Annotated in this window: 49 protein-coding genes and 1 pseudogene (2 of these 50 only partly in view); 24 read left to right on the forward strand and 26 right to left on the reverse strand. The window is 66.5% G+C overall.

What is annotated here, in order from left to right; translation table 11 throughout:
- The 6 genes from H4P35_RS21810 to paoA all read right to left on the reverse strand — a co-directional run.
- Positions 1-1,030, reverse strand: the 5' portion of a protein-coding gene (locus H4P35_RS21810) for a DUF1254 domain-containing protein (protein ID WP_180097930.1). 425 nt of this gene lie to the left of the window's left edge; only the first 1,030 of its 1,455 coding nucleotides appear in the window; its start codon is at positions 1,028-1,030; the stop codon falls past the left edge of the window.
- A gap of 431 nt (positions 1,031-1,461) precedes the next feature.
- Positions 1,462-2,511, reverse strand: a complete 1,050-nt coding sequence (locus H4P35_RS21815; protein ID WP_180097929.1) for a hypothetical protein — start codon at positions 2,509-2,511, stop codon at positions 1,462-1,464.
- Positions 2,512-2,747: 236 nt separating this feature from the next.
- Entirely contained in the window at positions 2,748-3,197 is a 450-nt protein-coding gene (locus H4P35_RS21820) for a DUF6389 family protein (RefSeq protein WP_180097928.1), read from the reverse strand.
- 30 nt (positions 3,198-3,227) lie between these two features.
- Positions 3,228-5,426: an aldehyde oxidoreductase molybdenum-binding subunit PaoC gene (gene paoC, locus H4P35_RS21825; protein ID WP_226846986.1), complete on the reverse strand. Its 2,199-nt coding sequence runs from the start codon at positions 5,424-5,426 to the stop codon at positions 3,228-3,230.
- Between the two features lie 4 nt (positions 5,427-5,430).
- The gene (locus H4P35_RS21830) at positions 5,431-6,381 is read right to left on the reverse strand and encodes a xanthine dehydrogenase family protein subunit M (RefSeq protein ID WP_226846987.1); all 951 of its coding nucleotides are present in this window, start codon (positions 6,379-6,381) and stop codon (positions 5,431-5,433) included.
- Entirely contained in the window at positions 6,378-7,013 is a 636-nt protein-coding gene (paoA, locus tag H4P35_RS21835; RefSeq protein ID WP_226846988.1) for an aldehyde dehydrogenase iron-sulfur subunit PaoA, read from the reverse strand. The genes H4P35_RS21830 and paoA overlap by 4 nt, the downstream gene beginning before the upstream one ends.
- Before the next feature lie 206 nt (positions 7,014-7,219).
- On the opposite strand from paoA, the gene H4P35_RS21840 reads away from it, so the two are divergent.
- Positions 7,220-7,864 (forward strand): NTP transferase domain-containing protein, encoded by a 645-nt coding sequence (locus H4P35_RS21840; RefSeq protein ID WP_226846989.1) that lies wholly within the window; start codon positions 7,220-7,222, stop codon positions 7,862-7,864.
- Between the two features lie 8 nt (positions 7,865-7,872).
- Here the strand turns inward: H4P35_RS21840 and H4P35_RS21845 are convergent, their stop codons facing one another.
- The 4 genes from H4P35_RS21845 to H4P35_RS21860 are packed head-to-tail and all read right to left on the reverse strand — an operon-like array spanning position 7,873 to position 13,984.
- Positions 7,873-9,048, reverse strand: a complete 1,176-nt coding sequence (locus tag H4P35_RS21845) for a response regulator (protein ID WP_226846990.1) — start codon at positions 9,046-9,048, stop codon at positions 7,873-7,875.
- 20 nt (positions 9,049-9,068) lie between these two features.
- Entirely contained in the window at positions 9,069-9,689 is a 621-nt protein-coding gene (locus H4P35_RS21850; protein ID WP_226846991.1) for a chemotaxis protein CheB, read from the reverse strand.
- Positions 9,686-10,525 carry a protein-glutamate O-methyltransferase CheR gene (locus tag H4P35_RS21855; RefSeq protein ID WP_152382469.1) on the reverse strand — a complete coding sequence of 280 codons (840 nt, stop codon included), beginning with the start codon at positions 10,523-10,525 and terminating at the stop codon, positions 9,686-9,688. The genes H4P35_RS21850 and H4P35_RS21855 overlap by 4 nt, the downstream gene beginning before the upstream one ends.
- Positions 10,526-10,558: 33 nt before the next feature.
- On the reverse strand, positions 10,559-13,984 hold the full coding sequence (locus H4P35_RS21860; RefSeq protein ID WP_226849516.1) for a response regulator: 3,426 nt from the start codon (positions 13,982-13,984) through the stop codon (positions 10,559-10,561).
- Between the two features lie 317 nt (positions 13,985-14,301).
- Between H4P35_RS21860 and H4P35_RS21865 the strand changes: the two genes are divergently transcribed.
- The gene (locus H4P35_RS21865; RefSeq protein WP_226846992.1) at positions 14,302-14,760 is read left to right on the forward strand and encodes a response regulator; all 459 of its coding nucleotides are present in this window, start codon (positions 14,302-14,304) and stop codon (positions 14,758-14,760) included.
- Between the two features lie 19 nt (positions 14,761-14,779).
- Here the strand turns inward: H4P35_RS21865 and H4P35_RS21870 are convergent, their stop codons facing one another.
- From H4P35_RS21870 to H4P35_RS21895, 6 genes and pseudogenes are all read right to left on the reverse strand, one after another.
- Complete coding sequence (locus tag H4P35_RS21870; RefSeq protein ID WP_226846993.1) at positions 14,780-15,559, reverse strand: 1,6-dihydroxycyclohexa-2,4-diene-1-carboxylate dehydrogenase; 780 nt, start codon at positions 15,557-15,559, stop codon at positions 14,780-14,782.
- A 12-nt stretch (positions 15,560-15,571) separates the two neighbouring features.
- Complete coding sequence (locus tag H4P35_RS21875) at positions 15,572-16,915, reverse strand: MFS transporter (RefSeq protein WP_226846994.1); 1,344 nt, start codon at positions 16,913-16,915, stop codon at positions 15,572-15,574.
- Between the two features lie 89 nt (positions 16,916-17,004).
- Positions 17,005-17,940, reverse strand: a pseudogene (gene catA, locus H4P35_RS21880) (catechol 1,2-dioxygenase).
- A 37-nt stretch (positions 17,941-17,977) separates the two neighbouring features.
- Positions 17,978-19,123, reverse strand: a complete 1,146-nt coding sequence (locus H4P35_RS21885) for a muconate/chloromuconate family cycloisomerase (RefSeq protein ID WP_226846995.1) — start codon at positions 19,121-19,123, stop codon at positions 17,978-17,980.
- Positions 19,124-19,320: 197 nt separating this feature from the next.
- Complete coding sequence (locus H4P35_RS21890) at positions 19,321-20,283, reverse strand: tripartite tricarboxylate transporter substrate binding protein (protein WP_226846996.1); 963 nt, start codon at positions 20,281-20,283, stop codon at positions 19,321-19,323.
- Positions 20,284-20,369: 86 nt separating this feature from the next.
- Entirely contained in the window at positions 20,370-21,512 is a 1,143-nt protein-coding gene (locus H4P35_RS21895; protein ID WP_226846997.1) for a mandelate racemase/muconate lactonizing enzyme family protein, read from the reverse strand.
- A gap of 221 nt (positions 21,513-21,733) precedes the next feature.
- Between H4P35_RS21895 and H4P35_RS21900 the strand changes: the two genes are divergently transcribed.
- The 8 genes from H4P35_RS21900 to H4P35_RS21940 all read left to right on the forward strand — a co-directional run bounded on the left by H4P35_RS21900 (position 21,734) and on the right by H4P35_RS21940 (position 34,512).
- A complete protein-coding gene (locus H4P35_RS21900) occupies positions 21,734-22,747 on the forward strand; it encodes a LacI family DNA-binding transcriptional regulator (protein WP_226846998.1) in 1,014 nt (337 codons plus the stop codon).
- Positions 22,748-22,927: 180 nt separating this feature from the next.
- Positions 22,928-23,842, forward strand: coding sequence for a GAF domain-containing DNA-binding protein (locus H4P35_RS21905; RefSeq protein WP_226846999.1), 915 nt, complete (start codon positions 22,928-22,930; stop codon positions 23,840-23,842).
- Positions 23,843-23,995: 153 nt separating this feature from the next.
- Positions 23,996-25,141, forward strand: coding sequence for a D-alanyl-D-alanine-carboxypeptidase/endopeptidase AmpH (ampH, locus tag H4P35_RS21910; RefSeq protein ID WP_226847000.1), 1,146 nt, complete (start codon positions 23,996-23,998; stop codon positions 25,139-25,141).
- Positions 25,141-26,310: a hypothetical protein gene (locus tag H4P35_RS21915; RefSeq protein ID WP_226847001.1), complete on the forward strand. Its 1,170-nt coding sequence runs from the start codon at positions 25,141-25,143 to the stop codon at positions 26,308-26,310. The genes ampH and H4P35_RS21915 overlap by 1 nt, the downstream gene beginning before the upstream one ends.
- Before the next feature lie 7 nt (positions 26,311-26,317).
- A complete protein-coding gene (locus H4P35_RS21920; protein ID WP_226847002.1) occupies positions 26,318-27,895 on the forward strand; it encodes a serine hydrolase in 1,578 nt (525 codons plus the stop codon).
- Between the two features lie 113 nt (positions 27,896-28,008).
- On the forward strand, positions 28,009-28,956 hold the full coding sequence (locus tag H4P35_RS21925; protein ID WP_180097915.1) for a sensor domain-containing diguanylate cyclase: 948 nt from the start codon (positions 28,009-28,011) through the stop codon (positions 28,954-28,956).
- A 106-nt stretch (positions 28,957-29,062) separates the two neighbouring features.
- A complete protein-coding gene (locus H4P35_RS27235) occupies positions 29,063-30,898 on the forward strand; it encodes a methyl-accepting chemotaxis protein (RefSeq protein ID WP_304518352.1) in 1,836 nt (611 codons plus the stop codon).
- Between the two features lie 266 nt (positions 30,899-31,164).
- The gene (locus H4P35_RS21940) at positions 31,165-34,512 is read left to right on the forward strand and encodes a DEAD/DEAH box helicase (RefSeq protein ID WP_226847003.1); all 3,348 of its coding nucleotides are present in this window, start codon (positions 31,165-31,167) and stop codon (positions 34,510-34,512) included.
- A gap of 76 nt (positions 34,513-34,588) precedes the next feature.
- On the opposite strand, the gene H4P35_RS21945 is transcribed toward H4P35_RS21940, so the two are convergent.
- From H4P35_RS21945 to H4P35_RS21960, 4 genes are read right to left on the reverse strand one after another with little or no spacing between them, the layout of a single operon-like run.
- The gene (locus H4P35_RS21945; protein WP_226847004.1) at positions 34,589-36,226 is read right to left on the reverse strand and encodes a caspase family protein; all 1,638 of its coding nucleotides are present in this window, start codon (positions 36,224-36,226) and stop codon (positions 34,589-34,591) included.
- Between the two features lie 33 nt (positions 36,227-36,259).
- Positions 36,260-36,880 carry a hypothetical protein gene (locus H4P35_RS21950; protein ID WP_226847005.1) on the reverse strand — a complete coding sequence of 207 codons (621 nt, stop codon included), beginning with the start codon at positions 36,878-36,880 and terminating at the stop codon, positions 36,260-36,262.
- Positions 36,880-37,545 carry an RNA polymerase sigma factor gene (locus H4P35_RS21955; RefSeq protein WP_180097911.1) on the reverse strand — a complete coding sequence of 222 codons (666 nt, stop codon included), beginning with the start codon at positions 37,543-37,545 and terminating at the stop codon, positions 36,880-36,882. The genes H4P35_RS21950 and H4P35_RS21955 overlap by 1 nt, the downstream gene beginning before the upstream one ends.
- 49 nt (positions 37,546-37,594) lie before the next feature.
- The gene (locus H4P35_RS21960; protein ID WP_226847006.1) at positions 37,595-38,179 is read right to left on the reverse strand and encodes a hypothetical protein; all 585 of its coding nucleotides are present in this window, start codon (positions 38,177-38,179) and stop codon (positions 37,595-37,597) included.
- Between the two features lie 265 nt (positions 38,180-38,444).
- Between H4P35_RS21960 and H4P35_RS21965 the strand changes: the two genes are divergently transcribed.
- The 3 genes from H4P35_RS21965 to H4P35_RS21975 all read left to right on the forward strand — a co-directional run bounded on the left by H4P35_RS21965 (position 38,445) and on the right by H4P35_RS21975 (position 41,542).
- A complete protein-coding gene (locus H4P35_RS21965) occupies positions 38,445-38,903 on the forward strand; it encodes a hypothetical protein (RefSeq protein ID WP_152382488.1) in 459 nt (152 codons plus the stop codon).
- A 117-nt stretch (positions 38,904-39,020) separates the two neighbouring features.
- Positions 39,021-39,935, forward strand: a complete 915-nt coding sequence (locus H4P35_RS21970) for a hypothetical protein (RefSeq protein ID WP_226847007.1) — start codon at positions 39,021-39,023, stop codon at positions 39,933-39,935.
- Positions 39,936-39,937: 2 nt separating this feature from the next.
- Complete coding sequence (locus tag H4P35_RS21975) at positions 39,938-41,542, forward strand: hypothetical protein (RefSeq protein ID WP_226849517.1); 1,605 nt, start codon at positions 39,938-39,940, stop codon at positions 41,540-41,542.
- A gap of 21 nt (positions 41,543-41,563) precedes the next feature.
- Here the strand turns inward: H4P35_RS21975 and H4P35_RS21980 are convergent, their stop codons facing one another.
- From H4P35_RS21980 to hisD, 5 genes are all read right to left on the reverse strand, one after another.
- Positions 41,564-42,352, reverse strand: a complete 789-nt coding sequence (locus H4P35_RS21980) for an HpcH/HpaI aldolase/citrate lyase family protein (protein WP_226847008.1) — start codon at positions 42,350-42,352, stop codon at positions 41,564-41,566.
- A gap of 25 nt (positions 42,353-42,377) precedes the next feature.
- Positions 42,378-43,364, reverse strand: coding sequence for a tripartite tricarboxylate transporter substrate binding protein (locus tag H4P35_RS21985; protein ID WP_180097907.1), 987 nt, complete (start codon positions 43,362-43,364; stop codon positions 42,378-42,380).
- Between the two features lie 81 nt (positions 43,365-43,445).
- The gene (locus H4P35_RS21990; protein ID WP_226847009.1) at positions 43,446-44,459 is read right to left on the reverse strand and encodes a LacI family DNA-binding transcriptional regulator; all 1,014 of its coding nucleotides are present in this window, start codon (positions 44,457-44,459) and stop codon (positions 43,446-43,448) included.
- Positions 44,456-45,223, reverse strand: a complete 768-nt coding sequence (locus tag H4P35_RS21995) for an SDR family NAD(P)-dependent oxidoreductase (protein ID WP_226847010.1) — start codon at positions 45,221-45,223, stop codon at positions 44,456-44,458. The genes H4P35_RS21990 and H4P35_RS21995 overlap by 4 nt, the downstream gene beginning before the upstream one ends.
- Positions 45,220-46,539 carry a histidinol dehydrogenase gene (gene hisD, locus H4P35_RS22000; RefSeq protein WP_226849518.1) on the reverse strand — a complete coding sequence of 440 codons (1,320 nt, stop codon included), beginning with the start codon at positions 46,537-46,539 and terminating at the stop codon, positions 45,220-45,222. The genes H4P35_RS21995 and hisD overlap by 4 nt, the downstream gene beginning before the upstream one ends.
- 157 nt (positions 46,540-46,696) lie before the next feature.
- Here hisD and H4P35_RS22005 point away from each other — a divergent pair, with 157 nt between their 5' ends.
- From H4P35_RS22005 to H4P35_RS22055, 11 genes are all read left to right on the forward strand, one after another.
- Complete coding sequence (locus H4P35_RS22005) at positions 46,697-47,878, forward strand: MFS transporter (RefSeq protein WP_226847011.1); 1,182 nt, start codon at positions 46,697-46,699, stop codon at positions 47,876-47,878.
- A 204-nt stretch (positions 47,879-48,082) separates the two neighbouring features.
- Positions 48,083-48,817 carry a succinate dehydrogenase/fumarate reductase iron-sulfur subunit gene (locus H4P35_RS22010; RefSeq protein WP_226847012.1) on the forward strand — a complete coding sequence of 245 codons (735 nt, stop codon included), beginning with the start codon at positions 48,083-48,085 and terminating at the stop codon, positions 48,815-48,817.
- 1 nt (position 48,818) lies between these two features.
- Positions 48,819-49,151 (forward strand): succinate dehydrogenase, encoded by a 333-nt coding sequence (locus H4P35_RS22015; protein ID WP_226847013.1) that lies wholly within the window; start codon positions 48,819-48,821, stop codon positions 49,149-49,151.
- Positions 49,151-49,495 carry a succinate dehydrogenase gene (locus H4P35_RS22020; RefSeq protein WP_108696761.1) on the forward strand — a complete coding sequence of 115 codons (345 nt, stop codon included), beginning with the start codon at positions 49,151-49,153 and terminating at the stop codon, positions 49,493-49,495. The genes H4P35_RS22015 and H4P35_RS22020 overlap by 1 nt, the downstream gene beginning before the upstream one ends.
- Position 49,496: 1 nt before the next feature.
- Complete coding sequence (locus tag H4P35_RS22025; protein WP_226847014.1) at positions 49,497-51,236, forward strand: L-aspartate oxidase; 1,740 nt, start codon at positions 49,497-49,499, stop codon at positions 51,234-51,236.
- A 12-nt stretch (positions 51,237-51,248) separates the two neighbouring features.
- Positions 51,249-52,184: a fumarate hydratase gene (locus H4P35_RS22030; RefSeq protein ID WP_056325844.1), complete on the forward strand. Its 936-nt coding sequence runs from the start codon at positions 51,249-51,251 to the stop codon at positions 52,182-52,184.
- Complete coding sequence (locus H4P35_RS22035) at positions 52,178-52,858, forward strand: fumarate hydratase C-terminal domain-containing protein (protein ID WP_056325841.1); 681 nt, start codon at positions 52,178-52,180, stop codon at positions 52,856-52,858. Before H4P35_RS22030 ends, H4P35_RS22035 begins: the two co-directional genes overlap by 7 nt.
- 48 nt (positions 52,859-52,906) lie before the next feature.
- Positions 52,907-53,740, forward strand: coding sequence for an amidohydrolase family protein (locus tag H4P35_RS22040; RefSeq protein WP_226847015.1), 834 nt, complete (start codon positions 52,907-52,909; stop codon positions 53,738-53,740).
- Between the two features lie 50 nt (positions 53,741-53,790).
- A complete protein-coding gene (locus H4P35_RS22045; RefSeq protein WP_056325836.1) occupies positions 53,791-54,669 on the forward strand; it encodes a LysR substrate-binding domain-containing protein in 879 nt (292 codons plus the stop codon).
- 212 nt (positions 54,670-54,881) lie between these two features.
- A complete protein-coding gene (locus H4P35_RS22050; protein ID WP_226847016.1) occupies positions 54,882-55,883 on the forward strand; it encodes a tripartite tricarboxylate transporter substrate binding protein in 1,002 nt (333 codons plus the stop codon).
- Between the two features lie 62 nt (positions 55,884-55,945).
- Entirely contained in the window at positions 55,946-56,695 is a 750-nt protein-coding gene (locus H4P35_RS22055) for a sulfite exporter TauE/SafE family protein (RefSeq protein ID WP_152382494.1), read from the forward strand.
- Positions 56,696-56,769: 74 nt separating this feature from the next.
- On the opposite strand, the gene H4P35_RS22060 is transcribed toward H4P35_RS22055, so the two are convergent.
- Positions 56,770-57,671: the 3' portion of a CoA-acylating methylmalonate-semialdehyde dehydrogenase gene (locus tag H4P35_RS22060; protein ID WP_226847017.1), read on the reverse strand. The gene runs 628 nt beyond the window's last position; the window shows 902 of its 1,530 coding nt (coding positions 629-1,530); its start codon lies off the right edge, out of view; its stop codon occupies positions 56,770-56,772.

Here is a 57,671-nt window from a genome sequence, read left to right on the forward strand (position 1 = left end):
CGGTGACCAAGGCCCGTTGCAGGTAGTTGGTGCCGTAGATCCCCGTCTTGGTCGTGAAACCCCAGCCGTCGATATGCTGGATGTCGCCATCGGTGGACCGGAAATGCGCCATGATCCGCGCGAAGCCGGTATGCGGCACCCGCTTGGCAAAATCGTCAGGCAACTTGGACTTGTCGAAATCCTGCCCAGGCACGATGCCGATGGTGGCCATTTTTTCCACCATGGGCGCGTCCGCCGCGGTCGGCGGATTGCGCTTGAGCAACTGCGCAAACAGCGCGAAGTACTCGCTGGCATCCATGTTATTGACCTGATCGCGCACCGGCGTCTTCATGTCGATGGCCGGATCCACCTTGCCCTGCGGCGCTGTCCACGCCTTGCCCCAGCCGCTCAGCGGCGCGATCTTCACCTGGTCCTGCAGCTTGTGCACTTCTGCATAGTCCTCCGGCGTGCCCGTGCAATAGATGCGGCCCAGCAGCCAGACGATGCTCGTGGGCGACTTGTATTGCTTCATGCCCTGCGGCACGGCGCCTTCCCAGCCCGGCCCCGTCACGACGAAGGTCTGCGCGCCGGTGCCCGTCGTGCGCTTGCCCGGCACGTCGAACACGGTTGTCCATCCATCCAGCAGCGGAAACAGCGCGTAGCGGCCGTTCATGTCAGGCAGGCTGATGACCCAGGGCTCGTCTCCGACATCGAAAAAGGCGGTGGTGTACAGGGTGTCGGCGTTCGGCGCCGTCACGTCGCGGAACTTGGCGTCCGGATACTCGCGCAGCTTGATGAGCTGGCCCATCGGGGCGCGCGTGCCTTTAGGTTCGGCGACGTTGGTGATCACCCGGCGGGTCATCTCCATGGTCACCAGCGGGTAGGCGTAGATGTAGGCTTCGGTGGCCAGGACGAAACGGTCGTCGGCTTCCGGCAGGTTTGCCACCAGCCCTTCGGAGGCGGCTGCCGAGGCCCGGAACGCCGGTCCCAGCGATCCTGCAGCCAGCAGGGCCAATCCCCCTGCGTTCAGTTTGCGGCGAGTTAGCTTCATTGTTATCGCTCCAATGGATGGGTCTGACGAAGTTCACTTCGGGGACTTCCAACAAGCACGACGATGTTCTTCAAGCTACTGCGCATTCGGTGTCGATGTGGCGGGGCACGCTCCACAGATCAGGGTCAGGGAAACCACGGCAAACGGCGGGCAGCGTGCCGCCGAAGGGCGGAGCTGCCTTTGTGCGCATGGCCAAGGGAAAGCACGGGTGCGCGAGCGCGCAGCCGTGGGGAAGGCGGGGTGGACGTCCAAGAATGGGCTCCCTGAAGAAATCAGAGCAAACGCACCACTGAAGGAACTGGGCTACGGACCATCCATTCGACCGGCTCGCGCGAGGACGAAGCGGTTTCGGTCAATCTATGCGCAGTTTTTTAGCGGCTCAAGTAGCCGGAATGACTACGACCATCCGCCATTGGTCGCAATCCGCTGCCCTACTTGCCCTTGCCGATCGACAGGGGCACGCCCCACACCGGATCCTGCATGCCCTGCTTGCCCAGGGGCGTGATCTGCATCGGCTTGAGCTTGGACAGCAATTCGCGCTGCGCGTCGGTCAGGTTCGTGCGCTGCGCGAAGTACTTCTGCGCAAAATCCATCGGCGCCGGCCACGTGTAGACCGTGAAGTCTTCCAGCGGGCACTCGATCATCTTCGGGTCCACCGCGCGGCAGGCGGACTGCTTGAACTGGTAGCTGGGCGTCTTCATGTGCATGCGCTGGCTCAGCACCAGATCCCCGCCCTTGAGCGTGAAGCTGGCCAGCGCCAGCTTGGGCAGCACGCGCGACTGCACCTTGATGGCCGGGATGTCGCGCGACGCGGTGTCTTCGTAGTAACCGGCGCGCGATCCCGGCGTGGTTTCGGTGACCTGCTGCTCGCCCCAGGCGACGCAGGCGCCCGACCCGCGATGCACGGCCGTGCACACCTTCTGCGTGCTGGTCCGCGAGCCCGTGGTGCCTTCGTGCCAGTTCGTTTCCTTGTAGAACTCGCGGTACAGCTCGGGCGACAGGTACGCGGTGCCGTTGGCGCCCCGGCCCGACCCTTCCGCGCCGGGGCGCGCGCCGATCTGATTCAGCGTGGCATTGAGCTTGTAATCGTCTCCACCTGTCAGCAGGTACTTGCCCGGCGGCAGGATGTGGACTTCAAAGGCCTTGAACAGGTAGGTCGTGTCCTTGTCCCGCTGCAGCGAGTTGTTCTGGAACTTGCGGCCGAAGGTGATGCGCGGGTCCGGTTCGAACATCCAGACGGTGTTGCCGGTCCAGGTCGTCATCAGCATGGCGTCCTTCAGCGAGGCGTGCGGCATCAGATCCGCGACCAGCACCACGGCCATGTTCGCCTTCATCGCCTCGCCGATCAGGTCGACCAGCTTGCCGTATCGCGGATCGTCCGCCGTGCCCTCGCCGTTGGACGACGGAATGGTGACGCAGCCCGACAGGGTCAGGGCAAGCGTCAGGGCAGACAGGGCAAGGCGCGGGCGCGGCAGGGACATGGGATCGATCCTTGGGGTCGGTAAGACGGCAATGTGCGCGCATCCTACCGGCTTGGGAACGATTCGCAACATCCGGTTTGGCCGCTGAAACAGTTGGTGGCAGCCCACGTGACGCAGAACCGCGCCGACAACGCGCATTCCGGGTAAACCAGCCGTAATGGGTTGTTTCGAATGTTTCGCGTTGGGACCCGCCGACGCTGCCCAGCCCCCCGCCTTGTCCGCCAGTAACTTCGCCGTTATGCCCGGCTCAAGGCCCGCGGCAGATCCGTGCCGTAATCGTCGTGGGCGTAAACCATCGCCGGCAAGGGCGACACGGCGCGGCCTGCCTGGTCCCATAGCGTTTCGACCCAATCGGCCGCCACGTCGGCAATCGCGTCCTGCACGCAGAACGCCGGCTCAGTGGAAAACAGGGGCAGCGGCGGCTCCAGTCCTGCTTCTCCGTGCACCACGTCAAAGAGATCGCGGTAGCCCTCGATGGCTTTGTTAAGCACATACAGATCCGGCCCTTCCAGACCGATCACCACCGAAAATGTCCCTTCGCCGCCCTGGTCCGGAAAGATGCCGAACTGAATCTCGCGCGCCTTCTCGGGCAATCGCGCGAACATGCCGGCCAGCGTGTGCAGCGCGGCTGCCGTGTGCGCGTCCAGCGCGCGGCGCAGCGCGTCCTGATAGTCGTGTTTCGTCATCGCGCCAGCATAGCGCATGGCGGCACGGCATCACGCGTCGACGGGCATCCCGTCCAGCAACTTGTCCAGCGTCACCGGATAGTTCCGCACGCGCACGCCGGTCGCGTTGTACACCGCGTTGGCGATGGCTGCCGCCACGCCGCACAGGCCCAGCTCGCCAACGCCCTTGGCCTTCATCGGCGACGACACCGGATCGTCCTCGTCCAGGAAGATGACCTCTTGACGCGGAATGTCGGCATGAACGGGAACCTCGTAGCTTGCCAGGTCGTGGTTGACGAAATAACCCAGGCGATGGTCGACGGCCAGTTCCTCCATCAACGCCGCGCCCACGCCCATGGTCATGGCGCCGATGACCTGGCTGCGCGCGGTCTTGGGATTGAGGATGCGGCCCGCGGCACAGACCGCCAGCATGCGCCGCACGCGGGTTTCGCCGGTGGCGGCGTCCACGGCCACTTCCACGAAGTGCGCGCCGAAGGTGGACTGCTGGAATTTCTTGTCTAGGTCGCCGAACTCGATCGCGTCTTCCGCGACGAGCTCGCCGCCCGACGCCGCGCGCACCAGGGGCGCCGAGCGCCCGCCGGCATCGGTGACCATCCCGTCGGCAAACACCGCGCCCGCCGCATCGAATCCCAACTGTTCAACGACCCGCGCGCGCAACTTCTCGCACGCCGCGTAGACGCCGGCCGTGGAACTGTTCGCGCCCCATTGGCCGCCCGAGCCCGCCGACACGGGAAAGGACGAATCGCCCAGGCGCACGACCACGCGCGACAGCGGCACGCCCAGCATTTCGGCCGCCGTCTGCGCAATGATGGTGTAGCTGCCGGTGCCGATGTCGGTCATGTCGGTCTCGACGATCACGCGGCCCGTCGCGTCCAGCCGCACGCGCGCGGCCGACTTGGTCACCAGGTTGTTGCGAAAGGCGCTGGCCACGCCCAGCCCGATCAGCCACTGCCCTTCCCGCCGCGCACCGGGCTTGGGACCCCGCTTGTCCCAGCCGAAGTGGCGGGCGCCGGTCTGCAGGCATTCGACAAAACGCCGGCGCGAGAACGGCCGCGACGGATCGGTGGGATCGACCTGGGTGTCGTTCACCACGCGGAACTGCACGGGATCCATGTCCAGCGCCTCTGCCATCTCGTCGATGGCGATCTCCAGGGCCATCATGCCCGGCGCCTCGCCGGGCGCACGCATCGCGTTGCCTTCGGGCAGGTCCAGCGTCATCAGGTTCAGCGCGGTGTGCTGGTTGGCGCCGGCATACAGCAGCTTGGTCTGCTGCACGGCCTCTTCCGGCTGGCCGTCCGGCAGGTCGCCGGACCAGCTTTCGTGCGAAATCGCCGTCAGCTTGCCGTCCCGCCCCGCGCCCAGCCGGATGCGCTGGATCGTGGCGGGCCGGTGCGTAGTGTTGTTGATCACCAGCGGACGCGGCAACGCCACCTTGACCGGCCTGCCCGCCTCGCGCGCGGCCAGCGCGGCCAGCAAGGCGTCCGAGCGCACGAAAAGCTTGCCGCCGAAACCGCCGCCGATGTAGGGCGACACCAGGCGCACGTTTTCCTTGGGGATACCCAGCGTGCGCGCCACGTCCGACCGCCCCCACGCGATCATCTGGTTGGACGTCCACAGCGTAAGCTTGTCGCCCTTCCAGACGGCGAGCGACGCGTGCGGCTCCATCATGGCGTGCGACTGATCTGGCGTGGTGTAGGTGGTGTCGATCTTGACGGGCGCTTCTGCAAACGCGGCATCGAAGTCGCCCGTGTCCGTCTTGGGAATGTGCTTGCCCGCAGCGCCGTTGTCCCGCAATGCCGCCAGGTCGTACGCGCCCGGCGCCCGCGCATACTGCACGCGAATGAGCTTGGCGGCCGCGCGCGCCTCCTCGAACGTGTTGGCCACCACCACCGCAATGGCCTGGTGATAGTGCTGGATTTCCGGGCCGCCCAGCAGCGTGGCCGTGTTCATCTTGCCCTTGCCCAGCTTGCCGGCGTTCTGCGCGGTCACGATGGCCAGGACACCCGGCGCGCGGCGCGCAAGATCGGTGTCCATGGCGGTGATGGCGCCCTTGGCAATGGCCGCTCCCACCACGTAGCCGACCGCCGCGTTCGGCGCGATGTCGTGATGCTCGTAGGCATACGGGGCCTGGCCGCTCGTCTTGAGCGGCCCGTCGATGCGATCGACGGGCTGGCCCACGATCTTGAGCTGGTCGATGGGATTCTGTGTCGCGGGAGTCTCGAATTTCATGGCCTTACGTCCTCGCTTGCGTCAAGACGGCGCCCAGCGCGCGCCGCGCCAGGGTCAGCTTGAAGGCGTTGTCTGGCGTGGGCGCGGCGCCCGCCAGCAGCGCATCGGTCACGCGCGCCGCGCCATCCGGCATCTGCGCTTCCGCCGCCGCATCGCGCCACGGTTCAGGCGCCACGCCGCCCAGCGCCACGCGCCCGGCGCCATCGTTCTGCACCACGGCGGCCACCGACACCAGCGCAAACGCATACGACGCGCGGTCGCGCACCTTGCGGTAGAAGTGCTTGCCGCCCAGGGGCTTGGGCAGCACCACCGCAGTGATCAGTTCGCCCGCGTCCAGATGGGTTTCGATGTGCGGCGTGTCGCCGGGAAGCCGGTAGAAGTCGGCAATGGGAATGACCCGCCGCGTTGCATCCGGGCGCACCGTCTCGACCTTCGCGTCCAGAACGCGCATCGCCACCGCCATGTCGCTGGGATGCGTGGCGATGCAGGCCTGGCTGCCTCCGATAACGGCCAGTTGCCGCGTCACGCCGCCGATTGCGGAACAGCCGCTGCCGGGCACGCGTTTGTTGCAGGGCTGATTGGTGTCGTAGAAATAGGGGCAGCGGGTGCGTTGCAGCAGATTGCCGGCGGTCGTGGCGCGATTGCGGATCTGTCCCGAGGCGCCTGCCAGCAGGGCGCGCGCCAGCACCTCGTAATCGCGGCGCACGGTCTCGTGGGCCGCCAGGTCCGCATTACGCACCATCGCGCCAATGCGCAGACCGCCGTCGCCGGCCGGTTCGATCCGGTCCAGGTCCAGGCCGTTGACGTCGATCAGATGCGAAGGCGTTTCCACCTCGATCTTCATCAGGTCCAGCAGATTGGTGCCGCCGGCGATGAACCGGGCGCGCGGCTCGCGCGCGGCGCTGGCGGCCGCTTCGGCGTCGGTCCGGGGACGCTCGTACGTGAAGGCTCTCATGCCTTGCCCTCCGCGACGTCTTCGATGGCATCCAGGATGTTGGCGTAGGCGCCGCAGCGGCAGATGTTGCCGCTCATGCGCTCGCGGATTTCCTCGGGTGACAGCAGCGGGCGTTCGTTCAGCGATCCGGTCACGTGGCTGGGCATGCCGCGCGCGGCCTCGTCCAGCATGCCTACGGCCGAGCAGATCTGCCCCGGCGTACAGTAGCCGCACTGGTAACCGTCATGTTTGACGAACGCAGCCTGCAGCGGATGCAGCGCGCCCGGCGTGCCCAGCCCCTCGATGGTGGTGATCTGCTGGCCATCGTGCATGACGGCCAGCGTCAGACAGGAATTGATCCGCTTGCCGTCCAGCAGCACCGTACAGGCGCCGCATTGCCCGTGATCGCAGCCCTTCTTGGTGCCGGTCATGTGCAGGTGCTCGCGCAGCGCGTCCAGCAGGCTCGTGCGCAGGTCCAACGCCAATTCGTGGGTGTTGCCGTTCACGGTCAGCGTGACGGTGGACTTCAGGCTTTGCGGCGGCGCGGTGTTCTGGGCAGCGGACATGGCAGGCGTTCCGAGTGCGGTGGCGGACGCGGCGCCCGCCTTAAGCAGGTTGCGCCGCGACATATTGATATCAGTGGGATTTTCCAAGGTTGGAACTCCTGTAAGCGTCCGGCGGGCCGAAGCCCGGACATCCAGGGCGGGTTCCCAGCAAGCGGTGTGCCTGGCCGCGAGCCGCGGGCGTAACGATGCGCACGACCGCGTGCATGGCCCCCTGGAATTCCCGATAAGATCGTCGTCAACAATCGATGATAGCGACGGCAATCGCCCGGCCGCCACGCCAACCTGACAAGAAAATGTTCGATCTCGAAACCAATCCGGACAACGCGGCGTCCCCGCGCTGCCTGGGCATCCTGCTTGCTGCCGGGCGCGGCCGGCGCTATGCCGGCGCCGCCGGGGGCCAGGACAAATTGCTTGCGCCCCTTGCGGACGGCGTGCCCGTGGTGGCCGCCGCCGCGGCGACGCTGCGCGCGGCCACCACGCGCGTCGTGGCGATCACTCGCGCGGATAACGACCGCGTCGCCGCGCTACTGGCGCAGGCCGGATGCGAGGTCGTGACGATAGATCCGCGCGCCGACGGCATGGGCGACAGCCTGGCTGCCGCCGCGCGTCACGTCATGCAGACCGCCGGCGCGGACATCCACGCCTGCCTCGTCGCCCTGGGCGACATGCCGTGGATCCGCCCGGACACCTGCCAGCGGGTCGCGCAGGCGGCGCTTCTGCATCCGATCGTGGCGCCGGCCTGGCGTGGCCAGCGCGGCCATCCGGTCGCCTTTCAGCGGTCCATCTGGCCGGCGCTGGCGGCGCTGTCTGGCGATGTGGGCGCGCGTGCCGTGCTGGCGCGTCATGGCGTGACCGAACTCGCGGTCGACGACGCGGGCGTGTGCGCGGATGTGGATACGCCGGACGACCTGGCGGCCGCGCGGCGGGACAGCCAATAAACCGGAAATCAGGCCGGCGTCGCGTTGCCGACGCGCTGGCCGATCACCGGCGCCCCGGCCGGCTCCGCATGACGCGGCAGGGCCACCCGGAAACTCGTCACGTCGTCGCGCGAGTCCACGCTGATGCACCCGCCATGAGAGGCCACGATCTGTTGCGCAATGAACAGGCCCAGGCCCAGGCCGTGATGACCGCCGGGGCGGCGCGCGCCGCTGCGGAACGGGTTGAACAGGTGCGGGAGCAGCTCGGGCGGAATGGTGCCGCCATTGGATACCGTCACGACAACCTCGCACGGGGCCTCGCCATTGACCTCGACGCGAACCGGCGCGGTCTTGCTGCCATGATGCAAAGCGTTGCCGACCAGGTTGGCGATGACCTGAGAGATGCGCGCGCCGTCCCATGACCCCGCCGCATCGCCGCGGCTAAGCGACTCCACGTGGCGCTCGGGAAAGCCCGTGCGCACCTCGTCCAGCGTGCGCTCGACCAGCGCATCCATGCGCAGGGCTTCCGGCAACAGCGCAAGCCCGCCCGCCTGGCGGATGCGCGTCACATCGAGCAGGTCTTCGATCAGGCACGACATGCGCTCGCTGCTTTGCAGCATGCGCCGCGCCAGGCTTGCGACGCGCTCGTCGTCGCCGCGGCGCTGCAGCACGGTGGCGCCCATGATGATGGCCTGCAGCGGCGTACGCAGGTCGTGGCTCAGCACCGCCATGAACATTTCGTTCACCCGCAGCGCCTCGGTGCGTTCTTCCAGCTGCTGCGCCAGCGCACGCTTGCGCTCGTGCAGTTCGAAGAACACGTTCGCCTTGCTGCGCAGCATGTACGGGTCCACCGGCTTGTACAGGAAGTCCACCGCGCCGCTCTCGTAGCCGCGAAACTGCCAGTTCTGCTCGCGCGAGCCGGCGGTGATGAAGATCAGCGGAATGTGGCGCGTGCGCTCGCTGCCCCGGATCAGTTCGGCCAGCTCGAAGCCGTTCATGTCGGGCATCTGCACGTCCAGCAACGCCAGCGCGACGTCGCCGTGGCGCAGCAGCAGTTCAAGCGCCTGCGGGCCGGATTGGGCCTTCAGCACTTCGACACGGTCGCTGGCCAGCAGCGCCTCGAGCGCAATCAGATTTTCCGGAATGTCGTCGACCAGCAGGCATTTGATGCGGTCGTCGTGGGAAGGGGCTGATGTCGGGATCATGGTGTCAATGCGGTAGGGTTTCAGGGCAGCCGCCTCGTGGGCAACTGCGCGAAAACAGCGGCAATCTCGTCGGGCGTCAGGGCCCGCGCCGCCGGAACCAGCGCCAGCGCGGCGTCCGGCATGGTGCGCACGGGGGCCGACTCGGGCGACTGCACCAGCGTGCGGCCGCCGGCAGCCTGGATGGCGGCCAGGCCTTCGGCGCCGTCCTCGTTGGCGCCCGACAGCAGCACGCCCAGCAGCCGATCGCCATAACAATCGGCCGCTGATTGGAAAAGCACGTCAATGGACGGGCGCGAAAAATTCACCGGCGGGTCGATCGACAGCGCCAGGCGCGGCCCCCGATCCACCAGCAGGTGGTAGCCGGGTGGCGCGAAATACACATTGCCGGGCTGTATCGGCTGCTGGTCCTGGGCTTCCAGCACGGTCAACGCGCAGCGGTAGCCAAAAATTTCCGGCAGCAGGCTGCGCCGGTCGCACGGCAGATGCAGCACCACGACCACACCGGCGCGCAGGCCGGCCGGAAGCGCCGGCAGCAAGACATTCAAGGCGTCGATCGCGCCCGAGGACCCGCCGATGACGATCGCATCCCAGGCGGCTGCGGCCTGCGCATCGGCACGAGGGTCCGGTGCGCGCGCGGTCACAGGTCAGCCTTCTTGCGGTAGATGCGGTCCACCAGCACGAAGTCGTCAAAACCGTCGGCCTGCGCCGAGAACCGGACCGATTCCCGGGACCCCAGTCCCAGGAATCCGCGATGCACCAGCGCATCGTGGAACAGTCCCAGCGCCCGGTTCTGCAGGTCGCGCTCGAAGTAGATGAGCACGTTGCGGCACGACACCAGATGCACTTCGGCGAACACGCTGTCCGTGGACAGGCTGTGGTCGGAGAACACCATGTGTTCGCGCAGCGACTTGTCGAACACCACCCGGCCATAGCGCGCCGTGTAGTAGTCGGACAGCGAGCTGCGTCCGCCGGACTGGGCGTGGTTGGCCGTGAAGGCCGCCGCCCGGTCCAGGTCGAAGACGCCCTGCTCGGCCGCGCGAAGCGCGTGCGGATTGATATCGGTGGCATAGATCAGCGACCGGTCCAGCAGGCCTTCCTCGTGCAGCAGGATGGCCAGCGAATAGACCTCTTCGCCGGTGCTGCACCCGGCCACCCACACCTTGATCGACGGATAGGTGCGAAGAATGGGCACGACCTCGCGGCGCAGCGCCAGGAAGTAGCTGGGGTCGCGGAACATGTCGCTGACCTGCACCGTCAGGTATTGCAGAAGGCCAGTGAAAACGGACGGATCGTGCAGCACGCGGTCCTGCAGTTGCGACAGCGTCTTGCAATCGAACTCGCCCAGCGCGGTGCGCAGGCGCCGTTTCAGCGAGGCCTGCGCATACTCGCGAAAGTCATAGTGATACCGGTGATAGATGGCATCGAGCAGCAGCCGCTGCTCGATGTCTTCGATGTGCGCCTTGTTCTGTGTCGGCATGGGCGTGATCGCTGTGTCCTGGTCGGGTCCGGCTTACTTGCGCATCCAGACGCGCACCAGCGACAAGAGGCGCTCGACATCCAGCGGCTTGGAGATGTAGTCGTTGGCGCCCGCGGCCAGGCATTTCTCCTGGTCGTCCTTCATGGCCTTGGCCGTCAGGGCGATGATGGGCAACCGCCGCCACTCGGGCCGCGCGCGGATCTCGCGCATGGCCGTGTAGCCGTCCATCTCCGGCATCATGATGTCCATCAGCACCAGGTCGACCGCGCGGTGGCCGTTCACGCCGGCGCGGCCCAGCGCATCCAGCGCCTCGCGTCCGTTGCGCGCGATCTCCACGTGCAGGCCGGTCGGTTCCAGGATGCTGGACAGCGCGAACACGTTGCGCACGTCGTCTTCCACCACCAGCACGGTGCGGCCTTCCAGCGTGGTATCGCGGCTGCGCGCCAGCTCCAGCATCTGGCGCTGCTGCGGCGGCAGCTCGGCTTCCACCTGGTGCAGGAACAGCGTCACTTCGTCCAGCAGGCGCTCGGGCGAGCGCGCGTCCTTGATGATGATCGACTTGGAGAAGCGGCGCAGCTGCTGTTCTTCGTCGCGCGACAGCGCGCGGCCGGTATACACGATCACCGGCGGGAACGACACGCTGTCCTGCTCGGCCATTTCGCGCAGAAGTTCGTAACCGCTCATGTCGGGCAGGTTCAGGTCCATCACCACGCAGTCGTAGGTGGTGTCGCGCAGCAGCGTCAGCGCATCGCCGGCGGTGGCGGCCAGCACGATCTCGACGTCGTCGCGCGCCAGCAGTTCGCGCACGCTGTCGCGTTGGCGGTCATCGTCCTCGACGACCAGCACGCGCCGCACGTTCTGCGTGAACTTGGCTTCCAGCCGGTGCAGCGCGTGCACCAGTTCCTCGCGCTTGACCGGCTTGAGCGCGTAGCCCACCGCGCCGCGGACCAGCGCTTCCTGCGCGTAGTCCGCCACCGACACGATGTGGACCGGGATGTGCCGGGTGGCCGGATTGCGCTTGAGCTGGTCCAGCACGCCCAGACCGGAAAAGTCGGGCAGGTTCACGTCCAGCACGATCGCGTCGGGCCGCCGCTGGGACGCCAGCGCCAGGCCATCCGTCGCGGTATGCGCGGTCAGGCAGCCAAAGCCCATCTCGTGCGCCAGATCGGACAGAATGCCGGCAAAGCGCTCGTCGTCCTCGATGACGAGGATGGTGCGGGCATACGCTGGCGCGGGTTCCGGTTCGGCGGACTCAGCCGGCGCTTGCGGGTCGGCCTGAGTGGTGGCGGGAACGGCGGGCGTGGCCGGGACCGGTCGCGCCGGGATCGCGGGCATCGCGGGCGCATCGGTCCGATCCTTGGCGGCCGGCGCGGGCGAAATGACCAGCAGGTTCATCGGCACCAGCAGCGTGAACACGCTGCCCTGCCCGGGGGTGCTGGTCAGCGACAGCGTGCCGCCCAGCAGCTTGGCCAGGTCGCGCGAAATCGACAGGCCCAATCCCGTGCCGCCGTGCTTGCGGTGCGTGCTGCCGTCGGCCTGGCGGAACGCCTCGAAAATCAGTTCGTGCTGTTCGGCGGGCACGCCGATGCCGGTATCGTGCACCGCAAAGGACACCATCCTGCCCGGCGCCCGCGCCACGCGCAGCGCCACGAATCCCTTGTCGGTGAACTTGATGGCGTTGGACAGCAGGTTTTTCAGCACCTGCCCCAGGCGCTGCGGATCCGTGCGCAGGGTGTCGGGCACGTCGCGCGCGATATCCAGCTCCAGCGTCAGCCCCTTCTCTTGGGCCAGCGGCTGCAAAGGCTCCAAGAGGCGCTGGAGGGCCGGGGCAACCGCCACCTCTTCGACCTCCACCGTCGCCTGGCCGGCTTCGATCTTGGCCAGATCCAGGATGTCGTTGATGAGCGCCAGCAGGTCGCGTCCCGCCGCGTGAATGGTCTGGGCGTACTTCACCTGGTCGGCAGACAGGTTGCCCGTCTTGTTGTCGGACAGCAGCTTGGCCAGGATCAGCGTCGAATTCAGCGGCGTGCGCAGCTCGTGGCTCATGTTGGCCAGGAACTCGCTCTTGTACTGGCTGGCCTGCGTCAACAGGCGCGCCTTGTCCGTCAGCGCGCTTTGCACACGCAGAAGCTGTTCGGTCTGGGATTCCAGATTGAGGTTGGTCTGCTCAAGCTCGGTCTGCTGCAATTCCATGCGCGCCTGCGATTCCTGCAGGATGCGGCTTTGCTGCTCCAGCTCTTCGTTGCTCACGCGCAGCTCTTCCTGCTGGGTCTGCAACTCTTCGGACTGGCGCTGCGTCTCGGCCAGCAGCGCTTCCAGGCGCGAACGGTCCATGCCCGCGCGGATCGCCGACGCCAGCATTTCCGACGCGCCTTCGAGCAGGCTGCGCTCGCTCTCGCTAACCGAATGATTGAAGCCCAGCTCGATCACGGCATACACGCGCTCGTACTGCATGGCCGGCGCCACCACCAGTTCGGTCGGCGTCGAGCGGCCCGTGGCCGACGACACTTCCAGATGGCCGGCAGGGACGTTGCGCACGTGCAGCAGCTTGCGCGAGGTGGCCGACTGGCCGGCCAGGCCCTGCGCCAGCGGGATCTTTTGCGGCAGCCGCTCGGGCGGCAGCGCATAGCCGCCAAAAAGCTCCAGATCGTCACCATTGACGACATACCCCGCGCCGACGCTGGCATGCAGGTACTCGGCCAGATAATCCAGCGCCCGCCTGCCGATTTCATCCAGGCGCAGGTCGCCCCGCAACCGCATGCTGAGGCCGGACAGGCCCGTCGTCACCCACGCCTGCCGCGCCTTGATGCGGTATTCGCGGATGGTCATGCCGGCCGAGGCCAGGATCAGGGCCAGAAGCACCATCGCGCCGCCCCACGAATAGTAGGTCGACGTCGTCGAGGCCTGGTTCCACGCATTGCGCTCGCGCTGGATCTGATCCATCTGCAGTGCGTAGAGCTCGCCGACCAGATCGCGCAGCCGGTCCATGGCGTCCTTGCCCGAATCGGTCCGCACCACCGCCATCGCGCCCTCGGCGTCGCCCGCCTTGCGCATTTCGATGGTGTTGTTCAGTTCGCTCAGCTTTTGCTGCGTGATGCCGGCGATGTCATTGGCGATCCGGCGCTGCGCGGTATTGTCATTCGCGGTGTCCTTCACGACCGACAGCCGCTGCTCGATCAGCGGCACGGAGCGCACGTAGGGTTCCAGATAAGACGGGTCGCCCGTCAGCAGATACCCCCGCTGCCCGATCTCGGCGTCTTTCAAGGCGGAATTGAACAGGCTGAGCTGGCGCAGCGACTCGGTGGCGCGATCCATGGCCTGGACGGCCCGCGCCCGGGTGTCCGCAGACCGGACGTTGACGAAGGCGATGACCAGCGTGGCCACCGCCGCCAGGACGAATCCGGCCATCAGCGTGCGAGGAAAGGCAAGGCGGCTGGCGGGCTGCGGCGTTTTCAGCATGAGGTCCATTTACCAATTCAGGGAAAGCGCGCGAATCGCGCAATGCGAGGGTCCGAAGGATTATGCGGATGGAAAAAGACCATAGAAATCCTTCGAACTGTGGAACTATACAGGCACCTGAGGCGTGATGGTTGCGTATGGATACAACTACGACACCCTATCCGCCCGGGCATGCCCTAGGATTTCGCCTGCACGCACTGCCCCCCCTACTGGCGGCTGCCGCCTAGCCCGGCATGCCCCGGCCCTGCCCGCGTGACCGCGCGGCCAGCCGATGGCGCAGACAACCGAATTCCCAGCCGTCCGCGGCACTGACAATCATGAAGAAAATCCTTTTGGTGGACGACCAACCCACGTTGGTCGCCCTGATGAGCGAGTTCCTGAGCAGCGAAGGCTATGACGTCACGACGCATACCGACGGACTCACCGCGCTGCAGCAGATGATTGCGCTGCGCCCCGACCTCGTCATCACCGATCTGTCCATGCCCGGCATGGATGGCGGCGCCCTCCTGACCGCCATGCGGGAAAACGCCTACCTGCACGATACGCCCGTGCTGGTCCTGAGCGGCCGCCCCGAACATGAAATGCTGGAAGCCTGCGGCGAACGCGCGGTCCTGATGCGCAAGCCGGCCAACCCGGATGAAGTGCTGAAGGCGGTGCGCCGCCTGACGCAGGCGGCGCAGCCGCCCTCGCCGGCGCGCGGAGGTTCGGGCCGGCTGACGGCCTCTTTCAGCCGCTTGGGCGCCGCCAGCCTGGAGCGGCTCGTTCAGGCGGCATGACGCCGCCTGACCGGCGTCCTCACCCCACGTGCCCGCCCGCCACGTACATCACCTGACCCGTGATATACGACGCCTCGGGCGCCGCCAGAAAGCAGATCGCCGCGGCAACCTCTTCGATGCTGCCCATGCGGTGCATGGGCGTGCCGGCCAGACAATCCGTATACATTTCCCGCTGCCAGATGCGGTCCTGCTCCGAAGGGGCTTCGGTGTTGCGCGGGATGGCGCGCACGCCGTTGTCCAGAGCGCCCGGCGCCACGCCGTTCACGCGCACCCCGGATTCGGCCAGTTCCAGCGCCATGCAGACGGTGGCGGCGTGCACGCCGCCCTTGGACGCGGAATACGGCACGCGGTAAATGCCACGGGTGGCGTTTGAGCCCACGTTCACAATGGCGCCCCGGCCCTGTTTGCGCATCACCGGGATCACCTCGCGGCACGACCACAGCGTGGGCCAGAGCGACCGGGTTACCTCTCGTTGCATCTCATCCGGCGTGTATTCCCAGAAGGGCTTCATCCAGATCGTGCCGCCCACGTTGTGCACCGACACGTCGATCCGGCCATGCAAGTCCATCGTGTACTGCACCATCCGCTGCGCGCCCGCATGGGTTTCCAGATCAGCGTCGATGAACGACGCCTGCCCGCCGGCGTCGCGGATCTCGCGGGCCACGGTCTCGCCCAGTTCGGCGGCGCGATCGACCAGGACGACCGTGGCGCCTTCGGCCGCCAGCCGTTTGGCGGTGGCGCGTCCCACGCCCTGGGCGGCGCCCGTGACCAGCGCGATCTGATTGTCAAATCGATTCATGCGGAGTCCCCCTCAATGCGCGCGCGACAACTCGCCCGGCGCGGGCTGTGACGACCGGTTGTCCACGGCCAGCACGGCCAGCAGCGCGCCCGCCAGCGGAATGGCCAGCACCATGAAAAAGCCCGACGGTCCGAACCAGCCCAGGAACGTGCCGCCGATGGCCGAGCCGATGATGGCGCCGGCGCGGCCGATGCCGATGGACCAGCCCGTCGCGGTGGCGCGCAGCGCAGTCGGATACGCGCCGATGACCAGATAGTTCAGCGCCAACTGCTGGCCGCCGATGCCCAGGCCGGCCGCGCCAATCAGGATGAACACCAGCGTCCAGTCCGTGCCCGCGTAGCCCAGCCCCAGCGCCACCGCAATGCCCAGCGCGAACATCGCGATCAGCAGCGACCGCGTCGACACGCGCGGCATCAGGTAGGACAGCGGAAAGGCGCACACGATGAACACGAGGTTCACGGTGAACGTGCCCATCGGCGCCTGGTCTGCCGGCAAGCCCGCCGCCTTGAGCACCGTGGGCAGCCACGACAGCAGCATGAACCACGCCACCCAGTTCAGCAGGTACACCGACCAGATCGCCAGCGTCTTGCGGGCGTAGCCATCGGCAAAGAGCGCCTTGACGCTGGCGCGGATCGTCGCGTCTTCCGGCACCGTGAAGCGCGTGCCGGCCGGCAGCGGCTGGCGCGAGATCTTTGCCAGGACGCGGGCGACATATCCCTGGCCCGCCGCGTCGCCGCGCATGGCCTTGAATTGCAGCGACTCGGGCAGCAGCACGACCAGCGCCCCAAGCAGCAGCAGCGGCGCCACGCCGCCCACGATGAAGATGCCCTCCCAACCGATCACCGGCAGCATGCGCGCGGCCAACAGGCCGCCCAGCATGGCGCCCGCGGGCAGGCCCAGCAGCACGCCCGTGATCACCGAACCACGATGGCGTGCCGGCGCGTATTCGGCCGCCAGCGCCAGCACGATCGGCGTGCAGCCGCCCATGCCCAACCCGGCAATGAATCGAAGCGCCAGGATGTGCCACGTTTGCGTGGCGCCCGCCGTCGCAAGCGTCGCCAGCCCGAACACCGCCACGCCAATCAGCGCCGCGGGACGGCGGCCGATCCGGTCGCCCACCAGGCCCAGCGTCATGGCGCCCACCGTCATGCCGACGATGCCCGCCGTGAGGATCGGCGCCAGTTCGCCGGGCTGCAGCTTGAATGCCGCCAGGATCGCCGGCCCGGTGAACGCCATTGCCTGCGTGTCAAAGCCATCGAACAGCGCGATCAGAAAGCACAAGGCAAGGACGCGCCATTGAAAGGCACCCAACCGTTCCTGATCGATCAGGCTCGGAATGGAGAGGGTTGAGGCCATGAGAGTCTCCCCGGGCTCCGCGCGGAGCCCGTTATCGGTATGAGGTATGGGGTGGTGGCGGCATCGCGTCACGGCGATGCCTGCCGGGATCAGGCCTGGGCGGACGCGCGCAGGCGATTGACGATCTGGTTGTCCTTGCCTTGCACAAGGCCCGTGAGCACGACGTCGAAGACGATTTCCTTGTACGCGTCTGCCTTCAGGCCCAGTTCGGCGCCGCCGGTCTTGTCGGTCACCGGCGGGATCAACGCTTCGCGGGTGGCGTAAGCGAAATCGTCCCAGATGAGGGGGTCGCCCTCGATATTGAATTGCGTCGTCAGCTTGCGGTGCTGATCCGCGCTGACAAAAAGGTGCACGTGCGCCGGGCGGTTGCCGTGGCGGCCCAGCGCGTCCAGCAGCTGCTGGGTGGCGCCCTGGGGCGGACAGCCATAGCCGACCGGCATCAGGGTGCGGAACTCATACTTGCCGTCCGGGCCGGTACGCACCGCGCCGCGCAGGTTGAAGTCGGTCTGCGCGCCCGTCGGATCGAAGTGCGAGTAAAAGCCGTTGGAATTGGCATGCCAGCACTCGACGACCGCATTGGCCAGCGGCTCGCCGCGGGTATCGCGCACGATGCCGCGGATCACCAGCGGACCGGCGTTGGCATCCGGATCGGCATCGATGCGCGACACGCCATCGCGCACCGGCGCGCCGGCCACGTAGAGCGGGCCCTCGATGGTGCGCGGCGTGCCGCCATCCAGGCCGGCCAGCTTGTCTTCGTGGTCCATGCGCACGTCCAGGTACTTCTCCAGGCCCAGTCCGGCGGCCAGCAGCGCGGCTTCGCCATCGCGGCCCAACTAATTCAAGTAATTGACGCCCGCCCACACTTCATCGGGCGTGATGTCCAGATCGTCGATGGCCTTGAAAAGGTCGCTCAACAGGCGGTTCAGAATCTGCTTGAAACGCGGGTTGCCTTCGGTGCCATCCAGATTGGTCGCGGCCTTCAGCAGGTCCTGCACTTCCTTCGTGTTGAATACGTCGAGGCTCATGTCTGTCTCCAGTGGGTTATCTGTTTGTTTGGTGTGTTCAGTGTTTCTTGTTCGTGACCTTGACCAGTCCCTCGCGCGTGAAGCGCTTGACGCGGTCGTCGTCCAGCGTGATGCCCAGACCCGGGCCGGCGGGCACGGTCAGCTCGAAGTCGCTGTAGTCCAGCGGCTGCGTCAGGATTTCCTCGGTGATCAGCAAGGGGCCGAAGAGCTCCGTGCCCCACTGCAGTTGGGCAAAGCTCGCAAACAGCTGCGCCGACGCCACCGTGCTGACCGCGCCTTCCAGCATCGTGCCGCCGTAGAGTTCGATGCCCGCCGCGTCGGCAATCGCCGCCACGCGCTGCGCCGCAAAAAGGCCGCCGTTCTGCTCGATCTTGATCGCGAAGACATCGGCGCCGTGCTGGCGCGCGATCTCGAACGCGGTGTCCGGGCCTTGCAGGACCTCGTCGGCCATCAGCGCCACCGGGAACCGGCGCACCAGCCGCGCCAGCGCCGCGGCGCTGGCCACCGGCTGCTCCACCAGTTCGCAACCCGCCTGCGCCAATGCCGGAATCGCCCAGGCCGCCTGTGTTTCGCTCCACGCCATGTTCACGTCGACCCGCACCGAACCGCGGTCGCCCAGCGCGCGCTTGATGGCGGCCACGTGCTCGATATCCGTCTTCGGATCGCGCGCGCCGATCTTCAGCTTGAAGATGCGGTGACGGCGCTCTTGCAGCATCTGTTCGGCTTCCGCAATGTCCCGCGTGGTGTCGCCGGACGCCAGCGTCCAGGCCACGGGCAGTCGGTCCCGGCGGCGGCCGCCCAGCAGTTCGCTGACCGGCACGCCCAGGCGCTTGCCCTGCGCATCCAGCAGCGCGGTCTCCAGCGCGCTCTTGGCAAAGTGATTGACCTTGACGAGCTTGCCCAGGTGCGCCATCAGCGCCTGGATGCGCGTGGCGTCCTGGCCGATCATGGCGGGCGCGAAGTACGCGTCGATCGACAGCTTCATGGCCTCGGGGCTTTCCGGGCCGTACGCCATGCCGGCGATGGTGGTGCCTTCGCCAATGCCCATCACGCCGTCGCTGCAGAACACCTTCACCAGCATCATCGTCTGGCCATACATCGTGGCCACCGACAGTTTGTGCGGGCGGATGGTGGGAAGGTCGACGAGAGAGGTTTCTATGCGTTCGATGAAGGCTGCAGGCATGGACGGCGGTGTAGAAGAGGTGGTCACACGGCGTTTATAAGAGCCGGCGACTCTGCGCGTCCAATACTTTGAAAATCCGAATTGATACCTTCAAGGCATAAATAAAAAGCCCCGTCTCAGGAGAACGGGGCCGGATACCGATACTTTTCGGGTTATATCGGGCTGGAAGCAGTCTTCTCCCCCGCCCCCGGGCAAGATCAATTCGCCGTGATCTTGCCCACTTCGATCACCTTCTTCCACCGGGCAAACTCGTCCGCCTGGAACTTGGTGAATTCTGCCGGCGTGTTGCCGACGATCTCAAAGCCCAGTTCCAGCAAACGCGGTTTGACCGACGGGTCGTTCAGCGCCTCGACGATGCCGCCGCGCAGCTTGTCGCGAACGTCGGCGGGCATGTTCTTGGGACCGGCAAACGCCTGCCACGACGTCACGGTCACGCCCTTCAGGCCCAACTCTTCCATGGTCGGCACATCCGGCAGCAGGGGCGAACGCTTCGCGCTCGTGACCGCCAGGGCGCGCAGCTTGCCCGACTGGATGTGCGTGAGGCTGGTGTTGATGTTGCTGAAGCTGGCGTCGACCTGGCCGCCCAGCAGGTCCACGATGGCGGGCGCGCCGCCCTTGTACGGCACGTGCGTGGCCTGCGTGCCGGTCTCTTGCCAGAACAGTTCGGCAGTCAGGTGGTCCGAAGTGCCGTTGCCCGCCGAGGCGAACGTCATGCGGCCCGGGTTGGCCTTCAGGTACGCCAGCACGCCCTTCAGGTCGCGGAACTGCGAGTTGGCGTTGACCACCAGCACGTTGGGCGCCTGCACGGCCACCGTAATGTATTCAAAATCCTTGAGCGCGTCGTAGCCAGGATCCTTGACCAGATGCGGGCCGATCACGAAGGGCCCAAGCGACGACACCAGGATCGTGTAGCCGTCGGGCGCGGCGCGCGTGGCCTGTCCCGCGCCCAGCGTGCCGCCCGCGCCGGGCTTGTTCTCGATCACGAAGGTGGCGCCAAACTTTTCCTGCAGCTTGGGCGCCACCGTGCGGGCGATGAGGTCCGTCGAACCGCCTGGCGGGAACGGCACGATCATCGTGACGGGCTTGGCCGGCCAATTCTGCGCCTGGGCCGACGCCGTGACGGCCAGACCAAGTGCGAGCGTGGTGAACCATTTTTTCATGCGAGTCTCCTCTGGGATGGCGTCTGTCGCGCCGGTGGTGTTGCATGCGTCCCGCCGCAAGGCCCGCGGCGGGAACAGGAAATGGATCAGATCCGCTTGCCGACCTCGACACTTTCACGCGTCCAGGCGCGCGCCTGATCGCTGAGCGAGATGCCCAGGCCCGGCCGGTTGGGCACCAGCATGCGGCCGTCCCGGATCTCCAGCCGCTCGTTGAAAAGCGGCTCCAGCCAGTCGAAGTGCTCGACCCACGGTTCGGTCGGGTAGATGGCGGCCAGGTGCACGTGCAGCTCCATCGCGAAGTGCGGCGCCAGCATCGCGCCGGCCTGCTCGGCCTGCGAAAGAATCTTCAGGAACGGCGTGATGCCGCCCACGCGCGGGGCGTCGGGCTGCACGTAGTCGGCGGCGCGGTGGCGGATCAGCTCGCTGTGCTCGGCCGCGCTGGTCAGCATTTCGCCGGTGGCGATCGGCGTGTCGAACTGGGCGGCCAGCGCGGCGTGGCCTTCGTGGTCGTAGGCGTCCAGCGGCTCTTCGATCCACACCAGGTCGAATTGTTCAAAGATGCGGCACATGCGCTGGGCCGTCGGCCGGTCCCATTGCTGGTTGGCATCGACCATCAGCGGCACGTCGTCGCCCAGGTGCTTGCGCACGGCTTCGACGCGGCGGATATCGAGCTGGCGGTCGGGCTGACCGACCTTCAACTTGATGCCGCCAATGCCGCGCTCGCGCGACGCGCTGGCGTTCACAAGCAGTTGTTCAAGCGGCGTGTGCAGAAATCCGCCCGACGTGTTGTAGCAAGCGACCGAGTCGCGATAGGCGCCCAGCAGCTTGGCAAGCGGCAGCTTGGCGCGCCGGGCCTTCAGGTCGTAAAGCGCCACGTCAAACGCCGCGATGGCCTGCGTGGACAGGCCGCTGCGGCCCACGGACGCACCGGCCCAGCACAGCTTGGTCCAGAGCCGGCCGATATCGCTGGGGTCTTCGCCGATCAGGACGGGCGCGATCTCCTTGGCATGGGCAAACTGGCCCGGGCCGCCGGCGCGCTTGGAATAGCTGAGCCCGATGCCTTCGTCGCCGTTTTCGGTCTGCACTTCGACGAACAGCATCGCGACCTCGGTCATCGGCTTTTGGCGGCCGGTCAGCACTTTCGCGTCGCTGATCGGGGTGGCCAGCGGCAGATAGCAGGACGAGATGCGCATCCAGGCGATGCGGTCGGCGGGGATCGGGGCGGTCATGGGAGTCTCCAGGTGTCTTGAATGGGCATTGCGGGCAGCAGGCGCCGGGATGTCCAAGCCAATGGACAACGTTGTCATTCGCGGCCAAATAAAAAGCGCCGGGATGCGGAGCCTTGCTGGCGGCGATGAGAACGTGGCAGCTGGCGGTCATGATAACGTTGTCCAAAATTCAGGGCAAGCCGCGCCGCGATCCGTACATACCCGTACTATCCTTCCATCCCATGAAGCCCAAGTCCATCACCCTGCATGACGTCGCCCGCGCCGCTGGCGTGTCGCTCATCACCGCATCGCGCGCGCTCGGCAACCCGGGGCGCGTTTCCGAGGCCACCATCGCGAAAGTCCAGCAGGCCGTGACGGAAACGGGGTACATCCCGAACTTGCTGGCCGGCGGGCTGAAGTCGCGGCGCAGCCACACCGTCGCGGCGCTGGTCCCGATCATCTCGGTGCCGCAGTTCCTGCCCACCATCGAAGCCTTGACCGCCGAGCTCGACCGCGACGGCTACCAGCTCATCCTGGGTCAGATGGGCTATGACCGCGGCCGCGAAGAAGCCCTGCTCAATGCCATGGCGGGACGCCGGGTCGACGGCGTCGTCGTCGCCGGCCTGCTGAGCGACATACCGGCCGCGCACCGCCTGCGCGAAATCGGCATCCCCGTCGTCGAAACCTGGGACCTGACCGCGCACCCGCTCGACATGCTGGTGGGTTTTTCGCACCGGCGGGTGGGTAACGCCGTGGCCGAATTCTTCCTGTCCAAGGGATGGCGCAACGTGGGGCTGGCAACCGGCGACGACCAGCGCGCCGCCGTGCGCCGCGCGGGCTTTCTGGAAACCTTGGGCCACGACGTGCCCACGGCCGTGGTGCCGGCGCCCAGCAATGTGGCGTCCGGCCGGCGCGCCGCCGCCGAACTGTTCGACAAGGCGCCCGGCCTGCAGGCCATTTTCTGTAGCGCCGACGCGCTTGCCGAGGGCGTGCTGACCGAAGCGCGCGTGCGCGGCCTGCGCGTGCCGCAGGACCTGGCGGTCTGCGGGTTCGGCGGCGCCGACTTCGCCGCGCACCTGGCGCCGTCGCTGACCACCGTGCAGGTCGACGGCGCGAACATAGGCGCGCAGGCCGCGCGCATCCTGATGGCGCGCTGCCGCGGCGAGAGCACGCAGGAACGCATCGTCGACGTGGGTTTCCAGATCGTCGAACGCGAGTCGACGGGCGGCTGTGCCACAACGCAGCCAGGTGTCTGACACCCGTTGAGACGCAGCCACTAGCTGACGATCATCTCCGAAGGGTGTCAGACACCTGGCTGGGCACCTGGCCGCGGCAGGCGGTTGTCATGCCGCGCCGCCGGTAGGAGAATTCCGCCGAGCCGCGCGCGTCCGACAGCGCGCCCCCGATGCGCCTTGCCGCCTCAAGAGGATCCGCCCGTGAAGGATGATGTTGGCCAATACCAGACTCACCCCGTCACCCTGCTCCAGCCGGACCCGTCATCGCAATGGGTCTACCACTGCGCAATGAGCCTGCTCAAGCTGCCCGCGGACGATGCGATCTCCGAGCAGCTTGCCTACATGGGTGAAACCTCGGACATCGACCGGTCCTGGATGATCGAGTACCGCCCGGACATGCTGCGGCTGCGCAATACGCATGAATGGTGCCGTGGCCAGACCGCCCCTTTCGTCGCCGAGCTGCAGGATGTGCCCACCACGCTGATCGCCTGGCTGCACCGCTTCATGGTCAAGGGCCAGGCAGTCGCCATCCACGACGTCAACGACCTGCCCCGCACCGCGCGCACCATCCAGGCCGAGTTCCAGCGCCAGGGCAACAAGAGCGTGCTGAGCGTACCGGTCTGCCATGACGGCAAGCTGCAAGGCATCATCGGCTTTGACACCACGTTGCGCCACCGGCACTGGTCCGCCGCCGAGGTCGGCGCCCTGTACCAATGCGCGAACCTCATTGGTCAGGCCAAGTACGGCAGCGGCCGCACCCGTGCGCCGCTGGGCAACCCTGCCGCGTCAGTGGTGTACCTGAGCATGCGCGGCGTGGTCCGCGGCGTGCAGCCGGAGGCCATCGTGGGCGTGCGCTCGGCCGGCAATTACAGCGAAATCTGGCTCGAGGACGGCTCGATGGTGCTGGACTCGCGCGCGCTCGGCGTCTGGTCGACGCTGCTGCCCGAGCAGACATTCTTCCGGGTGCACCGCACCGCCATTGCGAACGCGTTGCATGTCATGGACGTGGACCGCAGAAGCGTCGACAAGTGGCAGATCCGGATGCGGGCCGTGGACGACGCCTGGCCCGTGTCCCGCGCCTATCGCAAGCCGCTGCGCGAACGCATGGGCCTTTGAGCCCGGGTTTGCCGGTCGCGGCGCCGCCCAATATGCCATTCATCACGCGGGAATGTTGTTTCGTCCTGGCGCAGATGGCTGCGCAGGCGGATTTTGGGATCATCGCGGCAGGCGGATGGGACACCCCCAGCCGCGCCACTCCGAGAGAACCGCATGCTGACGTCCCGCCTTCTGCCGCGCATCTCCCTTCTTGCCTTGAGCGCCGCCTGCGCACTGGGCGCGGGCCCGGCCCGGGCAACCGACCTTGCCCTGCAGGATGCCGTTTCCATGGCCGGCATGCAGCTCTACCTGAACGCCGGCGCGCCCGCCCTGATCATCGCGGCGGTGCGCGGCAACGACGTCGTTGTGCAGGGCTATGGCGAGACCGCGCCCGGCAGCGGCGTCGAACCCGACGGCCAGTCCATCTTCCGCATCGCGTCGGTGTCCAAGGTGTTTGCCGGCGATGTGCTTGCGTCGTTGGCGGCCAAGGGCAAGCTCAAGCTGACCGATCCGCTTGCGAAGTACGCACCCGAGCATGCCAAGGTCGACGCCAACGGCCGGCCGATCACGCTGCTGGACCTGGCGACGCATTCGGCCGGCCTGCCACGCGAATTGCCCGATCCCGACGCCAAGCCCTCCGACAACCCGTTCAACGCCTTCGACCGCGCCTATTACTGGAAGTGGATGGGCACCCACAAGCCGGCCTATGCGCCGGCCACCACCACGCTGTACTCCAATCTGGGCTATGGCCTGTTGGGCGACGCGCTGGCCAAGGCGGGCGGCGCGGACTACTCAACCGTGCTCGCCAACGAGGTCTTCAAGCCCGCCGGCATGACCGACGCCACCAACGTGCTGACCGAGGCGCAGAAAAAACGCCTGATGACCGGTCTGGATCCCTTCGACAAGCCGGATCCCAATGCCGTTGCGCCAGACATCATGTACGCCAGCGCGGGGATCTATGCCACGGCGGACGACATGGTGCGCTGGATGCGTTGGCATCTGGATGGCGCCCGGCAAGCCCGCGAGGCCGCGCTCCTGGCCCACACGATGTGGCTGCCGTACGACGGGCTGAAGTCCGTCGTGGGCACGGAAGTCACGGATGGCGACGGCATGGGGCTGGGCTGGGTGGTGACCCTGCCGCGCAACGGCACGCCGTTTCTGCTGGGCAAGAGCGGCGGCATCGGCGGCTTCATGTCCTACGCGGTCCTGTCGCCCAACCGCGACCTGGGCGTGTTCGTCGTCGCCAGCCGGGTGAACTTCGGGATGTTCAACCACGTCCATGCGCAGGTGCGCGAACTGGCGGCCGAGCTGGGCCGGTGATGCGGCGCCTCTGTGCGCCGCGCCTGGCCGCGGCGGCGCTGCTGCTGGCATTGGCCGCGCAGGGCGCGTGGGCGCAGCAGGCGCGAGACATATTCAAGACCGAAATTTTCCTTACGCCCTACAGCGACCTGTCGGGCGGCGACGACTCGTATCCGCGCCTGAACGGCAGATTTCTGCTGATGACGGGCTACACGGGCTTTTTTGGCGTGCGGGACGACAACGGCCAGCTGCCTCGCTCGCACTGGAGCAGCGTGCAACCGACGGCCGAGGCGGCGCTGGTGCTGCAACTGACGCGGGCGTTCTCGGTCCGGACCAAGGCAACCTTCAACTCGTCCACCCACGACATCAAGGACAATGCCTTTTCCGATCTGGGCGTGAATCTGGACAACCTTTTCGCCGCCTACACCGCCGACAACTACGCGCTGTACGGCGGCAAGATGGACCTGGGATTTGGCGACGCCTGGCACGTCGTGGACGGCCTGTATTCGGGATTCAACGAGAACTCGGAATTCCGCGGCTCGATCGGTGTGGGCGGACGCTACACCCTGGACACCGCGGGCCGCGGCGCGCACTCGGTCGCCGTCATCCTGTTCAAGCGCGACAACACCGCCATGAACCGCCGGTTCAGCCTGGACGGCGGCCTGCTCGGGCCCGATGAACCGCCCCTGTTCAGCGACCAGCTCAGGTCATTCGTCGTGTCGTACGACTTTCGCGATCTGCCCGGATTGCCGGGCGTCTCGGGCGGGGTGGACGCCGGCCGGCTGCACCTGGATCCGGACCAGGGAAAAAGCGCCAACACGGTATCGGCCCGCCTGAGCTACGACACGCCGCTGGGCAACGCATGGCACCTGAACTGGTTCAACGAAGTCACCTACTCCAGCGCCTTTCGCGGCGCGCCGGTCGCCAACGGCAATGGCGTAACCTCAGTGTCGTTGTCTCGTGACCGCTGGCAGGTTACCGCGACAGCCGCCGCGCGCAAGCTGACCGGCGGCGGCCAGACACTGGCGCGGCATGGCTTGCTGGACGGCACGGATTGGGGAGTATCGGGCGCAGTCACCTACGTCACGCCCTTGGGTTTGATCGTGCAGGTTGGGCTGACGCATCAGCGTGACCAGGCCCTGCGCATCAACCAGGGCGTTTTCCGCATTGCTTACCAGGCAGGATTCTGAGGCCGACATGAACAACACCATCACGCGCATCACCGCAGCGATCGTTCTGGCCCTGGGCGGCGCCATGCCGGCCGGGTCGCAGCCGGTGCCGATTACCCGCGCCGACTACCCGCCGGCGGACGCGGTCGCCATCCCGGCCGGCAGCCGCGAACGCGCCGTGCGGGACTTGCCCGGCATCGTCACGGACATCATGAAACGCAGCCAGGTGCCGGGCCTTGCAGTGGCCGTCGTCATCGACGGCAAGACCGTGCTGGCGCAAGGCTACGGCACGCGCGAAGCCGGCAAGGAAGCGCCGGTGGATGCCAACACCGTGTTCCAGATCGCGTCCATCTCCAAGTCGTTGTCGGCAACCGTCGCGGCCATCGAAATCACGCGGGGCAAGGTGGCGTGGGACGACCCCGTGTCGCGTCACCTGCCTGGCTTTGCGCTCAGCAACGCCTATGTGTCCGAACACGCCACCATCGGCGACTTCTTCGCGCACCGCACCGGGCTGCCGGGCACGGCGGGAGACGATCTGGAAGACCTGGGCTTTTCCCGCAACGACGTCATCGCGCGCCTGCGCCTCGTGCCGCTCACCCCCTTTCGCACGTCGTACCACTACGCCAACTTCAGCACCACGATAGGCGCCGAGGCCGTGGCCAAGGCAGCGGGACGACCCTGGGAGCAGCTTGCCGACGAACAGCTGTTCAAGCCGCTGGGCATGGCTTCGACGAGTTACCGCCATGCAGCCTTCGAGGCCCATGTCAATCGCGCCTTGCTGCATGCCTACCAGAACGGCCGCTTCGTGCAGGCGGGCCAGCGCAACGCCGATGCCCAGGCGCCCGCGGGCGGCGTGTCCTCGACGGTGGTGGATCTGGCGCAGTGGCTGAAGCTGCTGCTGGCCAACGGGCAGCACCAGGGCAAGCCGCTGGCCGCCCCCGGCGCGTTGCTGCCAGCGCTGTCGCCTCAGGCCTTCAGTGCGCGCGCGCCCGATCTGGGTGCGCGTTCCGGCTTTTATGGCTATGGATTCAACGTCAACACGGAAACGGGCGGACGGCCGTCGATGGGACATTCCGGCGCATTCCTGGTGGGCACGGGAACGACGTTTCGCATCGTGCCTTCCGCCGGCATCGGCATCGTCGTGCTGACCAATGGCGCGCCGGTGGGCGCGGCCGAAGCCGTCGCGGCCACATTCATCGACACCGCGCTGTACGGCCAGCCGAGCCGCGACTGGTTTGCGGCGTACCACGGCGCCATGAAGGTGCTGTTCGAGCCGCAGGCCGATCTGACCGGGAAAGCCGCCCCCGCCAAGCCCGCCGCGGCCAAAGCCTTGCCGCAATACGCCGGCACGTTCGACAACCCCTATTACGGCCCCGCCCGAATCGAGGAGGCGCAAGGCGCGCTGACGCTGGTGCTGGGTCCCAAGGACATGCGCTTTCCCGTGAGCCACTGGGACGGCGACACGTTCGCCTTTTCACCGGCCGGCGAAGCCGAAATGATCGGCTCGCGCGCATCGATTGTCTTCAAGATGGACCAGGGCCGGGCCCAGGGCTTTGACATCCAGTACTACGATGGCGCCGGATTGGGGCGCTGGGTCCGCAAGTAAAGCGGGTGGGCGCGGGTCGAATGTCGACATTCCCCGGATCGCGTTCCCCCATTCCCGCCAACACACGCTTCGGGCTAAAGTGCCCGTTCATCGGAATCCACGAAGGATCGAGCATGGCCGACGACAGCACGCTTCTCAACGACAACGCGGTGTACAGGACTTTGCTGGAATCGACCAAGGCGATTCCCTGGAAGATCGATTGGGCCACCATGAAGTTCGCCTACATCGGCCCCCAGATCGAAGCGTTGCTGGGCTGGCGCGCCGACAGCTGGGTCAGCGTCGAGGACTGGGCCATGCGCATGCACCCCGAGGATCGCGAGTACGTGGTGAACTTCTGCGTCTCGCAGTCCCAGGCCGGCATCGACCACGAGGCCGACTACCGGGCGCTGACTCGCGACAACGGGTACGTCTGGATCCGCGACGTGGTTCACGTCGTGCGCACGGAAAGCGGCGAGCCCGAGGCCTTGATCGGCTTCATGTTCGACATCACCGAACGCAAGAAGACCGAGGAAAAGCTGCTGAGCCTGCAGAAAGAGCTGGAGGTGCTGTCCTTCAAGGATGGCTTGACCAACATCGCCAACCGCCGGCGCTTCGACAGCAGTTTCGAACTGGAATGGGAGCGTGCGCGCAGCGAGGGCCAGCCCCTGTCGGTACTGCTCTTCGACGTCGATTTCTTCAAGCAATACAACGACCTGTATGGCCACACGCAGGGCGACAAGTGCCTGATCGAAATCGCCGAGACGTTGAGCCTGGCGCTGGACGGGCCGCGCGACCTGGTTGCGCGCTACGGCGGAGAGGAATTCGTGGTGCTGCTGCCCGAGGCCGACGCCGAGGTCGCCCGCAAAGTCGCCGAACGCTGCCAGCGCCAGCTTCAGAAAAAGGCCATCGTCCACGCGCTGTCGCCGCACGGCAGGCGCGTCACGGTCAGCGCCGGCGCGGGCACGGTGTCGCCGGCCGGCCCGGTGACGGCGGCCGACTTCATCAAGGGCGTGGATCAGGCGCTGTACCTGGCCAAGAACAACGGGCGCAACCGCGTGGAGCATGTGCAGGTGGGCCAATAGCGCCAATCCGCCTTTTTCACCCGTAGTTCCCCGTATTGCAGTGCAGCAAAACGTGCTGTAGTGGCCGGGTGGAGGGCGCATTCCGCGCCCCCGTCGCGTGCCCATCATGTCCAAACTCAGAAATCTCTCTCTCCGGAGCAGCCTGACTGCACTGGTGCTTTTTTTCATCTTGATGCTGGTGGCCGTCGGCGCCATCGCCATGCAGCAGCTCTGGAGCATCAGCCAGAAGCAGCGCGCCATGTACACGGAAACCGTCATGCCGCTGCGCGTCGTCGTCGACGCCGCCCGCCAAGGCGCCACGCACTTCCGGCGCATGTACGTCTACATCTGGAACACCGATCCGCAAGCCCGGCAGAACGAACTGCGCCTGAACGACGATTCCGAGAAATCGGTGCTGCAAGCGCGTGACCGCCTACAGCAGGAGCAGGACCCTGCCCTGCGCGCCCTGGGCGGCAAGCTGGCCGACACCTGGACCCGCTACAAGGCGGCCGTGAACGACGTGAAGGGACTGGCCGACCGCAACGATCCGACCGCGATGACCGTGCTGCACAAGGACTCGGCCGAACTGCACGTGGCCGCGCGCAATATCCTGATGGAAGCGGCCAAGCGCCAGGAAGAGCTGGCCCGCCTGGATACCGAAGACGCCGCCGCGGCAGTCGAACGCACGTTCTGGACGCTGACCGCGCTCATCGTGCTGTGCGCGCTGATCGGCAGCATCCTGGGCCTGGGCCTCGTGCGTTCCGTCATGCGCCGCCTGGGCGGCGAACCCGCCTACGCGGCCCAGATCGCGCAGGAAGTCGCAAAGGGCAACCTCGCCGTGCGCGTGCAGCGCCGCGACGGCGACCAGACCAGCGTGCTCGCCAACATGGACGCCATGCGCGCCAACCTGGCGCAACTGGTCAGCCAGGTGCGCCAGTCCAGCGAATCGATCGCCACGGGCGCCACCCAGATCTCCACCGGCAATACCGATCTCAGCCAGCGCACCGAAGAGCAGGCCGCCAACGTCGAAGAGACCGCCGCCTCGATGGAAGAAATGAACGCGGCGGTCAAGCAGAACCTGGAGTCCGTGCAGATGGCCGCCAGCCTGGCCGGCTCGGCCAGCGAAGCCGCCGCGCGCGGCGGCCAAGTAGTCGGCAACGTGGTCAGCACCATGGACGCCATCTCCGCCAGTTCGCGCAAGATCGTCGACATCATCGCCGTCATCGATTCCATCGCGTTCCAGACCAACATCCTCGCGCTGAACGCGGCCGTCGAAGCCGCCCGCGCCGGCGAACAGGGCCGCGGCTTTGCCGTCGTGGCCAGCGAAGTGCGTGCACTGGCCCAGCGCAGCGCCAGCGCCGCCAAGGAAATCAAGCAACTGATCGGCGACAGCGTCGGCAACGTCGAAGCCGGTTCCAACCTGGTGGGCGAGGCGGGCAGCACGATGAACGACATCGTCACCCAGGTGCGCCGCGTGGCCGATCTGATTGCCGAAATCGGCGCCGCCGCGCATGAGCAGGGACAAGGCATCTCGCAGGTGGGCGACGCCATCAACCAGCTAGACCAGACCACGCAGCAGAACGCGTCGCTGGTGGAAGAATCCGCCGCGGCCGCGCACAGCCTGAACGCCCAGGCCGCGACGCTGGTGAAGCTGGTCAGCGTGTTCCGCCTGGCCGAAGACGAAGCGCCGCGCCCCGTGGCGCACGCGCAGATTGCGCAGGCGCGCCCCGCTCAGGCGCACATTGTTCAGGCGCGCGAGACGCAGCCCGAGCCAGCTGCGCCGCCGCCTGCCAAGCCGCAACGCGCGCTGGCCAAGCCCAGCGCGTCGCGCCCGGCGGCGGCCGGCAAACCGGCGTCGCCCCGCCGCGCCGAGGCGAAGCCTGCCGCGCAGCCTAAAGCGCCGCTGCGCGTGCCGGGCGATCGCAAGCCTGCGCAGTCGAATGACGATTGGGAGAGTTTCTGATCGGAAGGCTTTGACTTGCCGCGCAGTTCAGGCCCAAGTCGCCCACCAATCATCGGACACATCGGGCTTGCCATCCTTCTGGGTGTCAGGCCCGATGTGCGTTTTGGCCCCCTTGCAGCGCATCGTCGGTAGTGAGGTTCTGCGAGAAAGCAGCAATGCAGTTACTATTGGCAACACTTAGTCTTACGAGCGCGCCGCGTTTCGAGCTTGCTCCCCGTTCCATCGGCGGCGCCATTCCCGGCAGCGCCTCGCCTTAATGAAGATCCGTGCAGACCGATACCATTTTTCGATTCTGGCGTGCCATCGAAGCGTGCATTCCCCAAAAAATCGACAAAGTCGATCGCTTCCACAAGACTGCGCCCGTCTACAAAATTCCCTCGACCGTCGCGCAGTTCCCATGGGCTCTCCCTGCTCATTTGGCCAGATTCATCCGCCGCGAGCATATGTGGCGCTACACATTGCAGTGCGGGCTGTATGACATCAGCAAGCTATGCAAAAAGATCGAGGACAAGATCGGCGCGCATGAAGATGTCTTCAGCGAAGGCCGCCCCGCCGGCGAAGGCCGCCTCTTCGACCTGAGCTTCGACGAGGAGGGCTACCCGCTTGCTCAGAGCTTCACCTTGTCGCTTGCGTGTTGGTCCGCCGGACAGATCCTGCATTACCGGGACGGCATCGCCGTGCTGGAAAGCGGCGGTGAAACCGATTCCAGCACTCTGCCTCCCGCCGAAGAAGGCACCCCGACTCCCCAGACGGGATTTCACGCATTCGACGCACTCAGCGGCCGGCTCACACAATGGCTCATTAACGAAGCGGACCGGTTGCACCAGGAAAAAACACCGCCAGGACACTCCTGGTTCGACGCGTTCACATTGAGGGTCGCGGACTATTGCGTGTTCCCCCTGGAATTGATCCAGACGGCTTACGTCGCGAAGTGCAGTCAGATCAAGCGCCCCAAAAAGGAAGAAAACCCGAACTCTCCCGACCATACCGTCATCCAAAGCGACGGTTTGCTAAACAGTTTCTTCGTGGACGACCTCAAGGCACTTTCCGACGCGTGGGAACAAGGACGCTATGGAGCGGGCCTGCGCGAGTACATCGGCACCGGCCTGCGCGCGCAGAATGCCAGGATCGATGTCCGCAGCAAGGACGGCGTGCAAGCTGCATTTGACGCGCTGAGTCCGGACCGCATGCCGGAAGGTAGCTGGCCTTCAGAATTTCCGCTCGCATTCAGCCAACAATTGGCGGTCAACGAGTTATGGCAAAAACTTGGCGATTCCGGAATCTTCGCGGTCAATGGACCACCGGGGACCGGAAAGACGACGCTGCTGCGCGACGTAGTGGCTGCCGTAGTCACCGCCCGCGCGGCAAAGCTGGTGGCGGCGGGCGACAAGGCATTTGGCGTTAAGCAGACAGCTAAGCTCGGCGGCGCCTACGTCAGCCACTACACCCTGCACCCATCGTTGTGTGGCCACGCCATCGTGGTCGCTTCGGCCAACAATGGCGCCGTGGAGAATATTTCTTTGGAGTTGCCCGGCATCAGCGCGGTGCCCCAAAGCGTCGCCAAGACCTTATCTACTCCCGCATTGACCCGCCCGGACCACTACTCCATGCTGGCCACGACCGTGCTGGGCAAGCCCGCGTGGGGACTGCTCGCAGCCCGGCTGGGCTCGAAAGGCAACCGTTCGGAATTCCTGTCTGCGTTCTGGTGGAAAAAGCCGTCGGAGCCCACAGAGAGATCGCCACGCCTGAACGCCGATGAGATCCCTTTCGCCTATGGTGACGAAGGGCTGCGCTATCACCTGGAGCGCATCAAAAACAAAGCCCGCGCGCCCGTTCTGAACTGGGAAGCGGCGGTTGAGCGCTTTCGATCCGCGCAGCGTGAGGAAGGCCGGTTGCGGCAGGCATTGATTGACGCCAACGCATTGCGCCCGAAAGCGGACTCCCTTCAAGCGCTCGCCACGCAACTGGCGGAATCCGCAAGCCGTGGTATCGAGGGACTGGAACCAATCCGGCGCGAGCAGGAGATCATCGCACAAGCGCAATCCGGCAAGCAGCAGGAGCTCGATGAGCTCGCCGGCAATCTTGAGGCCGCCAACCGAAACCTCGAACGGCATGATGCCGCCAAACCGGGATTTCTGATTTGGCTGTCCACTTTGGGCCGAGCGCACCGGCAGTGGTGGAACCAGCGCCTGGTCCTCGCGGACATTCACGTCAAAGCGGAGACTGCCCACGCGCGAGCCAATGGCGACCTGCGCAGCCTCAACGCCAAACACAAGGCGGCTGACGCTCGCATCAGCAAAGTTGAAAGCGAGGTAGCACATGCTCGACACATGCACGCCCCAGCGCTATCGGACGCCGAACAGGCGCAGCGCCAGCTGGAACAGGCGCAGCAAACGCTCGGCAGCGCCTGGCCCATGTATCACGCGGAAGATGCCGTCCGCGAACTCTCCTCGCCATGGGCGACGTCCGATTGGAGACAAGCGCGCCAGGAATTGTTTCTCGCGGCGTTGGCGGTCCATCGGGCGTTCATTGAACGTCATCCAACCGAAATGCTCGCCAATTTAGGGCTGGCTGCGGACTGGCTGACGGGCAAGAACATGCCCGAAGCAATGGCGCAGCAGGCCCTGGACAGTCTGTGCCTTGTAGTACCCGTGCTTTCGACAACGTTCGCATCCCTGCCGCGCATGTTCAAGCAGGTATCCAGCGAAGCCATCGGCTGGCTCCTGATTGACGAAGCCGGCCAGGCAATGCCCCAGCAGGCGGCCGGTGCAATCTGGCGCGCGCGCCGAACGGTGGTTGTAGGGGATCCCAACCAGCTTGAACCTGTACTGGCGCTACCCACAGGGCTGCAAGGCGCGCTCGCCAAGCACTTCGGCGTGGGAAAACCCTGGTGGCCCGGCGACACCTCTGCTCAGCGCCTAGCCGATCAGACCATGACCATGGGCACCTGGCTGCCCGATGAGGCCATGGAGAAAATCTGGGTTGGTTCTCCCTTGCGCGTCCACCGACGCTGCGATGACCCCATGTTCTCGATCAGCAACCAGATCGCCTACGATGGCCTGATGGTCCAGGGGAAGGCGGTCACGCAGAAATCCTACCCAGCGTGTCACTGGATCGATGTGCGGTCGGATACGAGTAATGGCCATTGGGTTCCAAACGAAGGAACGGCGGCACGCGATCTGGTGAACCGGTTAACCGAGCAGGAGGGCGTTCCCGCGGAGGATATTTACCTTATTTCCCCCTTCAAGGACTGCGCAAAGGAACTTTTCGGCCTGGCCAAGCAATTCGGACTCAGTACCAAGAGAACTGGCACCATCCACACGACCCAAGGCAAGGAAGCCGACGTCGTCATCCTGGTTCTGGGTGGCAACCCGCAGAACCACGGCGCCAAGGACTGGGCCGCGCAAAAGCCGAATCTGCTCAACGTGGCAGTCAGCCGAGCGAAAAGCCGCCTTTACGTCATTGGCGACCGGCAAGCCTGGAGTCAAAGGCGGAACTTCTCGGTGCTTGCGGCAAAGATTCCGGACCTTTCTTGCACGTCGGCAGCAGAGAACGGGGCGACATCGCCACCGCCCGCACGCCCTCGCTTCAGCTTCAGACTCGCATCGCGGTAGCGTAGTTTTCAAACGTCACCGCCCTCTTGCCCCTGCTCGAAAGCACGACCGTGCCGTCTGACCCAGTGCACGAATCTCAAGGCTGGCCGGGACGCACGCCCAGCGCGCGCATCCACGGCATGTCCGGCAGACCCTGGATGGGCGCCCCGCCCGGCATCGGAAAGCCCACGGGATTGAGCGCGGCGTCTTGCAGCACCCGGGCCCATTCGCGCGGGTCGATCGGTTCGCCCATGCGCGCGCGCACGTCCAGCAAGTCCAGGGCCGCGCGCCGGTGTCCCGCCTCGGCCGCGTCGCGGAACAGGCGTTCGGCCACGGCGTAGTTCTTGGGCACGCCGCGGCCCATGCCGGTCAGTTCGCCCAGGTAGGTCTGCGCGGGTGCGAAGCCCTGGTCGGCGGCGCGCTGGTACCAGCGGGCGGCGACGGGGTAGTTCTGTTGCACGTGCTCGCCGTTCTCGGCGATCAGGCCCAAGGTGGTCATGGCGACCACGTCGCCCGCCTTGGCGCGCGCCTGCAGCGACGCGAGCCGGGGTTCATCCACGTACTGGGCGCCCCGCTCGATCTCGTATTCCCATGCGCTCATGCGCGCCTTGATCAGGTCGCGGCCCAGAGTGGGCGACGGGCCGCGGCCCTGCGCGGTCTGGCCGCCGGATCCGCCGGGCGTCGCGGGCGTCTGCCCGTCCGCCAGCGTCGTGAAGGTCACCGTGCCAACCAGGCTGCTGGCGTAGTGCGGAATCTGCCGGTAAGCGGTGGCCACCTGCACGTCGGCGGTCAACTGCTTGAAGAAGGTTTCCACGGGCGCCGTGGCGGGCAGCGCGCGCAGGCCCTGCGCAAAGTAGTACGCATAAGGGCTGTGACGCGGCCCTTGATTGCCGAAGCCGTCCTCGGCGGTCGCCCCGGGCTGCGTCGAAAACGCGATCAGCTCGCCGCCCGCGGGCACGGCATGCACCAGCCCGGCGGCAGGCGTGCCGCGCGTCAGGTTGGTGCGGCAAGCGTCCAGCACCATCAGGCGGGCGCGCACGTTGGCGCGCCGCAGCGCCTGCGAAACGCGCCTCAGGCTTAGCGAACTTTGCTGCGCCGTGCGGATGCGCACGTCGCCCAGCGGCAACGGCAGATCCACGCCAAACAGATAGTTCACGTCGTCAACGGCGACAGCGTGTCCGGCGAAGTACATCAGCGCCAGATCCCCGCCTGCGGCGCGATCGGCGAATTCGTCGACGGCGGCTTCCATCTGCGCGGTGGTCAGATCCGTGAGCAGCGTCACATCGATGCTTCGCTGGCGCAGCGCCTCGGCGATCAGGCGCGCGTCGTTGACCGGGTTGACGAGCGCGTTGGCCGGCACGGCGTAGCGGGCGTTGCCGATCACCAGCGCGTAACGGCGCCGGGCAGCCGTGGAATTGGACGCCGCCTCGCGGTCCGCCTGGGAGGCCGCATTGGATTCGGCGTTGGACGCCGCCGCGCTGGCGGCGGGGCCGTCATCCGGCGCCGGCGCGGGCGTGGCGGGCGGGTTCGACGGCGCGGCGGACGGCGGCGGGTCGTCGTCCACCATGTTCCGATTGTTCAGCCCTCTGGCGTTGCTGCCGGCCGCCCACACGGCGGTCGCCGGTCCGCCGCTCAGGGCGACGCCAAGCAACGCCGTCAGCAGACGCCGCCGCGTGAGGGGGTGTGCGCGCGAAATGGGTGCGCTGGCACGGGCGGGTGGGTCGATGCGCTTCATGAGGGTTCGCGAACGGGGTTTCAAAGGGGGGCTTCAAGGGGCGGGGCAGGCGCCGGCCGGCGCTGCCGTGGCGGACAGCGCGCCCAGCGCCGCCGCGGCATCTCGCAGCGACGACTCGCGCGTGGCGGCCAGGACGTAACGGCCATCGGCGTCGGGGCCGTCGACGATGGACACGGCGTACTGGGACAGGGTGTTGCGCAGTTGCCGGGCGGTCAACCCGTCGGGCAGGTCCACCACCAGGCGCGGGCACGAGGCGCCCCCGCGCGTCAGCACCGCATCGGGCGCCGCGCCGCCAGCGTCCGGACCGACGGGCGCCCGTTGCGCCACCATGACGGACAGCACGATCGCCAGCGCCCAGCCCAATGTCATCAAGGGGCTGGCGGGCGTGGGCCACAGCCACTGCCACAGCCGGCGCGCGCGGGAGGCTGGCGCGTTCCGCGGACGCTGCTGCGCTAGCGCGCGCAGAAAGGCGGCATCGCGCTCGGCCTGCCCGATCTCGTTGTGCGCCAGCTGGCGGGCTTGTGCCAGGTTGCGCCACGCCTCAAGCTCTGCCCGCAGCGCGGGATCGCGCGCGAGGTCCGCTTCGAAGGACCGGCGGGCATCCGGATCCATGTCGCCCGACAGATAGGCCAGCACTCGGTCTTCGGGCATCATCAGTCCATTCCTTTACGCGTGCAGTCGGTCACCAGCTTGCGCGCGGCGTGCAGGCGGCTCTTCACGGTGGGCACGTGCAGGTCCTGCTGCCGCGCGATCTGTTCCATCGGCATGTCGTCCAGATACAGGAACATGGTGGTACGCAGCGTGTCGCTGAGTTTGTTGATGCAATCGCGCATGCGCTTGATGATCGACAGATGCTCGTAGGCGCGCGCCGGGTCGTTGAACTCGGAAGGATCGGCCACGTGCCGCGCATCGCCGAGCGCCGCGTCCTCCCCTTCCTCATTGCCCTGCGGGCCAGTCCAGTGCACTTCGTGCCGCGTGCGGCGATGGATCTGAATCAATTCATGCAGCGATCCGCGGTACAGGTAGCCGCCCAGCTTGCTGACCGCCAGCTCGTGCGCCGTCCATCCGCCCTCGGGCTGGCCGTGCAACAGGGCTTCGTCCTTGAAGGAGCGCGTCTGCAGGAACTTCATGAGCGCGTTATTGAACGCATCCACCACGCCTTCCGGCGGTGCATTGAAGAACTTCCTGCGCAGCTTCAGCGTGATGTGCTGCTCGGCCTTGTTGCGAAACGCCAGCGCGTAGCGCGGGTCGGCGTGCAGGATGCGCAGCAGCGCGTCGACGTTATTGATGACGTAACGCTTGGAATCGAGCGTATTCATGATTCGGATTCTGGGAGCTGCGGCACCTTAGCCGCGCAGGGGCGGAAAATCAAGCGCGGCGGCGCATCGCGGCGATGCCGCGGACGGTAAAGGCGATGGCGATGGCCGCGCACAGATAGAAGCCGAATCCGAACGACAGGCTGTTCCACAGGTTGGACGCCATGTCGCCCGCCAGGCTGCGGCTGGCGCGCGAACTGCCCATGAAGCCCGCGAACTGGCGCGTCGCGTCCATGACTTCCCGCACTTGCGAAACCACGCCCGCCAGCGCAATGGCCCACAACGCCAGCGGCGCGAAATAGCCCAGGCGCGCCGCGCGATGTTCCAGGAGCGACGGCAGCAGCGGCCCCGCGACGGCCAGCAGCCACAACACGGCATACACGCCCGCGCCCGCACCCTGCCCGGCGATTGCGCCCTGCAGGCTGGCGCCGTTCTGCAGGCGAAGCATGTCGTAGAAGCTCAGGCTGGCGGCCGATCCCATCATGCGCACGGTAATGACGGCAAAGAGCGTTGTGCCCAGCAGGAACAGCAGTGCGCCCGCCGCGTCGCCGCGGTTGACGCGCCGCGCCGCGATCGCCGTCCAACGCGCCGCATGGGTCCTGGCCTGCGCCAATACGTCTTGTGCTTTGTCCTGCATGGTCTTTCCTTGTGAGGGTGAGGCGCGAAGGCCGGTACTTGTCGCTACGCGCGGCCGAACAGAAGGTTCGATTTTTTTTCGGGTCTTATTTGGCGATTGCCATTTCGGGTTCCGGTTTATGCTTCGCCCCAACTTTTTTCGAACCTTTTCCGAATCGGCGCGTAGCCATGGTCAAGGGCTCGCCTTTTCAGCCCCGCCTGCTGGAACGCAAACCGCCACTTCCGCCTGCCGATATTTCCCACCATCAAGAACGGAGCCTTCAAACATGTCCACCCCTACCCCGCTGTCCGCCCTGTACCAGACCCTCGTGCAAGAAGAACTGGGCCTGGTCGCCAGCCAGGACGATCAAGGCGACGTGGTCTTCAAGCATCCCGATCTGGGCATCATGTACTTCAGCTTGAGCGATGCAGACCCCGAGTTCCTGCGCCTGGTCTACCCCAGCTTCGTGCAGGCCGACGAACTGGACCTGACGCGCGACCAGTTCCTGGAGGTCATCAACGTCGTGAACAACCGCTGCAAGGCCATCAAACTGACGCTGGCGCCCGAAAGCGCCGACCGCCCCGCACGCGTGTCGGCATCGGTGGAGAGCTTCGTGGCCGCCCCCGACACCCTCCCCGACCTCGCCCTGCTGCGCGGCATCGCGGCGCGCTGCGTGTCGGCCGTGCGCCATGGCGTGCACGAACTGGTCAAACTGTCGATGGAGTTCAAGCAGGCCGCCAACTGACGCGCGCCCGCGCCGCGCAATTGAAACAAGTCTGGCCCCACGTTGTAACTTTGCGATACATTGCAGGGCTTTGACGAAAATGGCGCCCAAGAGGCGCCAATTTTTTCTGCCTCCAACATGATGTCGATGCGCCTGACCGATTCCCGTTCGTTGCTCCTTCGCCTTGCGGCCAGCTTGCTGCTCCTGGCAGGCTTGTCCGCCTGCGCCGTCAAGACCAATTCGCGGGGCAACCTCGTGTACGGCGTGGACACCGCTGCCCTGTTCGGCACCGAGATCGGCCAGTTTCCCTTGCAGGATGGCGGGCTGGGCACCTTGCGGCGCGAAGGCAAGAACTTCTCGGTCAAGCTGTCGGGCAACCAGCGCGTGGTGCCGATCAACAACGTGGAATCGGCGCGCATCGCGCGCACCGAGAACGTCGGCTCGCGCACGGTGGTCGTGATCGAGACGCAGCGCCGCAACTGCGATTACCGCTACAGCGTGCTGGCCATCGAAGGGTCCGACGTGCTGTCGTGGGACGTGGGCAATTGCCGCGACCGGCCGGTCGTGCTGGTCCAGGATGACCGCAGCGCCCTGACTTTCGACTTCCCCAAGGGCTCGTCGATCGAACGCTTCGTCTACACGCAGGACGGCCGCATGCGCCGCGGCAACGTGAAGGCGGTGGCCGGATTGAATCCGCGCGCCAAGCCATTCGCCGACGAATCGCTGTATCCGCCCGGGTACATGGATTCGATCCGGCTGCATGGCGTCTATCCGCCGCCCGCCGCGCCGGCCGCCCGGCCGGGCAAGGCGGCAAAGCCCGCCAGCGGCAACCGGCCGAACCGGCGCACCGCCCCCGACGCTCCCGCAGCGGTGCAAACCCAGACGGCCAGCGGCGCGGCCAGCGCAGGCCGCGTCGTGCCACCGCCCCCGCAACGCGTGCCGGCGGGCGACACGCCCGCGCCGGCACGCTCGGGCACGGCATCGCGCACGCCCGCGAAGCTGGACCTGCCCGACGAGGAAATCACCTCGACCCGCCTGGATCTGAGGGATTGAACGTGCGCCAAGCCCAGATTCGCCAGATCCTCTTCCTGATCGTCCTGACGGTCATCTACCTGAGTTTTGAACTCGGCTTCAACGCCCGGCTGCTCGATGTGGTGGGCAGCCGCGCGACACCGCACGACATCGAGGAACTGGAATTCTTCGGCCGCACCCTGTCCGGCATCGCCGCGGCGCTGGTCGTGCTGCAACTGATGCTGGCGCGGCGGCTTGCCACCGGCGGCCGGCCGTCGTACCTAAAGATTGCCATTGCCTGCGTGGTGACGGCGCTGGTCGTCTTCAGCGCCATCAAGATGATGGTGAACGTGCTGGTCGACTCGCGCGACGGCGAGTTCCGCCGCGTTGCCACCAACGCCGGACTGCTGCAACGATCGCTCGTGCAGGGCGACCTGCATCTGGATGGGCTGGTCGACGATGGCGTCTACGCGCGCCCCGAAGGCAAGGCGTTCCTGGCAGTGTTCCAGGTGCTGCTGTCCAACATCGACAACCTGGACGACAAGGTCGAACCCAAGAAGCGGCAGGTCATCCGCACCGACCTGCAACGCCAGATGAAGACCTTCACCTTCGATGACCGCGAAGTCCGCATGACGGCGCCGGGCATTCGGGGGTATCACCAGGTCTACACCAGCGTGATGCAGTCCGTGGCCGAGCGCTGGAAGAGGTACGCGGGCGTGCCGGTGGCATCGGACATCGGCCTTGCGCGCGAACAGGACCGCGCCTGGGGCGATTACCGCCGCAACCTGTCGCGCCGCGGCTGGACCCCGGAAAGCGTGCCCGCCCGCTATCAAGGCCGCGTGGTGCAGGACGTGCGAAAGCGCATTCCCGTGCCTGCGGGCTGGCAGCCGCACGACCGCGCCACCTTCAACGAAGCCGTCGCGCAGCAATACTGGAAAACGATGCGCAGCCGCACGGTGCACGTCGAAGGCGACGCCATCCCGCCGGGGCTGTCGTACGAAGATTTCGTGGCGCGGCCCGGCGTGCAGAAGCTGCTGCGCCAGACCTTGATGGTGCCGGCCACCATGAACGTCGCGCCCAACTACACCGACGCCGCCGGCTTCAAGCGGCTGTACGACGGCATGCTGGACCGCGCGGTGGACGAAGCCCTGCCGCGCTTTTCCGCAAGCAGCGCGGATTTTTCGCGCGGCGGCCAGCATTATCAGCTGGGCCAAGACGCCGCGCGCGCGGCCATCGTGCCGCCGGTCGCGCTGCTGTTTTCATTGCTGGGCGCAGTGGGCCACTTCGGCAAGCTGCTGTACCTGATCGTCAAGCTCATCGTCTGGCTGCGCACGCCCGCCGGCCAGCAGCCGGGACGCACCGCGACGCGGGCCGCGGGCCTGGCGCTGGTCCTGACGCTGGCCTGCGTCTGGACCGCGTTTTCGTTCATGCAGAACGGCGTCACGCAAAGCGACCTCTTCCAGCAGATGTCGCGCGTGGAAGGCGGCCGCGATGACGAATCGATCGGCCAGGCGCTGCGCCGCCGCGTGCTGGCCAACGTGGCGCACGTGATCGTGGTGGGGCAGGCCTACACCTACCCCTTCAACGAGGCCGTGCGCACCTACGTGCTGGGCGGCTTCCGGTTTGGGTATCACGGCAATGCGGGCTGATCGCCTGATGGCCGGGCACCGTCAATAGGCGGGCGGCTTTGCCTCGCGCCCGGCAGAGGCGGCCTGCGCCAGCGCGCGGGTGATGATGCTGGTCGACACGTTGGCAAAATAGCGCGCGCCCATTGCCCCGTACTTTTCCTCGTCCTGCGGCGTCAGCGCGATGATCCCCGAGCACTTGCCGGCCCCGGCGATGGCGCGCAGCCCGGCCTCGATGGCGCGTTGCACGGGTTCGGCATTCCAGTCGCTGCCGTGGCCCATCGCGTGCGCCAGATCGTTGGGCCCGATGAACACCGCATCCACGCCGTCCACCGCCGCAATCTCGCCCGCCGCCGCAATGGCCTCGGGCGTTTCGATCATGGCGATAAAGCCGATGCCGTCATTGCTGCGCTGCGTGTGACCTGCGCCGCCGAACGCCCCGTAACCCGCCGCGCGCGTACTGAAGGCGCTGCCGCGGCGGCCCACCGGCGGATAGTGGATCATGCCGGCCAGACGCCGCGCCTGCTCGGCGGTCTCCACCATGGGCACCTGCACGGCGCTTGCGCCCATGTCCAGGATGCGCGGCAAGTCGTGCTCAAAGCAGCGCACGATCGGCACGATGCCTGTAGCCCGTGCGGCGCGCATCATGTGTTCGGTCATGCCGAAATCGGCACTGCCGTGCTCGTTGTCCAGGATGATGAAGTCAAAGCCGGCATACGCGCACATCTCGACGATGGCCGGGCTGGGCAGTCCGTTGAACAGGCCACGCAGCGGCTTGCCACTGCGCAGCATTTCCGGCAGGCGGCCGTCCAGCGGGAAGCGGGGGTCGGTCATGCAAGTCTCCTGTGTCGGGGCGGGGTCAGTCAGCCTGAATGCCGGCGTCCTTGATCACCTTGCCCCATTTTTCTATTTCGCTGCGTTGGAAGTTCGAGAATTCTGCCGAACCGCGGCCGTCGGGCGCAACGCCCAACGTCAGCAGCTTGGCGCGCACGTCTGGGCTGTTGACGATAGCCGCGATCTCGCGGCCCAGGCGGTCCACGACCGGCGCGGGCGTTCCCGCCGGCGCGAAGATGCCCTGCCACGACTGCATCGCGAAGCCGGGCACGCCCAGCTCGGCGAGCGGCTTGACGCCGGGCAGATCCGCCAACGGGGCCGCGCTGGTCACGCCCAAGACCTTGACGCGCTTGGCATCGATCATAGGCCGCGCGGCCGCGACGGTTTCGAACACCATGTCGATCTGTCCGCCGATCAGATCCACCATTGCCTGCGATCCCCCCTTGTAGACGATCTGGCGCAGGCGCGTGCCGGAAATGGACTGGAAGAGCTGGCCCGACAGATGCTGCGACGTGCCTGCGCCGGCCGTGCCGTAGGTCAGGCCGTCCGGATCGGCGCGCGCGGCGTCGATCACCTGCTGCACCGTATTGAACGGGCTGTCGGCGCGCACCACCAGCGCATTGCTGACCATGCCCACCAACCCGACCGGCGTGAAGTCCTTGACCGGGTCGTACCCCAGCGACTTGATGAAAAACGGATTGACGGCGTGCGTGGTGATGGTGCCGCCGACCAGCGTATAGCCGTCCGGCTCGGCGCGGGCCACCAATTGCGTGCCCACGATGCCGGAGACGCCCGGCTTGTTCTCGACGATGACCGACTGCCCCAGGCGGGCGCTCAGTTGCTCGGCCATCAGGCGGGCCACGCCGTCGGATACGCCACCCGGCGAGAACGGCACGATGTACCGGATGTTCTTGGTGGGCCAGGCGGGCGCGCCGCCTTGGGCGTGCGCCATGCCGGCGGTCAGCCCGATCGCCGCGATGGCGGTCAGGGTACGGACGAAAATGCTGCGCATGCGTTTGTCTCCTGGAGTCGATGAGCGCGGTCTGCGCGCGCTTTTTTTGGGTAGTGCCGGAAAAAAGAAAATAAACGTGTGTCAGGGTCCCGCCCGGACCGTCGCGCGTTCGACAAGGCCGCAGGGCACGACGATGTCGCGCGGCCGCAGCTCGGCCTGCATCTGTTCGCGCAGCAGGTCGACGGTGGCGTCCACCATGGGTTCGACCTGCTGACGCACGGTAGTCAGGCGATACGCGCCCCACGCGGCCTGCGGGACGTCGTCAAACCCCACAACGGCCACGTCCTCGGGCACGCGCAGGCCCAGTTCCTGACGCAGCACGTCCAGCGCCGCAATCGCCATGTGATCGTTGCCGGCAAACAGCGCGTCCGGCGGATCGGCGGCAAACATCTGCCGCACGGCGGCCTGCGCCAGATCGAAGTCGTAGTGGCCCACGTCGCGGCAAGCGACGTCGTGGCCGAGTTCCCGCAAGGCGTCGCGGTAACCGCGTTCGCGCTCGATGCTGGTGGACGAATCCTCCAGCCCCGCCAGAAAGCCGAAGCGACGGTAGCCGCGTTCGACCAGCAGGCGCGCCACCAGTTGGCCGCCTGCGTAGTTGTCGGACGTGACCGAGCTGCTGGCGTGGCGCGCCAGCCCGCCCAGGATGGAGACGCGATTGAACTGCACCACGGGCACCCCAACCTCGGCGCAACTACGCGCCACATTGGGCGACAGCATTGCGGAAGCCATCACGATGCCGTCCACCTGGTACTGCAGAATCTCCGCCAATACGCCATCGGCCGCCTCGTCCACCTCGGCGATGAACATCAGCACGTGGTAACCCTCTTTCTGCAGCTTCTGCGACAGCCGTTCGATGACCAGCGGATAGAACTGGTTTTCCAGGTAGCTCATCACCAGCGCCACGATGCGGCTGCGGCGCGTGATGAGGCTGCGGGCCAGCGCGTTGGGCCGGTAACCCAGTTTCTGTGCCGCCGCCAGCACCTTGCGCCGCGTTTCCTCGGACACGCTGGCGCCCGGCGTGAAAGTGCGGCTGACGGCCGACTGCGACACCTGCGCCAGATCCGCCACGTCTTGCGCACGGGGCGCGGTCCTCATGCCGCGGTCCATCCTGCATCCAGCATCAGCGCGCTGCCCGTCATCAAGCTGGAGGCATCGCTGGCCAGGAACACGATCGCGCCCATCACCTCGTCCAGGCGGCCGACGCGGCCCAGCGCGTTGCGCGCGCAAACCCAGTCCCGAAACCCGGGCTGCTCCAGCATGCCCGCCGTCATGGGCGTTTCGATGAACGTCGGGCACACGGTGTTCACGCGAATGTTGGCGGCGCCCAGCTCCCAAGCCAGCGCGCGCGTCATGCCTTCCAGCGCATGCTTGCTGGCGCAATACAGCGTGCGCCGGGGGCTGCCCACGTGCCCCATCTGCGAGGACACATTGATGATCGATCCGGCACGGCCTTCCGTCAGCAGGCGGCGCGACACGGCCCGGCTGGTGTAGAAGGCCGCCTTCACGTTCAGGTCCAGCACGGCGTCGATGTCCTCGTCGGACTGATCGATGAGCGGTTTGGGACGATTCATCCCGGCGTTGTTGACCAGGATGTCAAAGGGCTCGCCGTGCGCGACCGCCTGATCCACGGCCGCGGCGTCCGTCACGTCCAGCACCAGCGGCGCACAGCCGATGCCTTCGGCCCGCAAGGCTTCGCACACTTGCGCCAGTTCCGGCTCGCGCCGGGCTGCCACCGTGACGTGCGCGCCCGCCCGGCCAAGCGCGGCGGCCGCCGCCAGTCCGATGCCGCCGCTGCCGCCCGTCACCAGGGCGCGGCGTCCGTCCACCCGGAAGTCCGGTCCTTTGGGCAGCGTAATCATGCCTGCGCCTCCACCGGCTGATACCACGGCAGGTCAGGACGATTGCCATGGCGCCGCACGCGAATGTTGGCCTGTTCGCCGTGGCCGGCAAAGTTCTCCATGTGGCACAGGCGCGAGCAGTATTCGCCCATCGTCACGCTGGCGGCGTCCGTCAGCACGCGCTGGTAGGTGCAGGTCTTGAGAAACTTGCCCACCCACAGCCCGCCCGTGTAGCGGGCGTTGCGGTTGGTCGGCAGCGTGTGGTTGGTGCCGATCACCTTGTCGCCGAAGCTGACGTTGGTGCGCGGCCCCAGGAACAGCGCGCCGTAGTTCGTCATCCGGTTCAGGAAGTAATCCGGGTCGCGCGTCATGACCTGCACGTGCTCGAACGCCAGGTCGTCGGCCACCTGGAGCATTTCCTCAAGCGTGTCGCAGACGATGACCTCGCCACAATCGGCCCAGGCCTTGGCCGCAATCTCGGCCGTGGGCAGGATGGTCAGCTGGCGCTCGACCTCGGCCAACGTGTCACGGGCCAACTGTTCGCTGTTCGTCAGCAGCACGGCCGGCGACGTCGGACCGTGTTCAGCCTGACCCAGCAGGTCGACCGCGCACAATTCGCCATCCACGCTGTCATCGGCGATGACCAGCGTTTCGGTGGGGCCGGCAAACAGGTCGATGCCGACCCGGCCATACAACTGCCGCTTGGCTTCGGCCACGAACATGTTGCCGGGCCCCACCAGCATGTCCACAGGCGCCACGCTGGGGGTTCCCACCGCCATTGCCACGACGGCCTGCACGCCGCCCAGCACCAGGATCTCGTCCGCGCCCGCCATGTCCATGGCGGTCACGATGGCGGGATGCGGCTTGCCCTGATAGGGCGGCGCCGTGGACACGATGCGCTTGACCCCTGCGACCTTGGCGGTCAGGACGCTCATGTGCGCCGAGGCCAGCAGTGGATACTTGCCGCCCGGGATGTAGCAGCCCACCGCATTCATCGGCACGTGCTTGTGGCCCAGGACCACGCCGGGATAGGTCTCCACTTCCACGTCGCGCATCGAATCGCGCTGGATCTGCGCAAAGTTGCGCACCTGGCGCTGCGCAAAGGCGATGTCCTCGATCTCGCGCGACGACAACTGCTTGCGCGCTGCCTCGATCTCGGCGCGTGACAGACGAAAGTCAGCCGGATCCCAGTTGTCGAATTTGCGGCTGTAATCCCGCACGGCTTCGTCGCCCCGGGTTTCGATGTCGCGGATGATGTCTTCGACGGTGGCGCGCACCTTGGCGTCGTCCTCGGTCTTGACGGCGGCGGTCCGGCCGCGCTTCAGATAACGGATCATGGTCTCGGGTCCTGCAAGGGTGGAAAGTTCTTCGATGGAGGGCACTTTCAAATCCTTGCATACGTATGCAAATAGGGAGAAACCCGGACCTTTCGATACACTCACGGGATTCCGCACCGATGACCGCCGCGCCGTCCGGCGCACCCACGCTCCCCTCATGTCGCATTCCGAATCGTTCAATCTGAAGCAGATCGCCGTGCCGGCGTTCGGTCCGTCGCTGCTTTACGGCATCAGCAACGGCGCGATCCTTCCCGTCATCGCGCTCACCGCGCGGGAGCAAGGCGCGTCCTTCGCGGCCGCCGGCCTCATCGCCGCCCTGATCGGCGTCGGCTCGCTGCTCTCGAACATTCCGTCGGCGCTCATCACCGAGCGATTCGGCGAAAAACGCGCCATGGCCGGCGCCGCGCTGCTCAGCGTGGCCGGACTGCTGCTGGTCATTGGCGTGCCGCATCTCTGGGTGCTGGCGCTGGCCATGCTGATGCAGGGATGTGCGCAATCGGTGTTCCAGCTGGCGCGGCAGAGCTACATGATCGAGGTCGTGCCGCTGGCCTACCGCGCGCGCGCTCTGTCCACGCTGGGCGGCACGACGCGGATCGGCACCTTCATCGGCCCCTTCGCGGGCGCGGCGCTGATCCACTTTCTGGGCCTGGATGGCGCGTACTGGATCGCCGTCTGCGCGATGCTCGGCGCGGGATTCATCGCCATCAAGGCGCCGGACATCGAACCCGTTCACGTCAAGGCGGCTGGCAAGCCGCGCGCCCGCATCGGCGAGGTCGCGCGCGATCATCGCAGCGTGTACGCCACGCTGGGCGTGGGCGTGATGCTGATCAGCGCCCTGCGGGCATCGCGCCAAGTGGTGATACCGCTTTGGGCGGACCACCTCGGCCTGGACGCCACCACCACGTCCCTCGTCTACGGGCTGGTTGCCGCGGTAGATATGTCGGTGTTCTATCCCGCGGGCAAGGTAATGGACCAGCGCGGCCGCCTTTGGGTGGCGCTGCCGTGCACGCTGCTGATGGGACTGAGCCTGATGGCGATCCCGCTGACCAGCGGCGTGACGAGCTTCATCCTGGTGTCGCTGCTGCTGGGCTTTGGCAACGGCATCGGCTCGGGCATCGTGATGACGCTGGGCGCCGATGCCGCCCCGCCGGGCGCGCGCACGCAATTTTTGGGCATCTGGCGCTTCATGGCCGATCTGGGTGCAAGCGGCGGGCCGGTGGCGTTGTCGGCGCTGACGGCGTTGTTGTCGCTGGGCGGCGCGTCGTTTGGCGTGGGAACGTTGGGGCTGGTGGCCGCCGGGGTGTTCTGGCGGTGGTTGCCGCGTCGCGCGTCGCCATAACGAGCCGCGGCAAGCGGCATTGACGCACTGCGTCATCGCAAACCGCTGAATCTACCGCGTCGCGGCAACCCCGCAGCGCCACGCGACGCCCCTCGGGCCGCCCGAAATAAGTTCAAAAAATATCAACCAAATCTGTATTGCTTCAGGGATTCGCAAGTTCCAGAATTCTGTTCATGGGCGCAGCATGCCGCTTGAGGACAGAAAATGGATACGAAGCACTCCGCGAACCCGAAGCAACTGACGGTTCGCATTTCGCGAGGCACGGAGGACGGCAAGTTCTCCACCTACCTGGTCCCGTGGCGTGACAACCAGACCGTCCTGGACGTGGTGACGGAAGTCCAGCGAACGCAAGAGCCCGGCCTCTCGTACCGCTACGCCTGTCGCGTTGGCGTGTGCGGATCCTGTGCGATGACCGTCAACGGCACGCCGCGCTGGACATGCCGCACGCATGTGAGCCGCGTCGAGGAAGCCGGCGTGATCGTCATCGAGCCCTTGCGCAACATGCCGCGGATCAAGGACCTGGTCGTCGACATGCGCGAGTTCTTTCAAAAGTGGGCACGCGCCGGAAATACCTTTGTCGGCACGGCCACGCGCGACGATCCGCCGGCACAGGTGTTGCCGCAAAGCAAGCAGCGCAAGCTGGCCGACGCGGCCATCGAATGCATCAACTGCGGCGTCTGCTACGCCGCCTGCGACGTGGTTTCCTGGGACAAGGACTACCTGGGTCCCGCGGCGCTGAACCGCGCGTGGACGCTCTACAACGACGAACGGCACGCCGATCCCAAGGACGTCCTGCGCAAGGCCACCTCCGGCAGCGGCTGCAATTCCTGTCACACGCAGGGCAGCTGCATGAAGCACTGTCCGGTCAGCCTGAGCCCGACCGGCAGCATTGCCGGGCTGAAACGCAGCGCCATCTTCAGCCTGCTCAAGGGAGACTGACATGGAGGCCCGTCTGTTCGCGCTCCAGCGCCTTACGGCGATGGTGATGGCGCCCTTCGTCCTGGTGCATGTCGGCCTGGTGATCTATGCGGTCCGCGGTGGCCTGACCGCTGGCGAAATCCTCTCGCGCACCGACGGGAACTGGCTGTGGATCGTCTTCTACGGCCTGTTCGTGGTCAGCGTATCGGTCCACGTCCCCATCGGCTTGCGCAACATCCTGATCGAGTGGCTCAAGCTTGGCCGGCCGGCCGCCTCCGTCGTCGGCCTGGCGTTCGGCGCAATGCTGCTCGTCCTGGGCATGCGCGCGGTCGCCGCGGTGGGAGGGCTGGCGTGATGAGGTCCGCACGCAATCACCGCGCGTACTGGGCCTTCCTGGGACATCGCCTTTCCGGCCTGGCGCTGGCGCTGTTCGTTCCCGTGCACTTCTACGTGCTGGCAATGGCGCTGGACGAAGCCAGGCTGGACGCCTTCCTGAAGCTGGCGGAAATGCCGTGGATGAAAGCCGGCGAATGGGGGCTGGTCCTGCTGCTGACGCTTCACATGTTCTTCGGCCTGCGCCTGCTTGCGCTGGAACTTCTGCCGTGGCGCTCTCCGCGCGACGCGCGCGTTGCCTGGATCGGATGGGGATTTGCGATCTCGATGGCCACCGGACTGGCGTTCATCGCCGGAGTGATCTGACATGCGTATCGACAACCACAAGACGGACATTCTGGTGCTGGGCACCGGCGGGGCCGGCCTCTTTGCCGCGTTGCACGCGAAAAAGGCAAACCCCTCGCTGAAGGTGACGGTGACTGTGAAAGGCCTGCTTGGCAAATGCGGCTGTACCCGCATGGTTCAGGGCGGCTACAACGTCGCGCTGGCCGCGGGTGACTCGGTCGAGCGCCACTTCATGGACACGATCGAGGGCGGCAAGTGGCTGCCGCGCCAGGATCTGGCGTGGCGGCTGGTGGAAGGCGCGGTCGAACGCGTGCGGGAACTCGAAAACGAGATCGGCTGCTTCTTCGACCGCAATCCCGATGGATCGCTGCATTCCAAGGCGTTTGCCGGCCAGAGCTTTGACCGGACCGTGCACAAGGCGGACCTGACCGGCATCGAGATCATCAACCGGCTGATGGAGCAGGTACGCGCGCTGGATGTGGAAGAACTTGAAGAGCACCGCGCCATCGAGCTCATTCCGGCCGCCGACGGGTCGGGCATCTCGGGCGTGCTCTTCATCGACATGCGGGCGGGCACCTATCGCTTCGTGCAGGCCAAGGCCGTCCTCCTGGCCACCGGCGCCGGCCCGACCATGTATCGCTACCACACGCCGTCCGGCGACAAGACCTGCGACGGCCTGGCCATGGCATTGCGCTATGGCCTGAAGCTCAGGGACATGGAGATGGTGCAGTTTCATCCCACCGGCCTGCTGGGCGGACCGGATACGCGGATGACCGGCACGGTGCTGGAAGAAGGCCTGCGCGGCGCCGGCGGCTATCTGCTCAACGGCGAAGGCGAACGCTTCATGACGAACTACGACAAGCGCGGCGAACGCGCCACGCGCGACGTGGTCAGCCGCGGCATCTACGCCGAAATGCGGGCGGGACGCACCGGCCCGATGGGCGGCGTCTACATCCAGATGAGCCATCTGGGTCCGGAGAAAGTCGCCAAGACCTTTCCCGGCATGGTCAATCGGTGCAAAGACTGCGGATTCGACCTGGCCGGTGGCAAGGTCGAAGTGGTGCCGACCGCGCACTACCTGATGGGCGGCGTTGAATTCAATGTGGATGGCTCGACCGCCTCGCCGGGCCTGTATGCCGCGGGCGAAGACTGCGGCGGCGTGCACGGCGCGAACCGGCTGGGCGGAAACGGCGTCGCCAATTCCACGGTTTTCGGGGGCATCGCGGGCGATGCGATGGCCGCCTATGTCGCCCGCGAAGGCCACTGCCGCGATCCGGACCAGCAGGTCATCGCGCGCGGTGTCGAACGCGCCGAGTTCCCGTTTTCGCGGCGCGCCGGACGCATCCATGAACTGCGCGATGCGCTGTCGCAGACGATGTGGGACGACGTGGGCGTGCTGCGCAATCGGGATGCCATGGAACATGGCCTTGACGCCATTGCCGCCCACCGCGCCGCCCTGCGCGATATCGGCGTGGCGGACGGCGACCGGCGCTTCAACCTGACCTGGCACGACTGGCTCAACCTTGAAAGCCTGGTCGACATCTCAAAGGTCATCACCGTGTCGGCGCTGGCGCGTGAAAACAGCCGCGGCGCGCACTATCGCGAAGACTTCTCCGAACCCGGCGACCTGCACACCAGCTGCTACACGCGCGTCAGCGCGCGGGACGGCGACGTGAAGCTGGAGATGGTGCCGGTTTCCTTTGACATCGTGAAGCCCGGCGAATCGCTGATCGAAGGCGAAGCAGGCAACCCCCAAAGCTGAAGGCAACCCACCATGAGAATTCCCGTTCAAAAGATTGAACAAGCCGCGCTGGAAATCATGCGCCGCGCTGCAATCGAGATCCCCAAGGACTACAAGGAAGGCATCCAGGCGCTCCAGAAAAAGGAAACCGGCAAGCTGCCGCGATTCGTCATCCACGCCATGATGGACAACTGGGAAGCCGCCGACCAGGACCGGCGCCCGATGTGCGCCGATACCGGCCTGCCGCGGTATTACGTCAAGGTCGGCAACGAGGCATCCGTGGACGCCGGGTTCGTGGCCGTGGAGCGCGCGCTGCGCCACGCCACGGCCGAAGGCACCGTCACCATTCCGCTGCGGCCGAACCGCGTGCATCCGCTCTGGCGCACCGACCACAACAACAACGTCGGCATCAACGCGCCGGAGATCGAATGGTCGTTCGAACCGGACGCCGACTGGATCGAGATCACCACCGTGCACAAGGGCGGGCTTTTCGGCACCGACTACCGCATGCTGTTTCCGGGCGACGGCATAGACGGCATCAAGCGCTTCGTGCTCGATACCCTGATCGCATTCGGCAAGCGCGGGCTGGCGTGCCAGCCCGCCATCGTCGGCATCGGTCTGGGCGGCTCCAAGGACACGTGCATGCAGCTCGGCAAGCAGGCGGCCTGTCTGCGCACAGTGGGCGACCGCAATCCCGATCCCAAGGTGGCCGAACTGGAGCTTGAACTGATGAAGCTCGGCAACTCGATCGGCATGGGCGCGATGGGCTTCGTCGGCACCGGCATGGTGGTCGACTGCCACATCGAATGCGGCTACACGCACACCGGCGGCATGCCCATCAGCCTGCATACGTTCTGTCTGTCTTCGCGCCGCGCCACCGCGCGAATTCACGCCAACGGAGAGATCCAGTACCGCACGGATCCCCAATGGTTCACGCCCTACATGCGCCGGGAGACGGTCGAATGGTAAACAACGACGACGACATCAAGGTCTTTCACCTGGACCTGCCCGCCAAGACGGAAGACATCGCCAAGCTTGAACTGGGATCGGCCGTGTACTTGAATGGCTTGGTGTACACGGCTCGCGAGGGCGTCTACAAGAAGGTGCTGGACGAGGGCCTGCCGCTGCCGGTGGATCTGCGGTCCGTCAGCAACGTCAACTTCCACTGCTCGCCCGCCGCCGCACCCGACGGCCACGGCGGCTACAACGTGGGCGCGGTCACCGCCACCGCATCGTTCCGATTCTCCAAATGGATTCCCCGGTGGCTCAGCGAGACGGGGTGCCGCATTCTGATCGGCAAGGGCGGCATGCCCGCCGATGACTACAAGCAGGTACTGGCGCCGGGCGGCGCCATCTACCTGACCACGGTCGGCTACGGCACGGGTGCGCTGCTGGGACGGGGCATCAAGCAGGTTCGCGAGGTGCATTGGCTGGATGAGCTGGGCATCGCGCAGGCCATGTGGCTGTTTGAAGTCAAGGACTTCGGGCCTTTCATCGTCGAAAGCGACCTGGACGGGAACTCGCTTTTCGCGCAGCACGCGGAAACGATCAACGCCGGCATCGAAAAGCTCTATGCCGGGTTGAAGCCGCCCGCGTTGCACCGCTACGGTGAGACCGACGACCGCAAGGACGAAGTGATGTAGGCGCCGCCTTGCCGCGCCCCCAATCGGATTCCATTCAAAGAGACTGCGATGATCATCGACTTTCGGCTTCGGCCGCCCGTGGGCGGCTTCCTGAACACGCTGATGTACTCAGCGGGAGAACGGCGCGACGGCTTCACGCGGACGGTGGGATTCGAACCCTCCAAGGCGGCCCAGCAACAGTCGATGGACCTGCTGCTGCAAGAGATGGTGGCAGCCCGGATCGATCGCGGCGTGGTGGTGGGCAGGCTGGCCGGCGTGCTGGGCAGCGTGTCCAACGACGACGTGCGCGGCATTGTGGCCGCACACCCGGACCGGTTCATCGGCGCGGCCTCGATCGACCCCACCGACCGGCGCAAGGCCTGCCAGACCATCGATCAGGCCATCGAAGACGGTTTTCGGCTCATCAACATCGAACCGGGCTCGTATCCGGTGCCCATGCACGCGGACGACCGGCGTCTTTATCCCATCTATGGCCATTGCGAAGACGTCGGCGTGCCCGTGATCATGATGGTGGGCGGCACCGCGGGACCCGATTTGAGCTATTCCGATCCCATTCGGACCGATCGCGTCCTGACGGATTTCCCCAACCTCAATGTCGTGGTCGCCCACGGCGGCTGGCCCTGGGTCAACGAAATCCTGCACCTGGGCTTCCGCCGGCCGAATCTGTGGCTGTCGCCCGACATGTACTTTTCGCGCATGCCCGGCTGGGAGGAATACGTGAAGGCGGCCGACAGCTTTCTGTCCGACCGGATGCTGTACGCCAGCTCGTTTCCCTTCTGTCCCGTGCAAGGGTACAAAGAGTGGTTTGAGCGCTTGCCGATCCGTGAGGAAAACCTAAAGAAGGTCATGGGAGGCAACGCCCGGCGCCTGCTCGGGATGTAGCGCCGAACCCCGCGCGTTTCGCAACGCGCCCCTACCAGGACGACTCTTGCATGGACATCCGGACCCTCTACACGCTGATAGCGATCGCAGACCACGGCAGCTTCGCCGAGGCCGGCAACACGATCGGCCTGTCGTTGTCTGCCGTCAGCATGCAGGTCCGCGCCCTGGAGGATGAATTGGGCATCACGATCTTCGACCGCAGCCGCCGCCCGCCGATCCTGACCGACACGGGCCTTGCACTGGTCCACCGCGCGCGCGACCTGATCACGCACTGGGAGAGCATGAGCGCCTCGCTCAAGAAGGGAACGTCGGCCGGCCTGCTCAAGCTGGGCAGTGTGCACACCTGTGTGTCGGGTGTGCTGCCGCTGGCCCTGCGGCACCTGCAAAAGCAGGGGCATGGGCTGGAGGTTCACGTCACCACCGGGCTGACGCATGACCTGGAGCGAGCCATCTACCACCGCCAGCTCGATGTCGCCATCGTGACCGAGCCAGATGCGCCGCGCTCCGGCCTGGACTTCCTGCCTTTCGTCGAGGAAGAGCTTGTCGTCATCGCGCACCGGTCGGTGCAGGGCGCCAGCGACCAGGAAATCCTGGAGCAGACCCCGTATGTGCGATTCAACCGCTCTGCCCGCGTCGGCCATCTGGTGCAGGAAGAAATGGTGCGCAGGCGCATCACGGTGCGGTCGACCATGGAAATCGACAACCTGGAAGGCGTCATTGCGATGGTGGCCAATGGCCTTGGCGCGTCGGTGGTGCCGGCCAGGCGCGGCCGCAACGAGTTCCCGGCGGGAATCCGGGTCACGCCGTTCGGCTCTCCGACCATCAAGCGCCGTCTGGGCATCCTGGCGCCCCAGGAGAATCCCCGATCGCATCTTTCGCAGTTGCTGCTCGACGCGTTGAAGTCCGTCTGCGCCAGCCAGACCCGATGACGACGCGAGGCGCATCCCTATTCCTGATCCGCAGTACGTAGCTCAGCAGTCCAGCAGTGCGTAACCCAGCAGTCCAGTAGTCCGCCAACAATCACCGCGACGCCCCAAAAAAAATCGAGCCGGCTGGCCCGAGGGACAGTTGCTGCCTGGCAAAACCCGCCCTTCCCGCAGATCGGCGGGCCGCGCCTACCGCGATCGAAGGAGACAACACCGTGAAAGACGAACATCAACTTCTGTATGCACGCCGCCGTCTGATCAAGGCCATGGGATATGGGCTGGCGCTGTCGCCCTGGCTGGCAGCGCCCGCGCGCGCGAACTGGCCATCGGACAAGGCCATCCGCATGGTCATCCCGTTCTCGGCGGGCGGCGCCACCGATTTGCTGGGGCGCGCGCTCGCCTCCGAAATGGCCAAGGGCCTGAACCAGACCATCGTCGTCGAGAACCGCGCGGGCGCCGGTGGCAGCGTGGGCGCGCAGGCCGTGGCCGGGTCACCCGCGGACGGCTATACGCTGTTGCTCGCTTCGGGAAGCATGTTCACCGTCAATCAGTTCATCTACAGCAAGCTGCCCTACTCGCTCAACGACTTCAGCCTCATCGCCAAGGTCGCCAGCGGACCGATGGTCATCACCGTCAATGCCGAACTGCCTGTCAAGAACACGCGGGAACTCATCGCCTACGCCAAGGCGCGGCCGGGCAAGCTCAGCTTTTCGTCCGCAGGGGTCGGCAGCCAGACGCATATGGCCGGCGAAGCCTTCACGGACGCGGCCGGCATTGAACTCATGCATGTCCCGTACAAGGGGGAAGGCCCGGGCTACACGGACCTGATGGCAGGCGTCATCCAGGTGGCTGTCGGCAACATCAATGCAATCGCGCCGCTGCTCAAGGGCGGCCGCCTGCGCGCGCTTTCCGTCACGGGCAAGGAACGCGCGGCCTTGCTGCCCGGCGTGCCGACCACCGCCGAGGACGGCGTGCCCGGCTTCGAGTTCACCGGCTGGTTTGCGCTGATGGCGCCTGCCGGCACGCCGCAAGCCGCGATAGACCGGCTGCTTGCAGTGGCCAACCAGGCTGTTGAGCAACCGGGCTTGAAGCGGTACCTTCAAGACCAGGGCATGGCCCCCACCATCGTGCCTGGCGCGGCGCTGCAAAAGGAGATTGCCGCGGAGTCCGCCAAATGGCAGGCTCTGGTGCAAAAGAAAGGCATCACCGCCAGCTGACCCACCGCAAGGCTTCATCGCGCGCCAGCCTTACTTCGCCCATCGAGGTGCTGTTTCCCCCCATGCCCACCGAATCGCTTGCGTTCGTCATCCCCGTCATCTTCGTCGCCTATACGGTCTTCGGGATGACGGGATTCGGCGCGGCCATGGTCGCCGTGCCCGTGCTGGTCCAATTCATTCCCCTGCAACTGGCCGTGCCGCTGGTCGTGCTGTTTGACCTGACCTGCACGGCCCTGGTCGGCGGCAGAAACTGGAGACGCGTCAGCCTGGCCGAATTCAAGCGTCTGCTGCCCTGGATGCTGCTGGGCATCGCGCTGGGGGTCACGCTGCTGCGCGACGCCGGGGCCCGCTGGCCCCTGATCCTTCTGGGCGCGTTCGTGCTGGTCGTGTGCATCCAGGGCCTGCGAGGCGCCCGGGGCGGCCCCAAGCCGCCGCTCAAGCCCATCTGGGCATTTCCGTTCGGGGTGTTCGGCGGCGTCTTCAGCGCGCTGTTCGGCACCGGCGGCCCCATTTACACGATCTACCTCTCGCGACGCCTGGACGCGCTGGAGCAATTCCGGGCAACCATTTCGGTCGTGATCCTGCTGAGCGGGGTCGTGCGGGCGGCAGCGTTCGGGGCCGCGGGCATGTACTCCAATCCGGACATCCTGCGCGCCGCCGCGGTGCTCCTGCCCGTTGCGCTCATCGGCCTGTACGCCGGCTCGCGCTTCAGAACGCGCGTCTCTCCCGAACTGCTGAAGCGATCCATCTTCGTGCTGCTTGCGATCGCGGGCGCCGGTGCGATCTACCGCGGGTGGATGTCGCCCGCATGAGCGGCATGGCGCCGCGCGGGCTGGCGACCCGCGGCGCGGGCAGGCGGCCGCGTGCCCGCCGCCCGCCGCCACGGTCACTTCGCCGTCGGCATCGCGAATTCGGCGCCCTTGCCGATGCTCTCCGGCCAGCGCTGCATGATCGACTTCTGGCGGGTGTAGAAGCGCACGCCTTCTTCGCCGTAGGCATGCATGTCGCCAAAGAGGCTGCGCTTCCAGCCGCCAAAGCCGTGCCAGGCCATCGGGACCGGAATGGGCACATTGATGCCCACCATGCCGACCTCGATGCGCCGGCCGAATTCGCGCGCCACGTTGCCGTCCCGCGTAAAGCACGCGACGCCATTGCCGAACTCATGCGCGTTGATGAGATCCACGGCTTCCTTCAGGTCCTTGACCCGCACGCAGCCCAGGACCGGACCGAAGATTTCTTCCTTGTAGATGCGCATGTCGGGCGTGACGTGGTCGAACAACGTGCCGCCCATCCAGAAGCCGTCGCCGCACCCCTCGCCTGCCTGCGTGCCGTTGAAGCCTCGGCCATCGACCAGCAGCTTCGCGCCCTCCGCCTCTCCCAGCGCGATGTAGCCGCTGATGCGCTCGTGCGCGGCGCGGGTCACGATCGCACCCATTTCGGCGGCAGGGTTCTCGCCGTCCAGCACCTTCAAGGCCTTCGTGCGCTCGATCAGCCTGGGCAGCAGGCGGTCGGCCACGTCGCCCACCAGCACGGCCACGCTGATCGCCATGCACCGCTCGCCCGCCGATCCGTAGCCGGCGCCGATCAGGGCATCCACGGCCTGGTCGATATCGGCATCGGGCATCACCACCATATGGTTCTTCGCGCCGCCCAGCGCCTGCACGCGCTTGCCCAGGCGGGCGCCGGTCTCATAGATGTAGTTGGCGATCGGCGTGGATCCCACAAAACTCACCGCCTTCACGCCGGGATGCGTCAGCAGCGCATCCACGGCGACCTTGTCGCCCTGCA

The sequence above is a fragment of the Achromobacter sp. 77 genome (assembly GCF_020541125.1).
Lineage (GTDB): Bacteria > Pseudomonadota > Gammaproteobacteria > Burkholderiales > Burkholderiaceae_B > Achromobacter > Achromobacter mucicolens.

Excerpts from the sequence above, each read along its gene's own strand:
- H4P35_RS21860 (WP_226849516.1), bottom strand. The coding sequence starts at position 13,984 with ATGCTGAAAACGCCGCAGCCCGCCAGCCGCCTTGCCTTTCCTCGCACG.
- H4P35_RS21970 (WP_226847007.1), top strand. The coding sequence starts at position 39,021 with ATGATGTCGATGCGCCTGACCGATTCCCGTTCGTTGCTCCTTCGCCTT.
- H4P35_RS22010 (WP_226847012.1), top strand. The coding sequence starts at position 48,083 with ATGGATACGAAGCACTCCGCGAACCCGAAGCAACTGACGGTTCGCATT.
- H4P35_RS21885 (WP_226846995.1), bottom strand. The coding sequence starts at position 19,123 with ATGCCTGCAGCCTTCATCGAACGCATAGAAACCTCTCTCGTCGACCTT.
- H4P35_RS22055 (WP_152382494.1), top strand. The coding sequence starts at position 55,946 with ATGCCCACCGAATCGCTTGCGTTCGTCATCCCCGTCATCTTCGTCGCC.
- H4P35_RS22025 (WP_226847014.1), top strand. The coding sequence starts at position 49,497 with ATGCGTATCGACAACCACAAGACGGACATTCTGGTGCTGGGCACCGGC.
- H4P35_RS22020 (WP_108696761.1), top strand. The coding sequence starts at position 49,151 with ATGAGGTCCGCACGCAATCACCGCGCGTACTGGGCCTTCCTGGGACAT.
- H4P35_RS21950 (WP_226847005.1), bottom strand. The coding sequence starts at position 36,880 with ATGATGCCCGAAGACCGAGTGCTGGCCTATCTGTCGGGCGACATGGAT.
- H4P35_RS21900 (WP_226846998.1), top strand. The coding sequence starts at position 21,734 with ATGAAGCCCAAGTCCATCACCCTGCATGACGTCGCCCGCGCCGCTGGC.
- H4P35_RS21875 (WP_226846994.1), bottom strand. The coding sequence starts at position 16,915 with ATGGCCTCAACCCTCTCCATTCCGAGCCTGATCGATCAGGAACGGTTG.
- H4P35_RS21890 (WP_226846996.1), bottom strand. The coding sequence starts at position 20,283 with ATGAAAAAATGGTTCACCACGCTCGCACTTGGTCTGGCCGTCACGGCG.
- H4P35_RS21955 (WP_180097911.1), bottom strand. The coding sequence starts at position 37,545 with ATGAATACGCTCGATTCCAAGCGTTACGTCATCAATAACGTCGACGCG.
- H4P35_RS22035 (WP_056325841.1), top strand. The coding sequence starts at position 52,178 with ATGGTAAACAACGACGACGACATCAAGGTCTTTCACCTGGACCTGCCC.
- H4P35_RS21865 (WP_226846992.1), top strand. The coding sequence starts at position 14,302 with ATGAAGAAAATCCTTTTGGTGGACGACCAACCCACGTTGGTCGCCCTG.
- hisD (WP_226849518.1), bottom strand. The coding sequence starts at position 46,539 with ATGATCCGTTATCTGAAGCGCGGCCGGACCGCCGCCGTCAAGACCGAG.
- H4P35_RS21920 (WP_226847002.1), top strand. The coding sequence starts at position 26,318 with ATGAACAACACCATCACGCGCATCACCGCAGCGATCGTTCTGGCCCTG.
- H4P35_RS21980 (WP_226847008.1), bottom strand. The coding sequence starts at position 42,352 with ATGACCGACCCCCGCTTCCCGCTGGACGGCCGCCTGCCGGAAATGCTG.
- H4P35_RS22045 (WP_056325836.1), top strand. The coding sequence starts at position 53,791 with ATGGACATCCGGACCCTCTACACGCTGATAGCGATCGCAGACCACGGC.
- H4P35_RS21960 (WP_226847006.1), bottom strand. The coding sequence starts at position 38,179 with ATGCAGGACAAAGCACAAGACGTATTGGCGCAGGCCAGGACCCATGCG.
- H4P35_RS21945 (WP_226847004.1), bottom strand. The coding sequence starts at position 36,226 with ATGAAGCGCATCGACCCACCCGCCCGTGCCAGCGCACCCATTTCGCGC.
- H4P35_RS21965 (WP_152382488.1), top strand. The coding sequence starts at position 38,445 with ATGTCCACCCCTACCCCGCTGTCCGCCCTGTACCAGACCCTCGTGCAA.
- H4P35_RS21845 (WP_226846990.1), bottom strand. The coding sequence starts at position 9,048 with ATGATCCCGACATCAGCCCCTTCCCACGACGACCGCATCAAATGCCTG.
- H4P35_RS21990 (WP_226847009.1), bottom strand. The coding sequence starts at position 44,459 with ATGAGGACCGCGCCCCGTGCGCAAGACGTGGCGGATCTGGCGCAGGTG.
- H4P35_RS22030 (WP_056325844.1), top strand. The coding sequence starts at position 51,249 with ATGAGAATTCCCGTTCAAAAGATTGAACAAGCCGCGCTGGAAATCATG.
- paoC (WP_226846986.1), bottom strand. The coding sequence starts at position 5,426 with ATGAAATTCGAGACTCCCGCGACACAGAATCCCATCGACCAGCTCAAG.
- H4P35_RS21915 (WP_226847001.1), top strand. The coding sequence starts at position 25,141 with ATGCGGCGCCTCTGTGCGCCGCGCCTGGCCGCGGCGGCGCTGCTGCTG.
- H4P35_RS22015 (WP_226847013.1), top strand. The coding sequence starts at position 48,819 with ATGGAGGCCCGTCTGTTCGCGCTCCAGCGCCTTACGGCGATGGTGATG.
- H4P35_RS21820 (WP_180097928.1), bottom strand. The coding sequence starts at position 3,197 with ATGACGAAACACGACTATCAGGACGCGCTGCGCCGCGCGCTGGACGCG.
- H4P35_RS27235 (WP_304518352.1), top strand. The coding sequence starts at position 29,063 with ATGTCCAAACTCAGAAATCTCTCTCTCCGGAGCAGCCTGACTGCACTG.
- H4P35_RS21870 (WP_226846993.1), bottom strand. The coding sequence starts at position 15,559 with ATGAATCGATTTGACAATCAGATCGCGCTGGTCACGGGCGCCGCCCAG.
- H4P35_RS22005 (WP_226847011.1), top strand. The coding sequence starts at position 46,697 with ATGTCGCATTCCGAATCGTTCAATCTGAAGCAGATCGCCGTGCCGGCG.
- H4P35_RS21895 (WP_226846997.1), bottom strand. The coding sequence starts at position 21,512 with ATGACCGCCCCGATCCCCGCCGACCGCATCGCCTGGATGCGCATCTCG.
- H4P35_RS21840 (WP_226846989.1), top strand. The coding sequence starts at position 7,220 with ATGTTCGATCTCGAAACCAATCCGGACAACGCGGCGTCCCCGCGCTGC.
- H4P35_RS21985 (WP_180097907.1), bottom strand. The coding sequence starts at position 43,364 with ATGCGCAGCATTTTCGTCCGTACCCTGACCGCCATCGCGGCGATCGGG.
- H4P35_RS21925 (WP_180097915.1), top strand. The coding sequence starts at position 28,009 with ATGGCCGACGACAGCACGCTTCTCAACGACAACGCGGTGTACAGGACT.
- H4P35_RS21995 (WP_226847010.1), bottom strand. The coding sequence starts at position 45,223 with ATGATTACGCTGCCCAAAGGACCGGACTTCCGGGTGGACGGACGCCGC.
- H4P35_RS21830 (WP_226846987.1), bottom strand. The coding sequence starts at position 6,381 with ATGAGAGCCTTCACGTACGAGCGTCCCCGGACCGACGCCGAAGCGGCC.
- H4P35_RS21855 (WP_152382469.1), bottom strand. The coding sequence starts at position 10,525 with ATGCCGACACAGAACAAGGCGCACATCGAAGACATCGAGCAGCGGCTG.
- H4P35_RS21815 (WP_180097929.1), bottom strand. The coding sequence starts at position 2,511 with ATGTCCCTGCCGCGCCCGCGCCTTGCCCTGTCTGCCCTGACGCTTGCC.
- ampH (WP_226847000.1), top strand. The coding sequence starts at position 23,996 with ATGCTGACGTCCCGCCTTCTGCCGCGCATCTCCCTTCTTGCCTTGAGC.
- H4P35_RS22040 (WP_226847015.1), top strand. The coding sequence starts at position 52,907 with ATGATCATCGACTTTCGGCTTCGGCCGCCCGTGGGCGGCTTCCTGAAC.